The sequence below is a fragment of the Erwinia sp. S43 genome, assembly GCF_016624745.1.
In the GTDB taxonomy this organism is placed as follows: domain Bacteria; phylum Pseudomonadota; class Gammaproteobacteria; order Enterobacterales; family Enterobacteriaceae; genus Erwinia; species Erwinia coffeiphila.
In genome coordinates this window covers 1-53445 of record NZ_JACVTX010000010.1, presented here as the reverse complement: position 1 = coordinate 53445, position 53445 = coordinate 1, and the positions used below count along the sequence as shown (strand labels likewise).

The 53445-nt window shown below is 52.7% G+C and carries 73 protein-coding genes (1 of these 73 only partly in view); 59 read left to right on the top strand and 14 right to left on the bottom strand.

Annotated elements, in window-relative coordinates; translation table 11 throughout:
• Positions 1-1084: the 5' portion of an MFS transporter TsgA gene (tsgA, locus tag IBT47_RS14005; RefSeq protein ID WP_200560885.1), read on the bottom strand. The gene continues 101 nt to the left of window position 1, outside the view; only the first 1084 of its 1185 coding nucleotides appear in the window; the start codon lies at positions 1082-1084; its stop codon lies beyond the left edge, outside the window.
• A gap of 275 nt (positions 1085-1359) precedes the next feature.
• Between tsgA and ppiA the strand changes: the two genes are divergently transcribed.
• From ppiA to IBT47_RS13990, 3 genes are all read left to right on the top strand, one after another.
• Positions 1360-1932 carry a peptidylprolyl isomerase A gene (ppiA, locus tag IBT47_RS14000; RefSeq protein ID WP_105594028.1) on the top strand — a complete coding sequence of 191 codons (573 nt, stop codon included), beginning with the start codon at positions 1360-1362 and terminating at the stop codon, positions 1930-1932.
• Positions 1933-2065: 133 nt separating this feature from the next.
• Entirely contained in the window at positions 2066-2641 is a 576-nt protein-coding gene (locus tag IBT47_RS13995; protein WP_200560884.1) for an aminodeoxychorismate synthase component II, read from the top strand.
• An 87-nt stretch (positions 2642-2728) separates the two neighbouring features.
• Positions 2729-3946, top strand: a complete 1218-nt coding sequence (locus IBT47_RS13990; protein WP_200560883.1) for an aspartate aminotransferase family protein — start codon at positions 2729-2731, stop codon at positions 3944-3946.
• On the opposite strand, the gene IBT47_RS13985 is transcribed toward IBT47_RS13990, so the two are convergent.
• Positions 3943-6021, bottom strand: a complete 2079-nt coding sequence (locus IBT47_RS13985; RefSeq protein ID WP_200560882.1) for a YccS/YhfK family putative transporter — start codon at positions 6019-6021, stop codon at positions 3943-3945. The genes IBT47_RS13990 and IBT47_RS13985 overlap by 4 nt on opposite strands.
• 59 nt (positions 6022-6080) lie before the next feature.
• Positions 6081-6713 (bottom strand): cAMP-activated global transcriptional regulator CRP, encoded by a 633-nt coding sequence (crp, locus tag IBT47_RS13980; RefSeq protein ID WP_048917664.1) that lies wholly within the window; start codon positions 6711-6713, stop codon positions 6081-6083.
• A gap of 546 nt (positions 6714-7259) precedes the next feature.
• Here crp and IBT47_RS13975 point away from each other — a divergent pair.
• Positions 7260-8447: an amidohydrolase gene (locus IBT47_RS13975; protein ID WP_200560881.1), complete on the top strand. Its 1188-nt coding sequence runs from the start codon at positions 7260-7262 to the stop codon at positions 8445-8447.
• Between the two features lie 8 nt (positions 8448-8455).
• Here the strand turns inward: IBT47_RS13975 and IBT47_RS13970 are convergent, their stop codons facing one another.
• The 3 genes from IBT47_RS13970 to IBT47_RS13960 form a co-directional block, all read right to left on the bottom strand.
• The gene (locus IBT47_RS13970) at positions 8456-9325 is read right to left on the bottom strand and encodes a phosphoribulokinase (protein ID WP_105594024.1); all 870 of its coding nucleotides are present in this window, start codon (positions 9323-9325) and stop codon (positions 8456-8458) included.
• 97 nt (positions 9326-9422) lie between these two features.
• Positions 9423-9641 carry a YheU family protein gene (locus tag IBT47_RS13965; RefSeq protein WP_105594023.1) on the bottom strand — a complete coding sequence of 73 codons (219 nt, stop codon included), beginning with the start codon at positions 9639-9641 and terminating at the stop codon, positions 9423-9425.
• Positions 9641-10657 carry a hydrolase gene (locus IBT47_RS13960; protein WP_200560880.1) on the bottom strand — a complete coding sequence of 339 codons (1017 nt, stop codon included), beginning with the start codon at positions 10655-10657 and terminating at the stop codon, positions 9641-9643. The genes IBT47_RS13965 and IBT47_RS13960 overlap by 1 nt, the downstream gene beginning before the upstream one ends.
• Before the next feature lie 59 nt (positions 10658-10716).
• Between IBT47_RS13960 and IBT47_RS13955 the strand changes: the two genes are divergently transcribed.
• The 5 genes from IBT47_RS13955 to tauD all read left to right on the top strand — a co-directional run bounded on the left by IBT47_RS13955 (position 10717) and on the right by tauD (position 15088).
• Entirely contained in the window at positions 10717-11319 is a 603-nt protein-coding gene (locus tag IBT47_RS13955; protein WP_200546721.1) for a LysE family translocator, read from the top strand.
• Positions 11320-11656: 337 nt separating this feature from the next.
• Positions 11657-12634 carry a taurine ABC transporter substrate-binding protein gene (tauA, locus tag IBT47_RS13950; protein WP_105594020.1) on the top strand — a complete coding sequence of 326 codons (978 nt, stop codon included), beginning with the start codon at positions 11657-11659 and terminating at the stop codon, positions 12632-12634.
• A 14-nt stretch (positions 12635-12648) separates the two neighbouring features.
• Complete coding sequence (tauB, locus tag IBT47_RS13945) at positions 12649-13416, top strand: taurine ABC transporter ATP-binding subunit (RefSeq protein WP_200560879.1); 768 nt, start codon at positions 12649-12651, stop codon at positions 13414-13416.
• Positions 13413-14240, top strand: a complete 828-nt coding sequence (tauC, locus tag IBT47_RS13940; RefSeq protein ID WP_200546719.1) for a taurine ABC transporter permease TauC — start codon at positions 13413-13415, stop codon at positions 14238-14240. The genes tauB and tauC overlap by 4 nt, the downstream gene beginning before the upstream one ends.
• Complete coding sequence (tauD, locus tag IBT47_RS13935; protein WP_105594017.1) at positions 14237-15088, top strand: taurine dioxygenase; 852 nt, start codon at positions 14237-14239, stop codon at positions 15086-15088. The genes tauC and tauD overlap by 4 nt, the downstream gene beginning before the upstream one ends.
• Positions 15089-15203: 115 nt before the next feature.
• On the opposite strand, the gene IBT47_RS13930 is transcribed toward tauD, so the two are convergent.
• Complete coding sequence (locus IBT47_RS13930; RefSeq protein WP_200560878.1) at positions 15204-17108, bottom strand: ABC transporter ATP-binding protein; 1905 nt, start codon at positions 17106-17108, stop codon at positions 15204-15206.
• A gap of 125 nt (positions 17109-17233) precedes the next feature.
• Here IBT47_RS13930 and kefG point away from each other — a divergent pair, with 125 nt between their 5' ends.
• The 4 genes from kefG (at position 17234) to slyD (ending at position 20531) form a co-directional block, all read left to right on the top strand.
• The gene (gene kefG / locus IBT47_RS13925) at positions 17234-17785 is read left to right on the top strand and encodes a glutathione-regulated potassium-efflux system ancillary protein KefG (protein ID WP_105594015.1); all 552 of its coding nucleotides are present in this window, start codon (positions 17234-17236) and stop codon (positions 17783-17785) included.
• Positions 17785-19590: a glutathione-regulated potassium-efflux system protein KefB gene (gene kefB, locus IBT47_RS13920; RefSeq protein ID WP_105594014.1), complete on the top strand. Its 1806-nt coding sequence runs from the start codon at positions 17785-17787 to the stop codon at positions 19588-19590. Before kefG ends, kefB begins: the two co-directional genes overlap by 1 nt.
• A gap of 56 nt (positions 19591-19646) precedes the next feature.
• Entirely contained in the window at positions 19647-19847 is a 201-nt protein-coding gene (locus IBT47_RS13915; protein WP_105594013.1) for a YheV family putative zinc ribbon protein, read from the top strand.
• A gap of 141 nt (positions 19848-19988) precedes the next feature.
• The gene (gene slyD / locus IBT47_RS13910; protein ID WP_105594012.1) at positions 19989-20531 is read left to right on the top strand and encodes a peptidylprolyl isomerase; all 543 of its coding nucleotides are present in this window, start codon (positions 19989-19991) and stop codon (positions 20529-20531) included.
• A gap of 108 nt (positions 20532-20639) precedes the next feature.
• Here slyD and IBT47_RS13905 read toward each other — a convergent pair whose 3' ends face one another.
• On the bottom strand, positions 20640-20858 hold the full coding sequence (locus tag IBT47_RS13905; protein ID WP_105594011.1) for a protein SlyX: 219 nt from the start codon (positions 20856-20858) through the stop codon (positions 20640-20642).
• 290 nt (positions 20859-21148) lie between these two features.
• Here IBT47_RS13905 and fkpA point away from each other — a divergent pair, with 290 nt between their 5' ends.
• The 40 genes from fkpA (at position 21149) to IBT47_RS13705 (ending at position 43827) form a co-directional block, all read left to right on the top strand.
• Positions 21149-21967 carry an FKBP-type peptidyl-prolyl cis-trans isomerase gene (fkpA, locus tag IBT47_RS13900; RefSeq protein ID WP_200560877.1) on the top strand — a complete coding sequence of 273 codons (819 nt, stop codon included), beginning with the start codon at positions 21149-21151 and terminating at the stop codon, positions 21965-21967.
• Between the two features lie 206 nt (positions 21968-22173).
• Positions 22174-22896, top strand: coding sequence for a transcriptional regulator (locus IBT47_RS13895; RefSeq protein WP_105594009.1), 723 nt, complete (start codon positions 22174-22176; stop codon positions 22894-22896).
• Positions 22896-23282 (top strand): sulfurtransferase complex subunit TusD, encoded by a 387-nt coding sequence (tusD, locus tag IBT47_RS13890; protein ID WP_105594008.1) that lies wholly within the window; start codon positions 22896-22898, stop codon positions 23280-23282. Before IBT47_RS13895 ends, tusD begins: the two co-directional genes overlap by 1 nt.
• The gene (tusC, locus tag IBT47_RS13885) at positions 23282-23641 is read left to right on the top strand and encodes a sulfurtransferase complex subunit TusC (protein WP_200560876.1); all 360 of its coding nucleotides are present in this window, start codon (positions 23282-23284) and stop codon (positions 23639-23641) included. The genes tusD and tusC overlap by 1 nt, the downstream gene beginning before the upstream one ends.
• A gap of 7 nt (positions 23642-23648) precedes the next feature.
• Positions 23649-23936, top strand: coding sequence for a sulfurtransferase complex subunit TusB (gene tusB, locus IBT47_RS13880; RefSeq protein WP_200560875.1), 288 nt, complete (start codon positions 23649-23651; stop codon positions 23934-23936).
• A 125-nt stretch (positions 23937-24061) separates the two neighbouring features.
• The gene (gene rpsL, locus IBT47_RS13875; protein WP_075182598.1) at positions 24062-24436 is read left to right on the top strand and encodes a 30S ribosomal protein S12; all 375 of its coding nucleotides are present in this window, start codon (positions 24062-24064) and stop codon (positions 24434-24436) included.
• Positions 24437-24532: 96 nt separating this feature from the next.
• Positions 24533-25003, top strand: coding sequence for a 30S ribosomal protein S7 (gene rpsG / locus IBT47_RS13870; protein ID WP_105594005.1), 471 nt, complete (start codon positions 24533-24535; stop codon positions 25001-25003).
• A 90-nt stretch (positions 25004-25093) separates the two neighbouring features.
• Positions 25094-27208 carry an elongation factor G gene (fusA, locus tag IBT47_RS13865; RefSeq protein ID WP_105594004.1) on the top strand — a complete coding sequence of 705 codons (2115 nt, stop codon included), beginning with the start codon at positions 25094-25096 and terminating at the stop codon, positions 27206-27208.
• A 70-nt stretch (positions 27209-27278) separates the two neighbouring features.
• The gene (tuf, locus tag IBT47_RS13860) at positions 27279-28463 is read left to right on the top strand and encodes an elongation factor Tu (RefSeq protein ID WP_200546711.1); all 1185 of its coding nucleotides are present in this window, start codon (positions 27279-27281) and stop codon (positions 28461-28463) included.
• Positions 28464-28783: 320 nt separating this feature from the next.
• Positions 28784-29095, top strand: a complete 312-nt coding sequence (gene rpsJ, locus IBT47_RS13855; protein WP_001181005.1) for a 30S ribosomal protein S10 — start codon at positions 28784-28786, stop codon at positions 29093-29095.
• A 32-nt stretch (positions 29096-29127) separates the two neighbouring features.
• Positions 29128-29757 (top strand): 50S ribosomal protein L3, encoded by a 630-nt coding sequence (gene rplC, locus IBT47_RS13850; protein WP_105595772.1) that lies wholly within the window; start codon positions 29128-29130, stop codon positions 29755-29757.
• Between the two features lie 10 nt (positions 29758-29767).
• Positions 29768-30373: a 50S ribosomal protein L4 gene (gene rplD / locus IBT47_RS13845; protein ID WP_105595771.1), complete on the top strand. Its 606-nt coding sequence runs from the start codon at positions 29768-29770 to the stop codon at positions 30371-30373.
• Positions 30370-30672 (top strand): 50S ribosomal protein L23, encoded by a 303-nt coding sequence (rplW, locus tag IBT47_RS13840; protein WP_105595770.1) that lies wholly within the window; start codon positions 30370-30372, stop codon positions 30670-30672. The genes rplD and rplW overlap by 4 nt, the downstream gene beginning before the upstream one ends.
• Positions 30673-30689: 17 nt before the next feature.
• Positions 30690-31511, top strand: a complete 822-nt coding sequence (gene rplB / locus IBT47_RS13835; protein ID WP_105595769.1) for a 50S ribosomal protein L2 — start codon at positions 30690-30692, stop codon at positions 31509-31511.
• A 16-nt stretch (positions 31512-31527) separates the two neighbouring features.
• Positions 31528-31806: a 30S ribosomal protein S19 gene (gene rpsS, locus IBT47_RS13830; RefSeq protein WP_004160590.1), complete on the top strand. Its 279-nt coding sequence runs from the start codon at positions 31528-31530 to the stop codon at positions 31804-31806.
• A 12-nt stretch (positions 31807-31818) separates the two neighbouring features.
• Positions 31819-32151: a 50S ribosomal protein L22 gene (gene rplV, locus IBT47_RS13825; protein ID WP_000447532.1), complete on the top strand. Its 333-nt coding sequence runs from the start codon at positions 31819-31821 to the stop codon at positions 32149-32151.
• A gap of 17 nt (positions 32152-32168) precedes the next feature.
• Entirely contained in the window at positions 32169-32867 is a 699-nt protein-coding gene (gene rpsC / locus IBT47_RS13820) for a 30S ribosomal protein S3 (RefSeq protein WP_045854067.1), read from the top strand.
• 12 nt (positions 32868-32879) lie between these two features.
• On the top strand, positions 32880-33290 hold the full coding sequence (gene rplP, locus IBT47_RS13815; protein ID WP_002438716.1) for a 50S ribosomal protein L16: 411 nt from the start codon (positions 32880-32882) through the stop codon (positions 33288-33290).
• Positions 33290-33481, top strand: coding sequence for a 50S ribosomal protein L29 (gene rpmC, locus IBT47_RS13810; RefSeq protein WP_025902044.1), 192 nt, complete (start codon positions 33290-33292; stop codon positions 33479-33481). The genes rplP and rpmC overlap by 1 nt, the downstream gene beginning before the upstream one ends.
• Positions 33481-33735, top strand: coding sequence for a 30S ribosomal protein S17 (gene rpsQ, locus IBT47_RS13805; protein ID WP_105595768.1), 255 nt, complete (start codon positions 33481-33483; stop codon positions 33733-33735). Before rpmC ends, rpsQ begins: the two co-directional genes overlap by 1 nt.
• Positions 33736-34062: 327 nt before the next feature.
• Positions 34063-34434, top strand: coding sequence for a 50S ribosomal protein L14 (rplN, locus tag IBT47_RS13800; protein ID WP_048917633.1), 372 nt, complete (start codon positions 34063-34065; stop codon positions 34432-34434).
• A gap of 10 nt (positions 34435-34444) precedes the next feature.
• Positions 34445-34759 (top strand): 50S ribosomal protein L24, encoded by a 315-nt coding sequence (gene rplX, locus IBT47_RS13795; RefSeq protein WP_105595767.1) that lies wholly within the window; start codon positions 34445-34447, stop codon positions 34757-34759.
• 14 nt (positions 34760-34773) lie between these two features.
• On the top strand, positions 34774-35313 hold the full coding sequence (gene rplE, locus IBT47_RS13790) for a 50S ribosomal protein L5 (RefSeq protein ID WP_105595766.1): 540 nt from the start codon (positions 34774-34776) through the stop codon (positions 35311-35313).
• A gap of 13 nt (positions 35314-35326) precedes the next feature.
• Positions 35327-35632 (top strand): 30S ribosomal protein S14, encoded by a 306-nt coding sequence (gene rpsN / locus IBT47_RS13785; RefSeq protein WP_004160578.1) that lies wholly within the window; start codon positions 35327-35329, stop codon positions 35630-35632.
• A gap of 30 nt (positions 35633-35662) precedes the next feature.
• On the top strand, positions 35663-36055 hold the full coding sequence (gene rpsH, locus IBT47_RS13780) for a 30S ribosomal protein S8 (RefSeq protein WP_105595765.1): 393 nt from the start codon (positions 35663-35665) through the stop codon (positions 36053-36055).
• 12 nt (positions 36056-36067) lie between these two features.
• Positions 36068-36601, top strand: a complete 534-nt coding sequence (gene rplF / locus IBT47_RS13775) for a 50S ribosomal protein L6 (protein WP_105595764.1) — start codon at positions 36068-36070, stop codon at positions 36599-36601.
• Positions 36602-36610: 9 nt separating this feature from the next.
• Positions 36611-36964, top strand: coding sequence for a 50S ribosomal protein L18 (gene rplR / locus IBT47_RS13770; protein WP_004160572.1), 354 nt, complete (start codon positions 36611-36613; stop codon positions 36962-36964).
• Between the two features lie 14 nt (positions 36965-36978).
• Positions 36979-37479, top strand: a complete 501-nt coding sequence (gene rpsE / locus IBT47_RS13765) for a 30S ribosomal protein S5 (protein WP_004160571.1) — start codon at positions 36979-36981, stop codon at positions 37477-37479.
• Between the two features lie 5 nt (positions 37480-37484).
• Positions 37485-37664 (top strand): 50S ribosomal protein L30, encoded by a 180-nt coding sequence (gene rpmD, locus IBT47_RS13760; protein WP_004160569.1) that lies wholly within the window; start codon positions 37485-37487, stop codon positions 37662-37664.
• A gap of 3 nt (positions 37665-37667) precedes the next feature.
• Complete coding sequence (gene rplO, locus IBT47_RS13755; protein ID WP_105595763.1) at positions 37668-38102, top strand: 50S ribosomal protein L15; 435 nt, start codon at positions 37668-37670, stop codon at positions 38100-38102.
• A gap of 7 nt (positions 38103-38109) precedes the next feature.
• Complete coding sequence (gene secY, locus IBT47_RS13750; protein WP_105595762.1) at positions 38110-39441, top strand: preprotein translocase subunit SecY; 1332 nt, start codon at positions 38110-38112, stop codon at positions 39439-39441.
• 32 nt (positions 39442-39473) lie between these two features.
• Positions 39474-39590, top strand: coding sequence for a 50S ribosomal protein L36 (rpmJ, locus tag IBT47_RS13745; protein ID WP_004160566.1), 117 nt, complete (start codon positions 39474-39476; stop codon positions 39588-39590).
• Positions 39591-39736: 146 nt separating this feature from the next.
• The gene (gene rpsM / locus IBT47_RS13740) at positions 39737-40093 is read left to right on the top strand and encodes a 30S ribosomal protein S13 (protein ID WP_105595761.1); all 357 of its coding nucleotides are present in this window, start codon (positions 39737-39739) and stop codon (positions 40091-40093) included.
• A gap of 16 nt (positions 40094-40109) precedes the next feature.
• Positions 40110-40499 (top strand): 30S ribosomal protein S11, encoded by a 390-nt coding sequence (gene rpsK / locus IBT47_RS13735; protein WP_034899652.1) that lies wholly within the window; start codon positions 40110-40112, stop codon positions 40497-40499.
• A 33-nt stretch (positions 40500-40532) separates the two neighbouring features.
• A complete protein-coding gene (gene rpsD, locus IBT47_RS13730; RefSeq protein ID WP_105595760.1) occupies positions 40533-41153 on the top strand; it encodes a 30S ribosomal protein S4 in 621 nt (206 codons plus the stop codon).
• 25 nt (positions 41154-41178) lie between these two features.
• The gene (gene rpoA, locus IBT47_RS13725) at positions 41179-42168 is read left to right on the top strand and encodes a DNA-directed RNA polymerase subunit alpha (RefSeq protein ID WP_200560874.1); all 990 of its coding nucleotides are present in this window, start codon (positions 41179-41181) and stop codon (positions 42166-42168) included.
• Between the two features lie 40 nt (positions 42169-42208).
• Positions 42209-42595 carry a 50S ribosomal protein L17 gene (gene rplQ, locus IBT47_RS13720; protein ID WP_003850180.1) on the top strand — a complete coding sequence of 129 codons (387 nt, stop codon included), beginning with the start codon at positions 42209-42211 and terminating at the stop codon, positions 42593-42595.
• A 124-nt stretch (positions 42596-42719) separates the two neighbouring features.
• Entirely contained in the window at positions 42720-43091 is a 372-nt protein-coding gene (locus IBT47_RS13715; protein WP_200560873.1) for a DnaJ family domain-containing protein, read from the top strand.
• Positions 43091-43522 (top strand): Zn(2+)-responsive transcriptional regulator, encoded by a 432-nt coding sequence (gene zntR / locus IBT47_RS13710; RefSeq protein WP_200560872.1) that lies wholly within the window; start codon positions 43091-43093, stop codon positions 43520-43522. The genes IBT47_RS13715 and zntR overlap by 1 nt, the downstream gene beginning before the upstream one ends.
• Positions 43523-43578: 56 nt before the next feature.
• Positions 43579-43827, top strand: coding sequence for an alternative ribosome-rescue factor A (locus IBT47_RS13705; RefSeq protein ID WP_200560871.1), 249 nt, complete (start codon positions 43579-43581; stop codon positions 43825-43827).
• Between the two features lie 6 nt (positions 43828-43833).
• On the opposite strand, the gene mscL is transcribed toward IBT47_RS13705, so the two are convergent.
• From mscL to def, 5 genes are all read right to left on the bottom strand, one after another.
• Complete coding sequence (gene mscL, locus IBT47_RS13700) at positions 43834-44247, bottom strand: large-conductance mechanosensitive channel protein MscL (protein WP_200560870.1); 414 nt, start codon at positions 44245-44247, stop codon at positions 43834-43836.
• A gap of 130 nt (positions 44248-44377) precedes the next feature.
• On the bottom strand, positions 44378-45754 hold the full coding sequence (trkA, locus tag IBT47_RS13695; RefSeq protein WP_105595755.1) for a Trk system potassium transporter TrkA: 1377 nt from the start codon (positions 45752-45754) through the stop codon (positions 44378-44380).
• A 62-nt stretch (positions 45755-45816) separates the two neighbouring features.
• Entirely contained in the window at positions 45817-47106 is a 1290-nt protein-coding gene (gene rsmB / locus IBT47_RS13690; RefSeq protein WP_200560869.1) for a 16S rRNA (cytosine(967)-C(5))-methyltransferase RsmB, read from the bottom strand.
• 50 nt (positions 47107-47156) lie between these two features.
• Positions 47157-48104, bottom strand: a complete 948-nt coding sequence (gene fmt / locus IBT47_RS13685) for a methionyl-tRNA formyltransferase (RefSeq protein WP_200560868.1) — start codon at positions 48102-48104, stop codon at positions 47157-47159.
• 27 nt (positions 48105-48131) lie between these two features.
• A complete protein-coding gene (gene def / locus IBT47_RS13680) occupies positions 48132-48641 on the bottom strand; it encodes a peptide deformylase (RefSeq protein WP_105595752.1) in 510 nt (169 codons plus the stop codon).
• A gap of 126 nt (positions 48642-48767) precedes the next feature.
• On the opposite strand from def, the gene dprA reads away from it, so the two are divergent.
• The 6 genes from dprA to IBT47_RS13650 are packed head-to-tail and all read left to right on the top strand — an operon-like array spanning position 48768 to position 52565.
• Entirely contained in the window at positions 48768-49892 is a 1125-nt protein-coding gene (gene dprA, locus IBT47_RS13675; protein WP_200560867.1) for a DNA-protecting protein DprA, read from the top strand.
• Entirely contained in the window at positions 49864-50337 is a 474-nt protein-coding gene (gene smg / locus IBT47_RS13670; RefSeq protein ID WP_105595750.1) for a DUF494 family protein Smg, read from the top strand. The genes dprA and smg overlap by 29 nt, the downstream gene beginning before the upstream one ends.
• A 25-nt stretch (positions 50338-50362) precedes the next feature.
• Positions 50363-50932, top strand: a complete 570-nt coding sequence (locus tag IBT47_RS13665) for a type I DNA topoisomerase (RefSeq protein WP_200546775.1) — start codon at positions 50363-50365, stop codon at positions 50930-50932.
• Positions 50916-51482, top strand: a complete 567-nt coding sequence (gene tsaC, locus IBT47_RS13660) for an L-threonylcarbamoyladenylate synthase type 1 TsaC (RefSeq protein ID WP_200560982.1) — start codon at positions 50916-50918, stop codon at positions 51480-51482. Before IBT47_RS13665 ends, tsaC begins: the two co-directional genes overlap by 17 nt.
• Positions 51483-51489: 7 nt before the next feature.
• The gene (gene aroE / locus IBT47_RS13655; RefSeq protein ID WP_200560866.1) at positions 51490-52308 is read left to right on the top strand and encodes a shikimate dehydrogenase; all 819 of its coding nucleotides are present in this window, start codon (positions 51490-51492) and stop codon (positions 52306-52308) included.
• Positions 52305-52565 (top strand): DUF1488 domain-containing protein, encoded by a 261-nt coding sequence (locus tag IBT47_RS13650; protein WP_200560865.1) that lies wholly within the window; start codon positions 52305-52307, stop codon positions 52563-52565. Before aroE ends, IBT47_RS13650 begins: the two co-directional genes overlap by 4 nt.
• Here the strand turns inward: IBT47_RS13650 and IBT47_RS13645 are convergent.
• Positions 52532-53086 (bottom strand): gamma carbonic anhydrase family protein, encoded by a 555-nt coding sequence (locus IBT47_RS13645; RefSeq protein ID WP_200560864.1) that lies wholly within the window; start codon positions 53084-53086, stop codon positions 52532-52534. The two genes, IBT47_RS13650 and IBT47_RS13645, sit on opposite strands and share 34 nt — an antisense overlap.
• Positions 53087-53445: the final 359 nt, after the last annotated feature.

The window sequence follows — 53445 nt, the reverse complement described above, 5'->3', positions numbered from 1 at the left end:
GCGCTGCGTGAGCGCCGCCTTTTTCCACGATAGGGCCGGTGACCACGAAGGTCAGCATGGTTCCTACGGTGCCGCAGGTCAGAATAAAGTTCACCAGTTTTGGTGAGGAGACTTTGGTCTGCAGGGAACCCAGCGTGATGATGGTGGTGTAGATCGCGCTGGAGAAGAAGCCCAGGCTCAGCATGATCCATTTCAGCATTGAGGCGTCGGTGGTGGTGATGAACCAGTACATCAGCGCGGTAGCCAGCAGGGCAAGCAGGGTGACGATACGCTGTGGATCGAAGAAGCGCAGGATGGCGCTGAACGCCCACATGCCAATCATATAGGCGGTCCAGAAGTTGCCCACCAGACTACCGGCCTGGCCGATATCCATGCCCATGCTTTTGGTTGCATACTGAGGCACCCAGCCGATAAAGCCCAGCTGGCCGAGGATATAGCACAGAGCGGCCACCGCGAGGAAGCCAACGCCCACGCCCCATTTTTCTTTTTTGACCGGCTCGCCGCTGGCGGTTTTTTTGCCCAGTACCGGGAATTCAAAGCACAGCGCCAGAACAAAGATCGCCACGTAGATCACGCCGATGCACACGTAAACCCAGTACCACGGCAGCGCACGCGCCAGCAGAGCGGCAGCGATAATCGGGAAGATAGTACCGGCCATGCTGAAGAAGGAGTCGGTAAACAGCAGGCGTGAACCGCGCTGGCGTCCTTCATAAAGATGGGTGATCAGGAAGGTACCGATCGACATGGTAATACCGCTCACCACGCCCAGCACGAACATGCAGAGCGAGAACACGCTCAGGCTGTGGCTGGTCATCAGCCCCAGTATCGCCAGAACCATCAGCACGAAGCCAAACATCAGCTGACGCTTCAGCGGCACGATTTCCATCAGCCAGGCGTTAAGGAATACCGCCAGCAGGATCCCGGCGTTGAGGAATGTAAAGGTGTTGCTCATCTGAGCCACGGGAAGCTGGAAGTACTCTGCTATATTCTCCAGTACCATACCGGTAACGATAACCACTGCACCGGTCAACGCATAAGAGAAGAAGCTGATCCAGGTAAGTCCGATTCGATCGCGATTTGTCATTGTGGAAACCTGTCTGGAAGGAAGTTCCTCAGGCGAGGTACCTGAGATATGCCGTAGGAGTTTAACCATATTCGTGATCTGCATGAATATTTAATGAAATAATAATTTTCGAATTTCATTGTTAGTGTGATTTTTGTCACATTTATTCATCAGGCAGCCCGTTCTACCGTGATTTCTTCCTGAGTAAATAAAGGTAAAACGCTGGCGCGTTGGTAAGTGCCTATTTACAATCAGCGTTGCATTTATGGCTTATTGCCCTCAGTAAGGAATATTTCATGTTGAAACGTACTTTGACCGCGGTGGCGGCAGTTCTCGCACTGTCATCGATCTCTGCTTCTGCATTCGCCGCGAAAGGGGATACACATGTACTGCTGACCACTTCAGCAGGTAGCATTGAGCTGGAATTGAATAATCAGAAAGCCCCTGTTTCGGTAAAAAACTTTGTTGATTACGTCAACAGCGGCTTTTACAACAACACCACATTCCATCGTGTGATCCCGGGCTTTATGCTACAGGGCGGTGGCTTCACCACTGACATGCAGCAGAAGCAGCCTAACGCTCCGATCAAAAATGAAGCGGATAACGGCCTGCTGAACAAACGCGGTACCATTTCTATGGCGCGTACAGCAGAAAAAGACAGCGCAACCAGCCAGTTCTTTATTAACGTGGCGGATAACGCCTTCCTTGATCACGGCCAGCGGGACTTTGGTTACGCGGTGTTCGGTAAAGTGGTTAAAGGTATGGATGTGGCTGATAAGATTGCCCAGGTGCCAACCCAGAATGTCGGTCCTTACCAGAATGTGCCGGTGACTCCGGTGGTGATCCTCTCCGCCAAAGTTCTGCCGTAAGCTCATGCACTGCACCTGAATCGGTCTGCGGGGCTGATTCAGGTTTTTGCCTCATCTTCTCTACCGTAAAGAGATAAGCGAAACGGTGTAAAATCCGTAAAATAGCGGCGTAAATCGTTTACCGGAATTCGCCATGCTGCTGCTTATCGACAATTACGACTCCTTCACCTGGAACCTCTACCAGTATTTTTCTGAACTGGGCACCGAGGTCATCGTTCGCCGTAACGACGATATTACGCTGGCTGAAATTGCCGCTCTCGCCCCTCAACATCTGGTTATCTCCCCCGGTCCGTGTACGCCCAACGAAGCGGGTATCTCACTGGCGGCGATCCGCCATTTCGCCGGTCAGGTGCCCGTGCTTGGCGTTTGCCTTGGACATCAGGCAATCGCCCAGGCGTTCGGTGCCAAAGTGGTTCGTGCTCGCCAGGTCATGCACGGTAAAACGTCGGCCATTGAGCATAACGACGGCGGCGTTTTTGCCGGGCTGAATCATCCGCTGACCGTCACCCGCTATCATTCGCTGATTGTAGAGACCGGGACGCTGCCGGATGAATTTGAGCTGACGGCCTGGACGCTGCGCGACGGCCAGCCGGATGAAATTATGGGATTTCGCCACCGTACGCTGCCGCTGGAAGGCGTGCAGTTCCACCCGGAAAGTATCCTGAGCGAGCAGGGGCATCAGCTGCTGGAAAATTTCCTGCGCTACTGAGTTAGTGTTTGCCTTTTTTTGATTTTTTATGCATATTTCATGACTATATTTTCACATTAATGCAAAGATTAAACGGCGAGGTGGTTGATGGCAGCGGAAAAATTAGCGGTAACGCGGGCAACATTCGATGAAGTGATTTTGCCTGTTTATGCACCAGCGCAGTTCGTTCCGGTAAAAGGAAAAGGGAGCCGCATCTGGGATCAGGAAGGGAAAGAGTACGTCGATTTCTCCGGCGGTATTGCGGTAACCGCGCTCGGTCACTGCCATCCGGCACTGGTTGAAGCGCTGAAAACCCAGGGTGAAACCCTGTGGCATACCAGCAATGTCTTCACCAACGAACCTGCCCTGCGCCTGGCCAGCAAGCTGATTGCTGCAACCTTCGCCGAGCGCGTGTTCTTTGCTAACTCCGGTGCAGAAGCCAACGAAGCGGCATTCAAGCTGGCGCGCTATTACGCTACCCAGCGCCACAGCCCGTTTAAAAGCAAGATCATCGCTTTCCATAACGCCTTCCATGGCCGTACGTTGTTTACCGTTTCCGTCGGTGGGCAACCGAAGTACTCCGACGGCTTTGGGCCGAAGCCTGCCGACATCGTCCATGTGCCGTTTAACGACCTGGCGGCGGTCAAAGCGGTTATCGACGATCACACCTGCGCCATCGTGGTGGAGCCGATCCAAGGCGAAGGCGGCGTAACGCCTGCGACTCAGGAATTTATGCTGGGGCTGCGTCAGCTGTGTGATGAGCATAATGCGCTGCTGGTACTGGATGAAGTACAGAGTGGAATGGGCCGCAGCGGCAAGCTGTTTGCCTATGAACATTACGGCGTGAAGCCGGATATCGTCACCACGGCGAAAGCGCTGGGCGGCGGCTTCCCGGTGAGTGCGATGCTGACCACCAACGAGATCGCATCGGTGATGGCCCCTGGCGTGCACGGCACCACCTACGGCGGTAACCCGCTGGCCTGTGCGGTAGCGGAAGCGGCGCTGGATATTATCAATACTCCAGAGGTGCTGGACGGCGTGGCGCAGCGCCGTCAGCTGTTTGTTGATGCCCTGCAGGCGCTGGATGCCAAACTGGATCTGTTCAGCGAAATCCGTGGAATGGGGTTGCTGATCGGTGCCGCGCTGAAGCCGCAGCATGCCGGTAAAGCGCGCGACATCCTGAATGCCGCAGCGGCTGAAGGGGTGATGGTACTGGTGGCCGGTACGGACGTGATGCGCTTTGCGCCATCGCTGGTTATCGATCCGGCGGATATTACCGAAGGGATGAAGCGCTTTGCGGCAGCGGTAGAAAAAGTTTTAGGCTAGGGCGACTTACGTAAACGCCGGGACAGCCAGCGCCCCTGATGCGGGCGCTGGCTCCAGGTCAGCGACGAGATAGTGTGCATGGTGCTGAGGTGGCCGAGAATACGCTTCACGTGCCGTTCCAGGATGGTCACCGGACCCTGATGAAAATCTTCCGGCGCTTCCAGTACGTTGCTGTCTGAGCTGGGGCCGTCATATTCCAGGCGCTGCTGGCAGCGCTGCAGTGCGATTTCGCACGACTGCAAATAGCGCTGTGCCAGTGATTCCGTGAGCATGGTGTGCTCGCGAGCCAGAATAGTCATGGCATTAATGTGTTCGACAATAAACTGGCTGTGGGTCACCCACAGCTGCATATCCTTCAGATAGCTGGCATTAAAATTTGGTTCCTGCATCGCCTGATGCAGCGAGTTAAACAGCGCGTTGTGGGCCTGATTGACCCGCATCCTCTGCCAGGCCAGTTTTGCCGGTTCCTGTTCCTGCCCCAGCAAAAGCTGCAGCGCTTCCTGATAGGCTTCCAGCGCATCGTGGGCATTCTGCCTTAACAGCCCGCTCTGCCACTGCGGCCACAGCCAGATCATGCCACCGAAGGCAATCAGACAGCCAATTAGCGTATCCATCAGGCGCGGTATCAGCAGCTGTACACCGTTGAGCGACAGCAGTTGCAGCGTGAATACCGTGGTAATGGTAAAGCCGATCGTGGCCCAGCCGTAGAATTTACGGATAAACAGATTACCGATTAGCGTCAGGGCCAGCATAACCAGCAGCATTACCGATTCCGGTGCGTGCAGGCGCAGCATAACGGCGGCAATGATCAGTCCGGCCAGGGTTCCCATTGCCCGGTGCTGAATGCGAACCCGAGTGGCACCGTAGCCATTGAGGCTGACGAACATGACCGTCATCAGTATCCAGTAGGGCTTGGGCAGATTAAAAAACAGCGCCAGCGAGCTGGCAAAGGCAAGCATCACGCCATAGCGTGCGGCGCTGCGCAGGCCCGGAGATTTCAACGACAGGTAGCTCTTCAGCGCCGGGATCAGCGGTAGCCGGCGCTGACGATCCGCCATCAGATCGCGTCGATACAGCGGCCGCTGGGTGCGGAGCACACGGGCGATGCGGCTGAAATGGTAATAGCAGAAATTACCCACCGGATTGTCTTTATTCTGCCGGGAGATTTTCTCCAGCGCCTGCAATGGTTTATCCATGGTGAAACGTTCAGGATAGCGATGATAGAGAATGTCATCGGCCAGCACTCGCAGCCGGGCAGCAATGGTTTGTGCATTCCAGCGGATCACCGCTTCGGCGTGGCTCTGTTCCACCAGCTTTTGCACTTCTTCCGGCTGATGCAGGCTGACGGAAATGTGTTCCTGTAGATCCAGTGCCACCTGAAAGGCCCGCGTTAGCCGCTGATAGTGGTTATCCTGGCTGGCGGCCAGCATATACATCTGCTGATAGCAGGTATTAATTAAATCCACCGCTTTCTGCTGGCGTGCCAGCAGCGGCGGGAGGGCCGTCTGCGGGTCGGTCAGCCGGGTCAGCAGCGTATATTTCGCCTCGCAGTAGTCGGCCAGCTCGCGATACAGCAGGCTAAGCGTTTCACGCATCGGCTGCTCTTTCCACAGGCGGAACCACAGCCAGTTAAACAGCCCGTACCAGATGGTACCGAGAATATAGAGCAGCGGCGGTTGCCAGAGGGGAACTCTTCCGGCAAGGCTGAGGGTAAAAATGGCGGCAATGAGCGAGGCGGGCAGCAGACGGCCATGCAGTGGACTGATTTCCGCAGTGACGCCCAGCATCAGTGCCATCACCAGCATGATGATCGGCAGCGGTACGCCCTGTTCCCCGGCATACAGGATCATAAAGCTACAGAAGGCAAACAGGCTGCCGCCGATAATCAGGCGCTTGAAAAAACGTTTATGGGGAGTATCAAGACCGGCGTTGTTACAGCAGGCGGGAACCAATGAGAAGAGTAAACCCTGTCGAAGATCGCCTAACAGCCAGCCAACGGCTATCGGCAGGCACAGCACCAGCGTTTGCCGCAGTGCATAGTTCACTTCAGGGTGATAGATGATTCTCCGCCACATGCCCAATACCACAGAAAAAAAGGCGCGACCAGAGTGTCGCGCCACAGATCCACAACCGCTTAGCGCGTACCGTAAACCACGATAGTTTTACCGTGCGCGGAAATCAGGTTTTGATCTTCCAGCATTTTCAAAATACGCCCCACGGTTTCACGAGAACAGCCAACGATCTGGCCGATCTCCTGGCGGGTGATCTTGATCTGCATGCCATCCGGGTGGGTCATGGCATCCGGCTGTTTGGCCAGATTAAGCAGGGTTTGTGCAATACGACCGGTTACGTCAAGGAAGGCGAGGTTACCCACCTTCTCAGAAGTGACCTGCAGACGGCGTGCCATCTGCGAAGAAAGACGCATCAGAATGTCAGGGTTAACCTGAATCAACTGGCGGAATTTTTTATAGGAGATTTCAGCTACTTCACAGGCACTTTTAGCGCGCACCCACGCGCTTCGCTCCTGGCCCTCTTCGAAAAGGCCCAGTTCGCCAATAAAGTCGCCCTGATTGAGGTAGGAAAGAATCATTTCTTTGCCTTCTTCATCCTTGATCAGCACCGCTACTGCGCCTTTGACGATGTAGTAGAGGGTTTCTGCCTTTTCACCCTGATGGATCAAGGTGCTTTTGGATGGATATTTGTGAATATGGCAATGTGACAGGAACCATTCGAGGGTTGGGTCTGTTTGCGGTTTGCCGAGAACCATTCGCTGTTATCCTCTTATTGTAATCGTGCCTAAATATACCCTTTTATCACTCAGGTTGCAGAAATGTTAACTGCTTTTTGAAATATTTCGGGTACACAGGGAAGGAGTTCCCTGTCAGGCGCTTCCCATAGGAAAATCAAACGGGCCATACCGTTAAGAGTCTGGCTCATCCTGTTGTCCCGTTTTCACCATGCATTGCAATGCCAGAATAATAATACAGCACCGTTTGTAGCACAGCTTGACCTGGCTGTCTTGTGTTGTGTCATGTTGTCTCGCTTCAGCATAGTGAGAAAAGGAGCGGCTGTCGTTTTTATTGTCTGGAGAGGGATCTGTAAGCCTGCTGTACGAGGGCCGTTTTGGCACGGTTCGCCACAGATCTTGCACTGATTTGTGTTTTTATCACCCTATTCACCCTACCCATGAAATGCGTTTTCTGCGGCTGTTGGCCCGGTCATTGACCGGGTGAACACGAGTGACGGATGGGGTGACTGGCTTCACTGCCCGGTAGTCGGCTCTGGCTGCTTTTTCACCGTTACAGGAGTAACTATGAAATCTCAAACCGCGTCACTGATTAAAGATATCACCCCACGAGTACTGCAATGGCGTCGACATATTCATGAGCATGCCGAGCTCTCTTTTCATGAGCAAAAAACTGCGGATTACGTCGCCAGCGAGCTTCAGCAATGGGGTGCATTAACCCTTAGCCGTCCCTCACCTAACAGCGTGCTGGCGGAGCTAAAAGGGGCGCGCCCCGGCCCATGCATAGCGCTACGTGCTGATATGGATGCGCTGCCGATCCATGAGCTGAACCAGGAGCCTTTTACCTCGCGTAATGCGGGCGTCATGCATGCCTGTGGTCACGATGCGCATACGGCCATGCTGATGGGAGCGGCCTGGGTACTGTGCCAGCTGCAACAACAGATTGCCGGAACCGTGAGATTTATTTTTCAGCATGCGGAAGAGGTGCCGCCGGGTGGGGCACAGGAACTGGTTTCTCTGGGTGTGCTTAATGGGGTTTCGATGATTTTTGGTCTGCACGTGATGCCGGCTTTTCCTACCGGTACCGTCAGTTTCACCGAAGGTGTTTTTAGCGCGGCCAGTGATAATTTCGATCTGATTCTGCAGGGGAAAGGCTCGCATGCTGCTCTGCCGCATACGGCGTGCGATCCCGTGGTGTTAGGTGCCGGGGTTGTTCAGGAGCTGCAGCAAATCATTTCACGCAGGCTTGACCCTAACGAGGGTGCCGTGCTCAGTATTGCCAGTTTTCTGGCCGACGGGGGCTACAACGTTATTCCGGATGTGGCACATCTCAGAGGCACCCTGCGCACGCTGAGTGAAAATACGCGCACTGAAATCCCAAAAATGATGGAACAGATGCTCGGCGGCATGACGGCGGCGGTTGGGGCCAGCTACAAGCTGGAATGGACAAAGGGTTACACGCTGGGCTTCAACCACCCGGATGCCTGTCGTTTCGCCGCAAAAAATGTGGTGGATACGCTGGGAGCCGACGCGTTGAAAATAATGCCGCATCCCATGTTTGGCTGTGAAGATTTTTCAGCCTACCAGCAGGTTATCCCCGGATGCTTCTTGTTTATCGGTTCGGGCAACGAGGAAAAAGGCACCTGCTGGAGCTTGCATAATCCGCACTTCCGCCTTGATGAAGATGTTCTGCCAATTGGCGTGCAGCTGCACATTGGTTTTATCCATCAGCAGCTTATGTCATTGTCGCGATGACCATCCGATTAGCTGATTTTTTTCCCTTCGATCAGTCGCTTAACCAGTGGGCCCATAATCAGTTCCATCGCCAGGCCCATTTTTCCGCCCGGCACCACCAGGGTTTTAATATGGGAGATAAATGAGCCCTGAATCATGGTAAGCAGATAGGGAAAATCGATATCTTCCAGCCCCTGGAAGTGAATAACCACAAAACTCTCGTCCAGTGACGGGATGCCACGGGCGGCGAAGGGGTTGGAGGTATCTACGGTCGGAACGCGCTGGAAGTTCAGGTGGGTGCGGGAAAACTGTGGCGTGATGTAGTTGATGTAATCTTCCATTGAACGCACCACCGAATCCATCACCGCTTCGCGCGAATGGCCGCGCTCGCTGGTATCGCGCACCAGTTTCTGTATCCACTCAAGGTTGACGATAGGCACTACGCCAACCAGCAGATCGACGTTTTCCGCCACGTTATTCTGCGGGGTGAGTACGCCGCCGTGCAGACCCTCATAGAACAGCACGTCGGTGGGTTCAGGCAGCGGCTGCCATGGGGTAAAGGTCCCGGGCACCTGATTCCAGGGCACCGCCTCATCGTAGGTATGCAGGTATTTGCGTGATTTGCCTTTACCCGTGCGCCCATACTCAATAAAGGTTTGCTCCAGCAGTCCGAAGTCGTTGGCTTCCGGGCCAAAGTAGCTGATGTGTTTACCCAGATCGCGCGCTTTACGGATGGCCATATCCATCTCCGGGCGGGTGAAGCGATGGAAGCTGTCTCCCTCGACCTCCGCTGCCCTCAGGTTAAGCTGCTGGAATATTTTCCGGAAGGCAACGCTGGTGGTGGTCGTTCCTGCACCGCTGGAGCCGGTGACGGCGATAACCGGGTGTTTGGCTGACATGGTAAACAACTCCCTGAGAGATAGGCGGACGGATCATTCCTAACATGTTTATCGGTGCAAAGTCATCCTCGCCGCGTGGCGGCCGGGAAAATTATCCTCAACCGTTAAATTGCCCGCGAGGCATGATGTTGACGGTTTCATGCAGCTCTGACCACACCAGCACCGCGTCTCCGCTGGCCAGCTGGCGGCGAACGTCTTTCACTTTTTGTTCCAGCGAACGTTCCTGTTCACCGTAGTCGGTTCCCTCGCGCAGAACAAAGGATTCAATCAGGTTATCAAGCGTTTCAGAGTCGAGATCTTTCCAGGGAATAATCATCAGGGTTCCAGCCAGGTTGAAAGCCATTGCGGTATACGCTGTTCCAGCCACATTTGCGGCTGGCGTAGCGTTCCGCCTACAAAACCAACGTGTCCACCGTAGCGGGTCAGCTGATACTCAATATTGTGCGGCAGCAGGGCCGGATCGGGGATCACCTCAGCGGTCATAAAGGGATCGTCCAGTGCATGAATGATCAACAGCGGTTTGCTGATGCCGGGCAGCAGCGGTAGTCCGCTACAGCGGCGATAGTAGTCGGTCGCGTCGGCAAAGCCGTGGGCTCTGGCGGTAATCGCATCATCAAAGGCGCGAAGCTTTTTCAGTGCTCGCAGCTGTGGCAGCTCTATGGGCAGCGTGCCGGGCCAGGCCATCAGCTTGCGCGTGGCGTTCTGCTTGAGCAGATTGAGCAGATAGCGCTGGTAGATACGGGAAAACCCCTGCTCCAGCCGCTGGCTACAGGGTTCCAGCATCAGCGGAGCGGAAACGACTACGCCTGCATCCAGCAGGCAGTTATCGCCCTGTTGCCCCATCAGGCAGGCCAGCATATTACCGCCGAGGGAGACGCCGACAGCGGCGGTCGGCACCTGGCCCCACTCATCGCGCAGCCACTGCAGGAAGTAGCTGGCATCACTGGTCTCTCCGGAGTGATAGATGCGGTTCAGGCGATTCGGCTCACCGCTACAGCCGCGAAAATGCATCACTACGCCCAGCCAGCCGCGATCTTTCCACGCCTGCAGCAGACCGTGCGCATAGGGGCTGTTAAAGCTGCCTTCCAGACCGTGGAACAGGACCACGCGAGGTTTATGCCGCGCCTGTGCCGGGTCTTCACTCCAGGCAAGATCGACGAAATCGCTGTCCGGCAGGGTTAAGCGCTGCCAGTGCGGTTGCAGGGTAATGCGACGTCGCACCAGCCTGGGTAGCAGGGTTTGCAGATGAGGGTTACGGCCTCCGCGCAGAGGCCTGAAAGATTTGTCATCTAGGTGACTGAAAATCCGTGGTTCAGAGCTTGTAGTATCCATAACTCGCTGTTAGCTTCTTCGGGTTGTTTATTTCTTCAGGGGTGGGGAGCACCCGTTCTATGGAACTGAGTCTGTTTCTGTCTATGTTAGGTTTTCTCTGGGTCGCCGCCATCACACCTGGCCCTAATAATATGTTACTCACCGCCTCCGGTGCCAACTTTGGTTTCTGGCGATCGCTGGCCCTGCTGGTTGGCATTATGCTCGGTATGCAGATCATGCTGCTGATGGTGGCGTTTGGTATCGGCGGGTTAATTTTGCTCTATCCCTCCCTGCATCTGTTTATGAAGATTGCCGGTAGCCTTTATCTGCTGTGGCTGGCATGGAAAATCGGCACGGCGAAATATGAGAAGCTGGAGACCGGTGACGGCCCGGCGTCCCCGATGCCGTTCTGGCAGGGTGGTCTGCTGCAACTGATTAACCCCAAAGCCTGGCTGATGGTGCTGGGTGCGGTGGCCAGCTTCAGTCTGGCCGGAAAGGGTTACCTCGGCTCCGTCGTCGCCATCAGTATTGCGCTGGCAATCGTGAACTTCGCGTCGGCGGTGATCTGGCTGGGATTCGGTACGCTGATTGGCCGCATTCTACGCAGCCGCCGGGCATGGACGATTTTCAACGTGTTCATGGGCCTGCTGACCGCCGCCTGCGTGTTGCTCATCTGGCACTGATTATTCCTGGGCGTGTGCAGCACGCCCAGGGCGTTAACTTCTCAAGCCTTGCACTCCACCGCGTCAGTCAGAATCATGGCTGCCACTGGCAGACCCTCAGCCAGCCTTCCAGCAAAGCCAGTACGAAAGAAAATGTCTCATCTGCCATGACATATGCCGCCTCCTGCGTAATCAGTAATGGGTCAAGGCGGCGCTATGTGCACTTTCCGGCAGACTTTTGCGTAAAAATTACTAAGTACACTTAGATATAAAAAAGAATTTTTAATTACTTTATTGCGATAGTCGCGCCCGGTTACAAAGGAGGTGTTCACCGATAACAACAATACTGGAGCGGGCTATGGCGGGTAAATTTACAGTTTCAATTCTGGCAGCGGCACTGGGGCTGGCAGCACTTAACGCACAGGCGGTGGACGTGACCGTCGCCTATCAGACATCAGCAGAACCGGCGAAAGTCGCGCAGGCCGACGACACCTTTGCTAAAGAGAGCGGGGCAAAAGTTGACTGGCGCAAATTCGACAGCGGTGCCAGCGTGGTCAGGGCACTGGCTTCTGGTGATGTGCAGATTGGTAACCTCGGTTCCAGCCCGCTCGCCGTTGCGGCCAGCCAGGGCGTGCCGATTGAAGTCTTCCTGCTGGCATCACAGCTCGGTAACTCCGAAGCGCTGGTGGTGAAAAAGAACATTAAAGATCCTAAGGACCTGATTGGTAAACGTATCGCCGTGCCGTTTATCTCCACCACGCACTACAGCCTGCTGGCCTCGCTAAAGCACTGGGGTATTAAGCCGGGCCAGGTACAGATTATTAACCTGCAACCACCGGCGATTATTGCCGCCTGGCAGCGCGGAGATATCGACGGTGCCTACGTCTGGTCACCGGCGGTTAACCAGCTGGAAAAAGACGGCACCGTGCTGACCGATTCCTCGCAGGTGGGGAAATGGGGTTCTCCGACCCTCGACGTTTGGGTAGTGCGTAAAGACTTCGCCGAGAAGCATCCTGAGGTGGTGACCGCCTTTGCCCGCAGCGCGCTAGCCCCGCAAAAAGCCTATATCGATAACCCGGAAGCCTGGCTGAAGCAGGATGACAACCTGAGCAAGCTGTCGCGCCTGAGCGGCGTACCGACCGAAGATGTGCCGGTGCTGGTCAAAGGGAATACCTATCTTACCGCTCAGCAGCAGGTGCAGGAGCTGAACGGCCCGGTGAATAAGGCGATTGTTGATACCGCTAACTTCCTGAAAGAGCAGGGCAAGGTGCCGCAGGTGGCCAGCGACTACAGCAGTTTCGTCACCGATCGTTTTGTTAAACCGCTGACGCAATAAGCGAGGTAAAGCCGATGCTGTCCGTCTCTCATCTCAGCGCTCGCTATCAAAACCAGCTGGCGCTCCAGGATATTAATCTGTCGATTGACAGCGGTGAACTGCTGGTGGTGCTGGGGCCATCCGGCTGCGGCAAAACGACGCTGCTGAACCTGATTGCCGGCTTTATCCCGGCGGAGAGCGGCAGCATTACGCTGGACGGCAAGCCGGTCAACGGGCCGGGTGCCGATCGCGGTGTGGTCTTTCAAAACGAAGGGCTGCTGCCCTGGCGTAACGTGCTGGATAACGTTGCCTTCGGCCTGCAGCTGGCCGGGGTCGAAAAAAATGAACGGCGGGAAATTGCCCGCCAAATGCTGAAAAAAGTGGGCCTGGCGGGCGCGGAGCGACGCTTTATCTGGCAGCTTTCCGGCGGGATGCATCAGCGGGTCGGCATTGCCCGCGCACTGGCGGCCGATCCGCGGCTGCTGCTGCTGGATGAGCCTTTCGGCGCGCTGGATGCTTTCACCCGCGAACAGATGCAGGAGCTGCTGCTGACGCTCTGGCGGGACAGCGGCAAGCAAATCCTGTTGATTACCCACGATATTGAAGAGGCGGTATTCCTCGCCAGCGAGCTGGTGCTGTTATCGCCTGGCCCTGGCCGCATTGTTGAACGCCTTGCGCTGGATTTCGGCCGCCGCTACGCCAACGGCGAACCGTGCCGGTCAATTAAATCCGACCCGGCGTTTATTGAACGCCGCGAGTATGTTCTTAGCCGGGTATTCCATCAGCGCGAGGTGTTGGTATGAGCTCACTGATTAATGAAAAAAGCACGCCGCGCCGCTGGCGTTTTCGCTGGCCGCTGTCGCGCCAGCTGACGTTGAGTAGCGCCACGCTGGTAGTGTTAATCGCTATCTGGTGGCTGGTAACCGCGCTACAGCTGGTAACGCCGTTGTTCCTGCCGCCGCCGCAGCAGGTACTGCAAAAGCTGCTGACCATCGCCGGTCCGACCGGATTTATGGATGCCACTCTGTGGCAGCACCTGGGAGCCAGCCTGACGCGTATCCTGATTGCGCTGCTGGCGGCGGTGGTGATTGGCGTGCCGGTGGGCATCTTTATGGGGCTGAATGAGACGGTGCGCGGCATTCTCGACCCGCTGATTGAGCTTTATCGCCCGGTGCCGCCGCTGGCCTATCTGCCGCTGATGGTGATCTGGTTTGGCATTGGCGAAACCTCGAAAATTTTACTGATTTATCTGGCGATTTTCGCCCCGGTGGCGATGTCTGCGCTGGCCGGTGTGAAGAGCGCTCAGCAGGTGCGGCTGCGCGCCGCACGTTCGCTGGGGGCCAGCCGTTGGCAGGTGCTGTGGTATGTCGTCCTGCCCGGTGCGCTACCGGAAATTCTCACCGGTTTACGCATTGGCCTGGGCGTGGGCTGGTCCACCCTGGTGGCAGCGGAGCTGATTGCGGCCACGCGCGGCCTTGGTTTTATGGTGCAATCCGCGGGGGAGTTCCTCGCCACCGACGTCGTGCTGGCAGGCATTGCGGTGATTGCCCTGATTGCATTTGCACTTGAGCTGGGGCTGCGTGCCTTACAGCGTCGTTTAACCCCGTGGCACGGAGCACAGTCATGAACGAACGAATTACTATTCAACCGCTTGGGCCCTACATTGGTGCGCAGGTTAGCAATCTGGATTTACGCCTGCCGCTCAGCGACGGTCAGTTTGAACAGCTTTACCATGCGCTGATCCGCCATCAGGTGCTGTTCCTGCGCGATCAGCCGATCACGCCGCAGCAGCAGCGTGCGCTGGCGGCTCGTTTCGGCGACCTGCATATTCACCCGGTCTATCCTCATGCCCCCGGCGTGGAGGAAATTATCGTACTGGATACCCATGACGATAATCCGCCGGATAACGATAACTGGCATACCGACGTCACCTTTATTGAGACGCCGCCCGCCGGGGCCATTCTTGCCGCGAAGCACCTGCCGGAAACCGGCGGAGATACGCTGTGGGCCAGCGGGATCGCTGCCTGGGATGCGCTATCCGAGCCGCTACAGCAGTTGCTGAGCGGGCTGCTGGCGGAACATGACTTTAAGAAATCGTTCCAGGAGTACAAATATCGCGGTAGCGAAGAGGAACATCAGCGCTGGCAGCAGGCGGTCGCGAAGAATCCACCGCTGCTGCATCCGGTAGTGCGGACTCATCCGGTCAGCGGTAAGCAGGCGCTATTTGTTAATGAAGGCTTCACCACGCGTATTGTCGGCATCAAGGAGAAAGAGAGCGACGCGCTGCTGCGTTTCCTGTTTGCTCATATCACCAAGCCGGAGTTTCAGGTGCGCTGGCGCTGGCAGGTCGGGGATGTGGCCATCTGGGATAACCGGGTGACTCAGCACTACGCGAATGCGGATTATCTTCCACAGCGGCGCATTATGCACCGCGCGACGATCCTCGGGGATAAGCCGTTTTATCGCGCTGAATAATGTCGCCGTAGAAAGAACGTCTAAACGAAGTTGGAAGGGCAATACGGGCTGAATCCGAGGTGTCAGTTCAGCCTGAGCAGGGGACGGCTGAAACCGTCCTCTGCCTGATGGAGTATTATTCCGCGTTTAGCATCGCTTCAAGCTGTTCCTGTGCGTCCAGCCATTCCATTTCACTCTCTTCCAGCGCGGATTTTGCCGTTGCCTGCTGTTGCAGTGCGGCGGTGAGATCGGCCTTGCGGTTTTGCTCGTAGATCGCCGTGTCTGACAGCTTCGCTTCGGCATCCGCCAGCTGAAGGTTGTGCTTCTCCATCAGCTTTTCCAGCTTTTCAATCTGCTTGCGCAGAGGCTGGGTCTGCGTGCGCAGTTCGGCCTCGCGGCGCTTTTGATCTTTACGCGACTGTGCGCTGTTGGCGCTTTCTACTTTCGGGGCGGATTCTGCCGCTACCTGTTTTTGCAGGTCGCTGAGCCACTGCTGATAATCTTCCAGGTCGCCATCAAAGGCTTCGACTTTACCGTCATGCACCAGGTAGAGATCGTCGGTCGTGGATCGCAGCAGGTGGCGATCGTGCGAAACCACCACCAGCGCGCCCTCAAAGTCGATCAACGCTTCGGTTAAGGCCTGGCGCATATCCAGATCGAGGTGGTTAGTGGGTTCATCAAGCAGCAGCAGGTTCGGGCGCTGCCAGACGATCAGCGCCAGCACCAGACGGGCTTTCTCGCCGCCGGAGAAGCGTTTCGTCTCCTCGGTGACTTTATCCCCCTGAAAGCCGAAGCCGCCCAGATAATCGCGCAGCTGCTGTTCCAGCACCTTTGGTGCCAGCCGTGCCAGATGCTGTAGCGGGGATTCATCCGCGCGTAAGAATTCAAGCTGATGCTGGGCGAAATAGCCGAGCTTGATGCCTTTCGCCAGACCGATATCACCCTGTAGCGGGGCCAGTTCACCCGCCAGCAGCTTGATCAGCGTGGATTTACCGGCACCGTTACGGCCCAGCAGGCCGATACGCGATCCGGGTACCAGGTTCAGCTTGATGGAGTTGAGGATTTTTCTGTCGCCGTAGCCCGCGCTGACTTTTTCCATTTTCAACAGCGGGTTAGGCAGGCTTTCCGGCTCGCGGAAGCTGAAGGTAAACGGGTTGTCGACGTGCGCCGGGGCGATCAGCTCCATGCGTTCCAGCATTTTGATACGGCTTTGCGCCTGCTTGGCCTTGGTCGCTTTCGCTTTGAAGCGGTCAATAAAGCTTTGCAGATGGGCCACTTTTTGCTGCTGGTGCTCAAACATCGACTGCTGCTGCGCCAGCTTGGTGGCGCGCTGAATTTCGAACGAGCTGTAGTTACCGGTGTATTCGAAGATTGTTTGCTGTTCGATATGCAGGATCTTATCCACCACCGGATCAAGGAAGTCACGATCGTGGGAGATCAGGATCAGCGTGCCGCTGTAGCTTTTCAGCCAGCGTTCCAGCCAGATCACTGCATCAAGATCGAGGTGGTTAGTCGGTTCATCGAGCAGCAGCAGATCGGAACGGCAGAGCAGGGCCTGCGCGAGGTTTAAACGCATACGCCAGCCGCCGGAAAAATCACTGACCGGCCGCTGTAGCTGTTCCTGGCTAAAGCCCAAACCGCTAAGAAGGCTTGCCGCGCGGGATTGTATTGTCCATGCCTGAATCGCATCCAGCTTGCCGTGCAGCGTGGCGATGGCATGGCCGTCGTTAATGTCGTTGGCGTGCGCTAATTCAGACTCAAGCTGACGAAATTCACGGTCGCCGTCGATAACATACTCAATAGCGGCAACGTCCAGCGCGGGCGTTTCCTGGTTGACCCACGCCAGTGACCAGCTACCGGGGTAGCTAAAGCTGCCGGCATCGGCGCTTATCTCGTTTTTAAGCAGAGCCAGCAGCGTGGATTTACCGCAGCCGTTTTTACCGACCAGGCCCACTTTCTGACCGGGATTGATAGTCGCCGTAGCGTTATCCAGCAGTACGCGGACACCGCGACGAATTTGTAACGAGGAGAATACAATCATAAGCGCCGTAAGTTCAGAGTATGTTAAATTAAGTCATCATAATCAGTTTGTCGGAATCACGTATTCCGTTGCGTCGTGCATGGTAGCGGAAATCCCCGGCCGTGACGACGATTTGGAGGGGAATGATGTCGCAGCCGCCTAAAGTTCTGCTGTTGTATGCCCATCCGGAGTCTCAAGATTCGATCGCTAATCGTGTTTTGCTGCAACCGGCTCGTAATCTGGAACACGTGACGGTCCATGACTTATACGCGCACTATCCCGATTTCTTTATTGATATTCACCATGAGCAGCAGCTGCTGCGCGACCATCAAATCATTGTTTTTCAGCATCCTCTCTATACCTACAGCTGCCCGGCGCTGCTGAAGGAGTGGATGGATCGCGTGTTGTCCCGTGGCTTTGCCAGCGGACCGGGCGGTAACGTGCTGGAAGGTAAATACTGGCGCAGTGTGATCACCACCGGCGAGCCGGAGGCGGCCTATCATCAGGAAGGGCTGAATCGCTACCCGATGTCTGAGATTATGCGCCCGTTTGAGCTGACGGCGCAGATGTGCCGGATGCACTGGCTGACGCCGATGATTGTCTACTGGGCGCGCCGCCAGTCTGCTGAAACCATGAAAAACTATGCCAACGCCTACGATGACTGGCTGGAAAATCCACTGCCCTATGGAGGTGTTTAATGGAAGGTGAAACTCTCCTGACCGCAGGCGTGGTGTACCTGTTTGCCGCGGTGATTGCGGTGCCGATTGCGGCGCGTCTGGGTATTGGCGCTGTGCTGGGGTATTTACTGGCGGGTATCGCCATTGGCCCGTGGGGCTTAGGCTTTATCAGCGACGTGGAGGAGATCCTGCACTTCTCTGAGCTGGGCGTGGTATTCCTGATGTTTATCATCGGCCTGGAACTGAACCCCTCGAAACTGTGGCAGCTGCGCCGTTCGATTTTTGGCGTCGGTGCGGCGCAGGTGATCCTCAGTGCTGCAGTGCTGGGTGGCCTGCTGTATCTGACCGATTTCTCCTGGCAGGCGGCCACTATCGGCGGGATCGGGCTGGCGATGTCGTCTACGGCGATGGCATTACAGTTGATGCGCGATAAGGGCATGAATCGCAATGAATCCGGGCAGCTCGGCTTCTCGGTTCTGCTGTTTCAGGACCTGGCGGTGATCCCGGCGCTGGCGCTGGTCCCTCTGTTGGCCGGTAACGATAGCGGCCATACCGACTGGATGAAAGTGGGCATCAAGGTGCTGGCGTTTGCCGGTATGCTGATTGGCGGGCGCTATTTGCTCCGCCCGATCCTGCGTTTTATTGCCGCCTCCGGCGTGCGCGAGGTATTTACCGCCGCGTCGCTGCTGCTGGTGCTGGGCTCTGCACTGTTTATGGATGCGCTTGGGCTGTCGATGGCGCTGGGCACCTTTATCGCCGGTATTCTGCTGGCAGAAAGCGAATATCGCCACGAGCTGGAAGTGTCGATCGATCCGTTTAAGGGGCTGCTGCTGGGGCTGTTCTTTATTTCGGTGGGCATGGCGCTCAACCTCGGCGTGCTCTATACCCATATTGTTGAGATCCTCGTTGGCGTCGTCGCCCTGGTGGCGGTGAAGACGCTGGTTCTCTATCTGCTGGCCCGCGTTTATGGTCTGCGCAGCTCCGAGCGGTTGCAGTTTGCCGGCGTGCTGAGCCAGGGGGGAGAGTTTGCCTTCGTACTGTTCTCCGCTGCGGCTTCGGCAAAGTTGTTCAGTGGCGATCAGATGCCGCTGTTGTTGGTGACTGTAACGCTGTCGATGATGACCACGCCGCTGCTGATGCAGGGAGTGGATCGTATTCTCGCCCGGCGCTTTAACGAAGCGGACGACACGCAGGAAAAACCGTTCGTTGAAGATGATAAGCCGCAGGTTATCGTGGTGGGCTTCGGACGTTTTGGCCAGGTCATTGGCCGCCTGCTGATGGCGAACGAAAAGCGCATTACCGTGCTGGAGCGTGATATCAGTGCCGTTAGCCTGATGCGCAAATACGGCTACAAAGTTTATTACGGCGATGCTACTGAACTTGAATTATTGCGGGCGGCGGGCGCAGAAACGGCGCAGTCGATCGTGATAACCTGCAACAGTCCGGAAGACTCGATGGAGATTGTTCATCTGTGCCAGCAGCATTTCCCGCATCTGCAAATTCTTGCCCGCGCCCGTGGCCGTGTAGAGGCCCACGAGCTGCTGCAGGCCGGTGTGATGCAGTTCTCGCGTGAAACCTTCAGCAGTGCGCTGGAGCTGGGCCGCAAGACGCTGATGACGCTGGGCATGCATCCGCACCAGGCGTTTCGCGCTCAGCAGCACTTCCGTCGTCTGGATATGCGCATGCTGCGTGAGCTGATGCCGAATCATACCGACAGTCAGCATATCTCCAGGGTGAAAGAGGCACGGCGCGAGCTGGAAGATATCTTCCAGACCGAGATGCGCCAGGAAAAACGGCAGCTCGATGGCTGGGACGGCAACGAGTAGCGGGCGATTTCTCGGCGAGCGTCCGTACGACAGAACTAAATCATCATTTTTCTGGGATCATTATGCGTAAACGTTTTATCGCTGGTGCAACCTGCCCCAGCTGTCAGGCTAAAGACACTCTTGCTCTGTGGCGGGAGAATAATGTTGATGTGGTTGAGTGCGTTAAGTGTGGTCATCAGATGCGCGAAGCCGATAAACAGGCCCGCGAACAGGTACGCGAGAAGGAACAGGTGATCGGTATTTTTCATCCCGACTAGCGCTACCGCCCAGCTTTTTTTAAGCTGTAGCGTACAGCCGCATTGAAATTCGATACAATTGGCGCCACTTAGAGTCCATAACGTTGGTAATGATAGCCAGCGAAGCTAAGGGCTCAACGCTCTCAACGGTTAGGAGAAATCATGAAAGTAGCAAAAGACCTTGTGGTCAGCCTGGCATACCAGGTACGTACAGAAGATGGTGTGTTGGTTGATGAGTCACCGGTGAGTGCACCGCTGGACTACCTGCACGGTCATGGCTCCCTGATTTCCGGCCTGGAGAAGGCGCTGGAAAATCGTGAAGTAGGCGATAAGTTTGATGTGAAAATCGCTTCTAACGATGCCTACGGCGAGTATGACGATAATCTGGTTCAGCGCGTTCCTAAAGACGTCTTTATGGGCGTGGACGAACTGCAGGTTGGTATGCGCTTTATGGCCGAAACTGACCAGGGTCCGGTTCCGGTTGAAATCACCGAAGTGGAAGACGAGCACGTTGTGGTTGACGGTAACCACATGTTGGCCGGTCAGAACCTGAGCTTCAACGTTGAAGTGATCGCCATCCGTGCTGCAACCGAAGAAGAGCTGGCTCACGGCCACGTTCACGGTGAGCACGACCATCACCACGATCACGACCATGACCACGGTCACGGTGGTTGTGGCAACGGTGGCTGTGGCTGCAGCCACTAATCGCCGATCGTTAAAAAGCGAGCAGCCGCTATCTTTCTCAGGTAGCGGCTTTTTTTTGCGTTTCTTTCGGTGTTTCAGTGTAACGGGGAAGCGGGTACTGCGTGACACTCAGTAGTGTGGCGGAGGTGTTTCTTCCGACTGTGATGCGATCTGCGAAGGGGCGGCGGCCTTGAGTTTATCGGTCAGCAAGCGCATCTGTTCACGCAGCCGCGCCATATCCAGCTCGTGCTGTACCACGGTCTGGTTCAGCTCCTCAATAGTGTGTTCCTGAAACGCCAGTTTACTCTCCAGCACTTCAATTCGCTGTTCCAGCAATGTTTGTTGCATTTTATTCCCTCTTGTTACTACTTACCGTTCGTTCGAGCGGGTGAATTGTCCGATTCTAACGGCAAAAGAGAGGCTAACACAGGTAAAATGGCGTAAATTGGCGATTGAGGGTTGAAAAGTCAGGCGGCTGTTGCCATCACAGGCAGTGAAACTTTTCGGCAGCCGGATTGTCGGAAGTTAACTTCTATATTTCAGGCGGGAGTATTTTGTTTTCCCGCGCCCGGTTATAGTACGGACCGAAGGTCTGCAAACGATTCCCGAGGTGAGACGCTTCGGTTTTGGAGAAATGGATGAAATCATTATTTAAAGTCACATTGTTAGCTACCACTATGGCCCTCGCGCTGAATGCTCCGCTGACAATGGCTGCTGATGCGGCCCCGGCTCAGAAAGCGGCAGAGCAGGCACCTAAGAATGCTGCGTTCAAAAACGACGATCAGCAGTCTGCTTACGCACTGGGTGCTTCACTGGGTCGCTACATGGAAAACTCCCTGAAGGAACAGGAAAAACTGGGCATCGCTCTGGACAAAACCCAGCTGATTGCGGGCGTTCAGGATGCGTTTGCCGGTAAGAGCAAACTCTCCGACCAGGAAATCGAACAAACGCTGCAGTCCTTCGAAGGCCGTGTGAAAGGCGCAGCTCAGGCGAAGATGGAAAAAGACGCGAAAGAGAATGCCACCAAGGGTGAAGCTTTCGCTGCTAAATTCGCTAAAGAGAAAGGCGTGAAGAAAACTGAAACCGGTCTGCTGTATAAAGTTGAGAAAGCCGGTACAGGTGATGCGCCGAAAGACAGCGATACCGTTGTTGTGAACTACAAAGGAACCCTGATTGATGGTTCCGAGTTTGATAACTCTTACACCCGCGGCGAGCCGCTGTCATTCCGTCTGGACGGCGTGATCCCTGGCTGGACCGAAGGTCTGAAGCAGGTTAAGAAAGGCGGTAAAATCAAACTGGTTATCCCACCGAACCTGGCCTACGGTAAAAACGGCGTTCCGGGTATCCCGGCTAACTCCACGCTGGTGTTTGACGTTGAACTGCTGGATATCAAACCAGCGGCTAAAGCTGAAGCCCCGGCAGCCGCGCCTGCTGAAGGCGCCGCTAAACAGCAGTAATTCCTGCCTGCCGCCACCTTCGGGTGGCGGTTTTATTTCCCGCTCTTACCTCGCTGTTTCTTCTGGTTTTTTGCTTAGATCATCATTTCACGACAAAGTCGGGACACACCTTTCTGATATTTGCTAGACTAGCCAACGCGCATTTAATAAGAATGAGTCTGCCCTTGCGCTGTGTGACAGGCTCTTGTCAAAGGGTGGTGTCGTCTATGTCTGGTTCATTTTTTCCCGCCGATATTACGGATGCGGATCTGCTTGAGCAGCATCCCTTCGTGCCTGCGGATTTTGATATTTTAAGGTCTTACGAAGCCGTGGTGGATGGCCTGGCCATGCTGATCGGCTCGCACTGTGAGATCGTGCTGCATTCACTGGAAGATTTAAAATGCTCGGCGGTGAGAATCGCTAATGGTGAACATACCGGGCGTAAAATCGGGTCGCCGATTACCGATCTCGCGCTGCGTATGCTGCATGATATGACCGATGCAGACAGCAATGTTTCTAAAGCCTATTTCACCCGCGCTAAAAGCGGTGTGCTGATGAAATCCGTCACCATCGCGATTCGCAACGGCAATCAGCGTGTTATCGGTCTGCTGTGCATCAACATGAACCTGGATGTCCCGTTCTCGCAAATTATGGCGACCTTTATGCCGCCGGAAACGCCTGATGTCGCCTCGTCGGTGAACTTTGCGTCTTCGGTGGAAGATCTGGTGATGCAAACGCTGGAGTTCACCATTGAAGAGGTGAGCGCCGACCGTAACGTATCAAACAATGCCAAAAATCGTCAGATTGTCCTGAATCTCTATGAGAAGGGGATTTTTGATATCAAAGATGCGATTAATCAGGTGGCTGACCGCTTAAACATCTCCAAGCACACCGTTTATCTCTACATCCGCCAGTTTAAAAACGGTGACTTCCACGGGCAGGATAAGTAATGCGTTTCGCGCTGATGGTCACCGGCCCGGCCTACGGCACACAGCAGGCCAGCAGCGCCTGGCTGTTCGCTAACGCGCTGCTGGAACAGGGGCATCAGCTTGAGAGCGTGTTCTTCTATCGTGAAGGTGTGCTGAATGCCAGCCAGCTTAATGCCCCCGCCAGCGATGAGTTTGATTTAACTCGCAGCTGGCAGCAGCTACAGCAGAAATACGGTTTTGCTTTAAACATCTGCGTGGCTGCAGCGCTGCGGCGGGGGATTACCGATCGGCAGGAAGCAGAAAATCTGGGGCTGCCGGCGGCAAACCTGGCAGACGGATTTCAGCTTTCGGGCCTTGGGGCGCTGGCGGAAGCGGCACTGAGCTGCGACAGAATGGTGCAGTTTTAATGAATCGCATTGCGTTTGTTTTCAGCCAGGCTCCGCATGGCACGAGTGCAGGCCGTGAAGGATTAGATGCCGTACTGGCCACTTCTGCCTTGAGTGATGAGATTGCGCTGTTCTTTATCAGCGACGGCGTGTTACAGCTCACCGCGGAGCAGCAGCCACAGCAAATACTGGCGCGTAACTACATTGCGACCTTCGGCGTTCTACCGCTATACGATGTAGAGCATTGCTATATTTGCGCAGCGGCGCTGGCGGAACGTGGGCTGGCCGTTGACGCGGTTCGTGTGCTGCCCGCTGAAGTGCTGGCTCCGGAAGCGCTGCGTGCCAGACTGGCGGAATACGACCGGGTGCTCACTTTCTGAGGACGCTATGCTGCATACTTTGATGACTTCACCGTTTCGCTGTGACCTGAATGCCGTGGTGCGGCTGTTAGCGGAAGGTGATGATGTTCTGCTGATGCAGGACGGCGTTATTGCCGCACTGGCCGGTAGCCCGGCACTTGAAGTACTGCTTCAAGCCCCCATATCTCTATTCGCTTTGAAAGACGATCTTGACGCTCGCGGGCTTTTTGGTCAAATTTCAACCAGTGTGACGGCGATAAGCTATACTGAGTTCGTTGCGCTGGCGGTTAAAAACCCTCAGCAAATAACCTGGTAATGACAGTACCCCTGGTTATTTCTTGACTCTTTTTAAGCTCAGCCCTAAAATTCCGCGGCCTCGTGATTCCGCGAGGTGATTTATTACGTGTTTACGAAGCAAAAGCTAAATCCAGGAGCTATTTAATGGCAACAGTTAACCAGCTGGTTCGCAAACCACGCGCACGTAAAGTTGCAAAGAGCAACGTACCTGCGCTGGAAGCCTGCCCGCAGAAACGTGGTGTATGTACTCGTGTATACACTACTACCCCTAAAAAACCGAACTCCGCACTGCGTAAAGTTTGCCGTGTTCGTTTAACCAACGGTTTTGAAGTTACCTCCTACATCGGTGGTGAAGGTCATAACCTGCAGGAACACTCAGTGATCCTGATCCGTGGCGGTCGTGTAAAAGACCTGCCAGGTGTGCGTTACCACACCGTTCGTGGCGCGCTGGACTGCTCAGGTGTTAAAGACCGTAAGCAGGCTCGCTCCAAGTACGGCGTGAAGAAGCCAAAGGCTTAATGGTTCTCCGTTAAGTAAGGCCAAACGTTTTAACCTTAATGTCAAAATAAACTCGTAGAGTTTTGGACAATCCTGAATTAACAACGGAGTATTTCCATGCCACGTCGTCGCGTCATTGGTCAGCGTAAAATTCTGCCAGATCCTAAGTTCGGATCAGAGCTGCTGGCCAAATTTGTAAATATCCTGATGGTAGATGGTAAAAAATCTACTGCTGAAGCTATCGTTTATAACGCGCTGGAGACCCTGGCTCAGCGTTCTGGTAAAAACGAGCTGGAAGCTTTCGAAGTAGCTCTGGACAACGTCCGCCCAACCGTGGAAGTTAAATCTCGCCGCGTTGGTGGTTCTACTTATCAGGTACCAGTTGAAGTCCGTCCGGTTCGTCGTAATGCCCTGGCAATGCGTTGGATCGTAGAAGCTGCTCGTAAACGCGGTGATAAATCTATGGCTCTGCGCCTGGCGAACGAACTTTCTGATGCTGCAGAAAACAAAGGTACTGCAGTTAAGAAACGTGAAGACGTTCACCGTATGGCCGAAGCCAACAAGGCGTTCGCTCACTACCGCTGGTAACAGCCCTGTAGTTGTTATTCACCCAGTGGGCGTTCAAGTGACCAACCCGCTGGGATTTAACTTAGAACGTCCGAGAATCAGAGGAATCAAATGGCTCGTAAAACACCCATTGAGCGCTACCGTAATATCGGTATCAGTGCGCACATCGACGCCGGTAAAACGACGACGACCGAACGTGTTCTGTTCTACACCGGTGTAAACCACAAAATCGGTGAAGTACATGACGGCGCAGCAACCATGGACTGGATGGAGCAGGAACAGGAACGTGGTATTACTATCACCTCCGCTGCGACCACCTGTTACTGGTCTGGTATGGCTAAGCAGTTTGAGCCACACCACGTAAACATCATCGACACCCCGGGACACGTTGACTTCACCATCGAAGTAGAACGTTCCATGCGTGTTCTTGACGGTGCAGTAATGGTTTACTGTGCGGTTGGTGGTGTTCAGCCACAGTCTGAAACCGTATGGCGCCAGGCTAACAAATATAAAGTTCCACGCATCGCGTTCGTTAACAAAATGGACCGCATGGGTGCTAACTTCCTGAAAGTTGTTGGTCAGATGGAATCGCGTCTGGGTGCAAACCCAGTGCCATTGCAGCTGGCTATCGGCGCAGAAGAGAAATTCACCGGTGTTGTTGACCTGGTGAAGATGAAAGCAATCAACTGGAACGACGCCGATCAGGGCGTTACCTTCGTTTACGAAGATATCCCAGCTGATATGCAGGATCTGGCCGACGAATGGCGTGCGAAGCTGGTTGAAGCGGCTGCGGAAGGTTCTGACGAGCTGATGGAGAAATTCTTCAGCGGTGAAGAGCTGACCGAAGAAGAGATCAAAACTTCTCTGCGTAAGCGCGTGCTGAAAAACGAAATCATTCTGGTTACCTGTGGTTCTGCATTTAAGAACAAAGGTGTTCAGGCGATGCTGGATGCGGTTGTTGAATACCTGCCGGCACCAAATGACGTTGAAGCAATCAACGGTATGCTGGACGACGGTAAAGACACGCCGGCGGTTCGTCACTCTGATGACGCAGAACCGTTTGCTGCTCTGGCGTTCAAAATCGCTACCGACCCGTTTGTAGGTAACCTGACCTTCTTCCGCGTTTATTCTGGCGTTGTGAATTCTGGCGACACCGTATTCAACCCGGTTAAGTCAGCTCGTGAGCGTCTGGGCCGTATCGTACAGATGCACGCCAACAAACGTGAAGAGATCAAAGAAGTTCGCGCGGGCGATATCGCTGCAGCTATCGGTCTGAAAGACGTGACTACCGGTGACACCCTGTGTGACCCGGAAAGCGTGATCATTCTGGAGCGCATGGAATTCCCTGAGCCGGTAATCTCGATCGCCGTTGAGCCAAAAACCAAAGCTGACCAGGAAAAAATGGGTCTGGCTCTGGGCCGTCTGGCGAAAGAAGACCCATCATTCCGCGTATGGACTGATGAAGAGTCTAACCAGACCATCATCGCTGGTATGGGTGAGCTGCACCTCGACATCATCGTTGACCGCATGAAGCGTGAATTCAACGTTGAAGCGAACGTCGGTAAACCTCAGGTTGCTTATCGCGAAGCAATTCGCTCTAAAGTTACCGATATCGAAGGTAAACACGCCAAGCAGTCTGGTGGTCGTGGTCAGTACGGTCATGTTGTTATCGACATGTACCCACTGGAGCCGGGCTCTAACCCTAAAGGTTACGAGTTCGTCAACGACATCAAAGGCGGCGTGATTCCTGGCGAATACATTCCTGCGGTTGATAAAGGTATCCAGGAGCAGCTGAAATCAGGTCCTCTGGCTGGTTATCCAGTAGTAGATCTGGGCGTTCGTCTGCACTTCGGTTCATACCATGACGTTGACTCCTCTGAGCTGGCGTTTAAACTGGCGGCTTCTATCGCGTTTAAAGACGGCTTTAAGAAAGCAACTCCAGTTCTGCTTGAACCAATCATGAAGGTTGAAGTAGAGACTCCGGAAGAGAACACCGGTGACGTTATCGGTGACCTTAGCCGTCGTCGTGGTATGCTCAAAGGACAGGAATCTAACGCTACTGGCGTTCAGATCCACGCTGAAGTTCCGCTGTCTGAAATGTTCGGATATGCTACTCAGCTGCGTTCTCTGACTAAAGGCCGTGCTTCTTACTCCATGGAGTTCCTGAAGTACGATGATGCGCCGAACAACGTCGCTCAGGCCGTTATCGAAGCTCGTAGCAAATAAGCTACAGTTTTAAAATATTGATCCTATGCTCTCACCAAAGGGTGAGAGCATTAAAGTAAGGAATATCGTCGTGGCTAAAGAGAAATTTGAACGTTCCAAACCGCACGTCAACGTAGGTACTATCGGCCACGTTGACCACGGTAAAACTACCCTGACTGCTGCTATCACCACCGTTCTGGCTAAAACCTACGGCGGTTCTGCTCGTGCATTCGACCAGATCGATAACGCACCAGAAGAAAAAGCACGTGGTATCACCATCAACACTTCTCACGTTGAATATGACACCCCGACTCGCCACTACGCGCACGTTGACTGCCCGGGCCACGCCGACTATGTGAAAAACATGATCACCGGTGCTGCTCAGATGGACGGCGCAATCCTGGTTGTTGCTGCGACTGATGGCCCAATGCCACAGACTCGTGAGCACATCCTGCTGGGTCGTCAGGTTGGCGTTCCATTCATCATCGTGTTCATGAACAAATGTGACATGGTTGATGATGAAGAGCTGCTGGAGCTGGTTGAGATGGAAGTACGTGACCTGCTGTCACAGTACGACTTCCCAGGCGACGACACCCCAATCGTTCACGGTTCTGCACTGAAAGCACTGCAGGGCGAAGCTGAGTGGGAAGCTAAGATCATCGAACTGGCTGGTTACCTGGATTCTTACATCCCAGAGCCAGAGCGTGCTATTGACAAGCCGTTCCTGCTGCCTATCGAAGACGTATTCTCCATCTCCGGCCGTGGTACTGTTGTTACCGGTCGTGTAGAGCGCGGTATCATTAAAGTGGGTGAAGAAGTTGAGATCGTGGGTCTGAAAGACACCGTGAAATCAACCTGTACCGGCGTTGAAATGTTCCGTAAGCTGCTGGACGAAGGCCGTGCGGGTGAGAACTGTGGTATCCTGCTGCGTGGTATTAAGCGTGAAGACGTTGAGCGCGGCCAGGTTCTGGCTAAGCCGGGCTCAATCAAGCCACACACCAAGTTCGAGTCAGAAGTTTATATTCTGTCTAAAGAAGAAGGCGGCCGTCACAGCCCATTCTTCAAAGGCTACCGTCCACAGTTCTACTTCCGTACAACTGACGTGACCGGTACCATCGAACTGCCAGAAGGCGTTGAGATGGTAATGCCAGGCGACAACATCAAACTGGTTGTTGAACTGATCAAGCCAATCGCAATGGACGACGGTCTGCGTTTCGCAATCCGCGAAGGCGGCCGTACCGTTGGTGCTGGTGTTGTTGCTAAAGTTATCGCTTAATTGTGATACTTGTCTGGCAGAGTTCGCTCTGCCAGAGCAGAAAAGAGAGCGCTTCGGCGCTCTTTTTTTTGGCCAAAATTCAGTATTCCTGATAATCGCGTTCGTATAATGGTTGCTTTGCCTCCAGATGTACGTATAATACGCGGGCCTGCCAATATGGTCAGGCGCGATTCAATATGAGTCGCCAGCCGGTGTGAAAATGCCAGCTAACAATACTCGCGATATGCGGGTTATGTGCTCAACGATTACACTCCTCCATCAATCGTAATGGATGCGAGTAGTAATTCTTTTCGTTTATAAATAATTGGAGCTCTGGTCTCATGCAGAACCAAAGAATCCGTATCCGTCTTAAAGCGTTTGATCATCGTCTGATCGATCAATCAACTGCGGAAATCGTAGAGACTGCCAAGCGCACTGGTGCGCAGGTTCGTGGTCCTATCCCGCTGCCGACCCGCAAAGAGCGCTTTACCGTTCTGATCTCTCCGCACGTCAACAAAGATGCGCGCGATCAGTACGAGATTCGCACTCACAAGCGTCTGGTTGACATCGTTGAGCCAACCGAAAAAACGGTTGATGCTCTGATGCGTCTGGATCTGGCTGCAGGTGTTGACGTGCAGATCAGCCTGGGTTAATCAGGTCATTGAGCGATTGAGAGGTTGAAACAATGATTGGTTTAGTCGGTAAAAAAGTGGGTATGACCCGTATCTTCACAGAAGATGGCGTTTCTATCCCTGTAACCGTGATCGAAATTGAAGCAAACCGCGTTACTCAGGTCAAAGGCCTGGAAAACGACGGTTACACTGCTATCCAGGTAACTACCGGTGCTAAAAAAGCTAACCGTGTAACTAAGCCGGAAGCAGGTCACTTTGCTAAAGCTGGCGTTGAAGCTGGCCGTGGTCTGTGGGAATTCCGCACTGAAGAAGGCGCAGAGTTCACCGTAGGTCAGAGCATTAATGTTGACATTTTCGCTGACGTGAAAAAAGTTGACGTGACTGGAACATCTAAAGGTAAAGGTTTTGCCGGTACTGTTAAGCGCTGGAACTTCCGTACTCAGGATGCTACTCACGGTAACTCCTTGTCTCACCGCGTACCGGGTTCTATCGGTCAGAACCAGACTCCGGGCAAAGTGTTCAAAGGCAAGAAAATGGCAGGCCAGCTGGGTAACGAACGTGTAACCGTTCAGAGCCTGGACGTAGTGCGTGTTGACGCTGAGCGCAACCTGCTGCTGGTTAAAGGTGCAGTTCCCGGTGCTACCGGTAGCGACCTGATCGTTAAACCAGCTGTGAAGGCGTAAGGGGATAGCAATGGAATTAGTACTGAAAGACGCGCAAAGCGCGCTGACTGTTTCCGAAACTACCTTCGGTCGTGATTTCAACGAAGCGCTGGTACATCAGGTTGTTGTTGCTTATGCAGCAGGTGCCCGTCAAGGTACTCGTGCTCAGAAGACTCGTGCTGAAGTAACTGGTTCCGGCAAAAAGCCGTGGCGCCAGAAAGGTACCGGCCGTGCGCGTTCAGGTTCTGTAAAGAGCCCGATCTGGCGTTCAGGTGGTGTGACCTTCGCTGCGAAGCCTCAGGACCACAGTCAAAAAGTTAACAAAAAGATGTACCGCGGCGCGCTGAAAAGCATTCTGTCCGAGCTGGTACGTCAGGAACGTCTGATCGTTGTCGAGCAGTTCTCTCTGGAAGCGCCTAAAACTAAGCTGCTGGTAGAGAAACTGAAAGACATGGCTCTGGAAGATGTGCTGATCATCACTGGCGAACTGGAAGAGAACCTGTTCCTGGCCGCACGTAACCTGTACAAGGTTGACGTACGTGATGCAGCGGGTATCGACCCAGTTAGCCTGATCGCCTTCGACAAAGTCGTTATGACTGCTGATGCAGTTAAGCAAGTTGAGGAGATGCTGGCATGATCCGTGAAGAACGTCTGCTGAAAGTACTGCGCGCGCCGCACGTATCTGAAAAAGCATCTGCTGCGATGGAAAAAACAAACACCATCGTTCTCAAAGTTGCTAAAGACGCGACCAAAGCAGAAATCAAAGCCGCTGTGCAGAAACTTTTCGAAGTTGAAGTCGAAGTCGTTAACACCCTGGTAGTTAAAGGGAAAGTTAAACGTTCTGGACAGCGTATTGGTCGTCGTAACGACTGGAAAAAAGCTTACGTCACCCTGAAAGAAGGCCAGAATCTGGACTTCGTCGGCGGCGCTGAGTAAGTCGGAGGAGAAGAACAATGGCAGTTGTTAAATGTAAACCGACATCTCCGGGTCGTCGCCATGTAGTTAAAGTGGTGAACGCGGAGCTGCACAAGGGCAAACCATTTGCCCCGCTGGTAGAAAAAAACAGCAAATCCGGTGGCCGTAACAACAATGGTCGCATCACTACCCGTCATATCGGTGGTGGTCACAAGCAGGCTTACCGTATTGTTGACTTCAAACGCAACAAAGATGGTATCCCAGCGACCGTTGAACGTCTTGAGTACGATCCGAACCGCTCCGCGAACATCGCGCTGGTTCTGTACAAAGACGGCGAGCGCCGTTACATCCTGGCCCCTAAAGGCCTGAAAGCTGGCGACCAGATTCAGTCTGGCGTTGATGCTGCGATCAAAGCAGGTAACACACTGCCGATGCGTAACATCCCAGTTGGTTCTACCGTGCATAACGTAGAAATGAAACCAGGCAAAGGCGGTCAGATTGCTCGCTCTGCTGGTACTTACGTGCAGATCGTTGCGCGTGATGGTTCCTACGTTACCCTGCGTCTGCGTTCTGGTGAAATGCGTAAAGTCGAAGCTGACTGCCGCGCGACCCTGGGCGAAGTCGGTAACTCGGAGCACATGCTTCGCGTTCTGGGTAAAGCCGGTGCAACCCGTTGGCGTGGTGTTCGTCCGACCGTTCGTGGTACCGCGATGAACCCAGTTGATCACCCGCACGGTGGTGGTGAAGGTCGTAACTTTGGTAAGCACCCGGTAACTCCGTGGGGCGTTCAGACCAAAGGTAAGAAGACCCGTAGCAACAAGCGTACTGATAAATTTATCGTACGTCGCCGTAGCAAATAATTTTAGAGGATAAGCCATGCCACGTTCTCTCAAGAAAGGTCCTTTTATTGACCTGCACTTGCTGAAGAAGGTAGAGAAAGCTTTGGAAAGCGGAGACAAGAAGCCACTGCGCACCTGGTCCCGTCGTTCAACGATCTTCCCTAACATGATCGGTTTGACCATCGCTGTCCATAATGGTCGTCAGCACGTTCCTGTCTTTGTTTCCGACGAAATGGTCGGTCACAAACTGGGTGAATTTGCACCGACTCGTACTTATCGCGGTCACGCAGCTGATAAGAAAGCTAAGAAACGCTAACAGGAGGAAGAGATGGAAACTATCGCTAAACATCGCCACGCTCGTTCTTCTGCTCAGAAGGTTCGCCTGGTAGCAGATCTTGTACGCGGTAAGAAAGTGTCGCAGGCTCTGGACATTTTGACCTACACCAATAAGAAAGCGGCTGTACTGGTCAAGAAAGTTCTGGAATCTGCCATTGCTAACGCCGAACACAACGATGGCGCTGACATTGATGATCTGAAAGTCACGAAAATCTTCGTAGACGAAGGCCCAAGCATGAAGCGCATTATGCCGCGTGCGAAAGGTCGTGCAGATCGCATCCTGAAGCGCACCAGCCACATTACTGTGGTTGTGTCCGATCGCTGAGACTCTGGAGACTAGCAATGGGTCAGAAAGTACATCCTAATGGTATTCGCCTGGGTATTGTTAAACCCTGGAACTCTACCTGGTTCGCAAATACCAAAGAATTCGCTGACAACCTGGACAGCGACTTTAAAGTTCGTCAGTTCCTGACCAAGGAACTGTCAAAAGCATCCGTCTCTCGTATCGTTATCGAGCGTCCAGCTAAGAGCATCCGTGTGACCATTCACACCGCTCGTCCTGGCATCGTCATCGGTAAGAAAGGTGAAGATGTAGAAAAACTGCGCAAGGTCGTAGCGGATATCGCTGGCGTTCCTGCACAGATCAATATCGCCGAAGTCCGTAAACCGGAACTGGACGCTAAATTGGTTGCTGACAGCATCACTTCACAGCTGGAGCGTCGTGTGATGTTCCGTCGTGCTATGAAGCGTGCTGTACAGAACGCAATGCGTCTGGGCGCTAAAGGGATTAAAGTTGAAGTTAGTGGCCGTCTTGGCGGTGCAGAAATCGCGCGTACCGAATGGTACCGTGAAGGCCGCGTGCCACTGCACACTCTGCGTGCAGACATTGACTACAACACCTCTGAAGCCCACACCACTTATGGTGTAATCGGCGTTAAGGTATGGATCTTCAAAGGTGAGATCCTGGGTGGTATGGCTGCTGTTGAACAACCGGAACCGGCTGCTCAACCTAAAAAGCAGCAGCGTAAAGGCCGTAAGTAAGGAGAGTCGCTGATGTTACAACCAAAGCGTACGAAATTCCGTAAAGTGCACAAAGGCCGCAACCGTGGTCTGGCGCAGGGTACGGATGTTAGCTTCGGTACTTTCGGTCTGAAAGCTGTTGGCCGTGGTCGTCTGACTGCCCGTCAGATCGAAGCAGCACGTCGTGCTATGACCCGTGCAGTTAAGCGTCAAGGTAAAATTTGGATCCGTGTATTCCCGGACAAACCAATTACTGAGAAGCCGCTGGAAGTGCGTATGGGTAAAGGTAAAGGTAACGTGGAGTATTGGGTTGCCTTGATCCAGCCAGGTAAAGTCCTGTATGAAATGGACGGTGTTCCGGAAGAGCTGGCCCGTGAAGCATTCAAGCTGGCAGCAGCAAAACTGCCTATCAAAACCACCTTTGTAACTAAGACGGTGATGTAATGAAAGCAACAGAGCTGCGTGAAAAAAGCGTTGAAGAGCTGAACACTGAGCTACTTAACCTGCTGCGTGAGCAGTTCAACCTGCGCATGCAGGCGGCATCCGGCCAGCTGCAACAGACTCATCTGTTGAAGCAAGTGCGTCGTGATGTTGCACGCGTTAAGACTTTACTGACTGAGAAGGCGGGTGCGTAATGACCGATAAAATCCGTACTCTGCAAGGTCGTGTGACTAGTGACAAAATGGAGAAATCCATCGTTGTTGCTATCGAACGTGTTGTGAAGCACCCAATCTACGGGAAATTCATCAAGCGTACGACTAAACTGCACGTACATGACGAGAACAATGAATGTGGTATCGGCGACAAGGTTGAAATCCGTGAATGCCGTCCACTGTCCAAGACTAAGTCATGGACTCTGGTTCGCGTTGTAGAGAAAGCTGTTCTGTAATAAGAACGTCTATCTCTGTAAAAACCCCCGCTTGTCGGGGGTTTTTTCTTATATCTACCCTCAAAACTTTTCTTTCTTTCTCCAAATCACCGTTCTGAGCGAAATAAGCTGACGTAATGTACAGATTGCGATTGCTACCGGATGAACAATTCCTTAGAATGTCGCGTTCCTCTTTCCAGAGGTCCAAATAACGACTCGATACGAGTCGCTTATTTTTTCTACCCATATGCGAAATGCGGTGTTATAATGCTGCGCCCTCAATTATGGGGCTTTTAAACGACCTGAATCAGGTCCCGAAGTAGTAGTTGACATTAGCGGAGCACTAAAATGATCCAAGAACAGACTATGCTGACCGTCGCCGACAACTCCGGTGCACGTCGCGTAATGTGTATCAAGGTTCTGGGTGGCTCGCACCGTCGCTACGCAGGCGTTGGCGACATCATCAAAATTACCATCAAGGAAGCAATTCCTCGCGGTAAGGTTAAGAAGGGTGATGTGCTGAAGGCGGTAGTGGTGCGCACCAGGAAGGGTGTTCGTCGCCCGGACGGTTCTGTCATTCGCTTCGATGGTAATGCATGCGTTATTTTAAACAATAACACTGAGCAGCCAATCGGAACGCGTATTTTTGGGCCGGTAACTCGTGAACTTCGTACTGAAAAGTTCATGAAAATTATCTCTCTGGCACCAGAAGTACTCTAAGGAGCGAAAAATGGCAGCTAAAATCCGTCGCGATGACGAAGTTATCGTGCTGACCGGCAAAGATAAAGGTAAGCGCGGTAAAGTTAAAAATGTTCTGTCTTCTGGCAAGCTCATTGTTGAAGGTATCAACCTGGTTAAAAAACATCAGAAGCCTGTACCGGCTCTGAATCAGCCAGGTGGCATCGTTGAAAAAGAAGCCGCTATTCAGGTTTCCAACGTTGCACTGTTCAACTCGGCAACCGGCAAGGCTGACCGTGTAGGCTTTAGATTCGAAGACGGCAAAAAAGTCCGTTTCTTCAAGTCTAACAGCGAAACTATCAAGTAATTTGGAGTAGTACGATGGCGAAACTGCATGATTACTACAAAGACGAAGTAGTTAATAAACTCATGACTGAGTTCAACTACAATTCTGTCATGCAAGTCCCTCGGGTCGAGAAGATCACCCTGAACATGGGTGTTGGTGAAGCGATCGCTGACAAGAAACTGCTGGATAACGCAGCAGCCGATCTGGCAGCAATCTCCGGTCAAAAGCCGTTTATCACCAAAGCACGCAAATCAGTTGCAGGCTTCAAAATCCGTCAGGGCTATCCGATCGGCTGTAAAGTGACTCTGCGTGGTGAACGCATGTGGGAGTTCTTTGAGCGCCTGATTTCTATTGCTGTACCACGTATCCGTGACTTCCGTGGCTTGTCCGCTAAGTCATTCGATGGCCGCGGTAACTACAGCATGGGTGTTCGCGAGCAGATCATCTTCCCAGAGATCGACTATGACAAAGTCGACCGCGTTCGTGGTTTGGATATTACCATTACCACTACTGCGAAATCTGATGATGAAGGCCGCGCACTGTTGGCTGCTTTTAACTTCCCGTTCCGCAAGTAAGGCAGGGTTACTGATGGCTAAGCAATCAATGAAAGCACGCGAAGTCGTTCGCGTGAAACTGGCTGACAAGTACCGCGCCAAGCGCGAGGAACTGAAAGCTATCATTTCAAGTGTGAACTCATCCGACGAAGATCGTTGGAATGCTGTTCTCAAGCTGCAAACTCTGCCGCGTGATTCCAGCCCGTCTCGTCAGCGTAAGCGCTGCCGTCAAACTGGCCGTCCACATGGTTATGTGGGCAAGTTCGGGTTGAGCCGTATCAAGTTGCGTGAAGCCGCCATGCGCGGTGAAGTACCTGGCTTGAAAAAGGCTAGCTGGTAATTACCAATAGAATCACGGGAGTAAAGACAGATGAGCATGCAAGATCCGATCGCGGATATGCTGACCCGTATCCGTAACGGTCAAGCCGCGAACAAAGTTGCGGTCACCATGCCTTCCTCCAAGCTGAAAGTGGCAATTGCCAACGTGCTGAAGGAAGAAGGTTATATTGAAGAATTTAAAATCGAAGGCGACATCAAGCCAGAACTGGAACTGACTCTTAAGTACTTCCAGGGCAAGGCTGTTGTAGAAAGCATTCAGCGTGTTTCACGCCCAGGTCTGCGCATTTATAAGCGCAAAGACGAGCTGCCAAAAGTTATGGCAGGACTGGGTATCGCTGTTGTTTCTACCTCTAAAGGTGTTATGACCGATCGTGCCGCACGCCAGGCTGGTCTTGGTGGCGAAATTATCTGCTACGTAGCTTAATCGGAGGAATAAATGTCTCGTGTTGCTAAAGCACCAGTCGCGATTCCTGCCGGCGTAGAGGTAAAACTCAACGGTCAGGTAATTTCGATCAAAGGTAAAAACGGCGAGCTGACTCGTACGCTCAACGACGCTGTAGAAGTTAAGCATGCTGACAATGCACTGACTTTCGCTCCACGCGAAGGTTTTGTGGATGGTTGGGCACAGGCTGGTACTTCTCGTGCGCTGCTGAACGGTATGGTTATCGGTGTTACCGAAGGCTTCACTAAGAAGCTGCAGCTGGTTGGTGTAGGTTATCGTGCAGCCGTTAAAGGCAACTCTGTGAGCTTAGCCCTGGGCTTCTCTCACCCTGTTGACCATGAGCTGCCAGCGGGAATCACTGCTGAATGTCCAACTCAGACTGAAATCGTGCTGAAAGGCGCTGATAAGCAGCTGATTGGTCAGGTTGCAGCGGATCTGCGCGCCTACCGTCGTCCTGAGCCTTACAAAGGCAAGGGTGTTCGTTACGCCGACGAAGTCGTGCGTACCAAAGAGGCTAAGAAGAAGTAAGGTAACACTATGGATAAGAAATCTGCTCGTATCCGTCGTGCGACCCGCGCACGTCGCAAGCTCAAAGAGCTGGGTGCTACTCGCCTGGTGGTACATCGTACCCCGCGTCATATTTACGCACAGGTAATCGCACCTAACGGTTCTGAAGTCCTGGTTGCTGCTTCTACAGTAGAAAAAGCTATCAGTGAGCAACTGAAGTACACTGGAAACAAAGACGCTGCTGCTGCTGTAGGTAAAGCAGTTGCGGAACGCGCAATCGAAAAAGGCATCACTGGTGTTTCTTTCGACCGTTCTGGTTTCCAATATCATGGTCGTGTCCAGGCACTGGCAGATGCTGCCCGTGAAGCTGGCCTACAGTTCTAAGGTAGAGGTGTAAGATGGCACACATCGAAAAACAAGCTGGCGAACTGCAGGAAAAGCTGATCGCGGTAAATCGCGTATCTAAAACCGTTAAAGGTGGTCGTATTTTCTCCTTCACAGCTCTGACTGTTGTTGGTGATGGTAACGGACGCATTGGTTTTGGTTACGGTAAGGCGCGTGAAGTTCCAGCAGCGATCCAGAAAGCGATGGAAAAAGCTCGTCGCAATATGATTAACGTTGCGCTGAACAACGGCACCCTGCAGCACCCTGTTAAAGGCGTGCACACAGGTTCTCGCGTGTTCATGCAGCCGGCTTCTGAAGGTACCGGTATCATCGCCGGTGGTGCAATGCGCGCCGTCCTGGAAGTCGCTGGGGTTCATAACGTACTGGCTAAAGCCTACGGTTCCACCAACCCGATTAACGTGGTTCGTGCAACTCTGGATGGCCTGGCCAATATGAATTCTCCAGAAATGGTTGCTGCGAAACGTGGCAAATCCGTTGAAGACATTCTGGGGTAATGACCATGGCTAAGACTATTAAAATTACTCAAACCCGCAGTTCGATCGGTCGTTTGCCAAAACACAAGGCAACGCTGCTTGGCCTGGGTCTGCGTCGTATTAACCACACCGTAGAGCGTGAAGACACGCCAGCTGTACGCGGTATGGTTAACGCGATTTCCTACATGGTTAAAGTGGAGGAGTAACAGATGCGTTTAAATACTCTGTCTCCGGCCGAAGGGTCTAAGCACGCTCCTAAACGTTTAGGTCGTGGTATTGGTTCCGGTCTCGGAAAAACCGGTGGTCGTGGTCACAAAGGTCAGAACTCACGTTCTGGTGGTGGCGTACGTCGTGGTTTTGAAGGCGGCCAGATGCCTCTGTACCGTCGTCTGCCGAAATTCGGTTTCACCTCTCGCAAAGCAATGGTCACTGCAGAAGTTCGTCTGTCTGACCTGGCGAAAGTTGAAGGCGGTATCGTCGACCTGAACACGCTGAAAGCGGCTAACATTATCGGTATTCAGATTGAGTTCGCGAAAGTGATCCTGTCTGGCGAAGTTTCTGCACCGGTAACGATTCGCGGCCTGCGTGTCACTAAAGGCGCTCGTGCTGCAATCGAAGCTGCTGGCGGTAAAATTGAGGAATAAGTAGCAGATGGCTAAGCAACCGGGATTAGATTTTCAAAGTGCCAAGGGTGGTTTTGGCGAACTAAAACGCAGACTTCTGTTTGTAATTGGTGCGCTGATTGTCTTCCGAATTGGCTCTTTTATTCCAATCCCTGGTATCGATGCCACTGTACTTGCCAAACTGCTTGAGCAACAGCGTGGCACCATCATTGAAATGTTCAACATGTTCTCTGGTGGTGCTCTGAGCCGTGCTTCTATCTTTGCCCTGGGTATTATGCCGTATATTTCGGCCTCTATTATTATCCAGCTGCTGACGGTGGTTCATCCAGCGTTAGCAGAAATCAAGAAAGAAGGGGAGGCTGGCCGTCGTAAGATTAGTCAGTACACCCGTTACGGCACACTGGTATTAGGTATTTTCCAGTCTATCGGTATTGCTACCGGTTTACCGAACATGCCTGGAATGCAGGGCCTGGTATTAAATCCAGGTTTTGCTTTCTACTTTACCGCTGTTGTCAGTCTGGTCACCGGGACAATGTTCCTGATGTGGTTAGGCGAGCAAATTACTGAACGAGGTATCGGTAACGGTATCTCGATCATTATCTTTGCTGGTATTGTTGCGGGTCTTCCGCCGGCCATTGGCCATACCATCGAGCAAGCGCGGCAAGGCGACCTGCACTTCCTCCTGTTGCTGTTGGTTGCAGTTCTCGTATTTGCAGTGACCTTCTTCGTTGTTTTCGTTGAGCGTGGTCAACGCCGCATTGTGGTGAACTATGCGAAACGTCAGCAAGGCCGTCGTGTCTATGCTGCGCAGAGCACGCATTTACCGTTGAAAGTGAATATGGCCGGTGTAATCCCTGCTATATTTGCATCCAGTATCATTCTGTTCCCGGCGACCATCGCGTCATGGTTCGGGGGCGGCACGGGCTGGAACTGGCTGACTACTATTTCGATGTATTTACAGCCAGGTCAACCGCTTTATGTGTTACTCTATGCGACTGCAATCATCTTCTTCTGTTTCTTCTACACGGCGTTGGTTTTCAACCCGCGTGAAACAGCAGATAACCTGAAGAAGTCTGGTGCATTTGTACCAGGTATTCGTCCGGGAGAACAGACGGCGAAGTATATCGATAAAGTGATGACACGCCTTACCTTAATCGGTGCGTTGTATATTACCTTTATCTGCCTGATCCCGGAGTTCATGCGTGATGCGATGAAAGTTCCATTCTACTTCGGCGGTACATCACTGCTGATCGTAGTCGTTGTCATCATGGACTTTATGGCTCAAGTGCAAACTTTGATGATGTCAAGTCAGTATGAGTCTGCATTGAAGAAAGCAAACCTGAAAGGCTATGGCCGTTAATTCAGGCGCTTGAGAAGTTACGGAGAGTAAAAATGAAAGTTCGTGCTTCCGTCAAGAAATTATGTCGTAACTGCAAAATCATCCGTCGCGACGGTGTTGTACGTGTGATTTGCAGTGCCGAGCCAAAGCATAAACAGCGCCAAGGCTGATTTAATCGCATATTTTTCTTGCAAAGTTGGGTTGAGCTGGCTAGATTAGCCAGCCAATCTTTTGTATGTCTGTGCGTTTCCATTTGAGTATCCTGAAAACGGGCTTTTCGGCATGGGACGCATAAGTTAATTAATAGGAGTGCATAGTGGCCCGTATAGCAGGCATTAACATTCCTGATCATAAACATACCGTTATCGCATTAACTGCTATCTTCGGTATCGGTAAGACCCGCTCACAGAAAATCTGTGCAGACACGGGTATTGCTGAAAATGTTAAGATCAGTGAACTGTCTGAAGAACAAATCGACATTCTGCGTGATGCAGTTGCTAAATTTGTTGTTGAAGGCGATCTGCGTCGTGAAGTCACCCTGAGCATCAAGCGTCTGATGGACCTTGGTTGCTATCGTGGTTTGCGTCATCGTCGTGGTCTCCCAGTGCGCGGTCAGCGTACTAAGACCAACGCACGTACCCGTAAGGGTCCGCGTAAACCGATCAAGAAATAATCGGGGTGATTGAATAATGGCAAAGGCACCAGTTCGTGCACGTAAGCGTGTAAGAAAGCAAGTCTCTGACGGCGTGGCTCATGTCCATGCGTCTTTTAACAACACCATCGTAACTATTACCGATCGTCAGGGTAATGCGCTGGGTTGGGCAACAGCCGGTGGTTCCGGTTTCCGTGGTTCTCGTAAATCTACGCCGTTCGCTGCTCAGGTAGCTGCAGAACGTTGCGCAGACGCCGTGAAAGAGTACGGTATTAAGAACCTGGAAGTTATGGTTAAGGGTCCTGGTCCAGGCCGCGAATCAACTATTCGTGCCCTGAACGCTGCTGGTTTCCGCATCACTAATATTACTGATGTGACTCCGATCCCTCACAACGGTTGTCGTCCGCCGAAAAAACGTCGCGTATAACGCCCCGTTTTTTAGGAATGTTGGAGAAAGAAAATGGCAAGATATTTGGGTCCTAAGCTCAAGCTGAGCCGTCGTGAAGGCACAGACCTGTTCCTCAAGTCTGGCGTTCGCGCGATTGATACCAAGTGTAAGATTGAACAAGCTCCTGGTCAGCACGGTGCGCGTAAGCCACGTCTGTCTGACTATGGTGTACAGTTACGTGAAAAGCAGAAAGTTCGTCGTATCTACGGCGTGCTGGAGCGTCAGTTCCGTAACTATTATAAAGAAGCAGCACGTCTGAAAGGCAACACCGGTGAAAACCTGTTAGCTCTGCTGGAAGGTCGTCTGGATAACGTAGTTTATCGTATGGGCTTTGGTGCCACTCGTGCAGAAGCACGTCAGCTGGTTAGCCACAAATCTATCATGGTAAACGGCCGCGTTGTTAGCATCGCTTCTTATCAGGTATCTCCGAATGACGTTGTTAGCATCCGTGAGAAAGCCAAAAAGCAGTCTCGCGTGAAAGCCGCTCTGGAGCTGGCTGAACAGCGTGAAAAGCCAACCTGGCTGGAAGTTGATGCGACTAAGATGGAAGGTGTGTTCAAGCGTACTCCTGAACGTACCGATCTGTCTGCGGACATTAACGAACACCTGATCGTCGAGCTTTACTCCAAGTAAGGCTTAGTACCAAAGAGAGGACACAATGCAGGGTTCTGTGACAGAGTTTCTAAAACCGCGCCTGGTAGATATCGAGCAAGTGAGTTCGACGCACGCCAAGGTGACCCTTGAGCCTTTAGAGCGTGGCTTTGGCCATACTCTTGGTAACGCACTGCGCCGTATTCTGCTTTCATCAATGCCGGGTTGCGCGGTGACCGAGGTTGAAATTGATGGTGTACTGCACGAGTACAGCACCAAAGAGGGCGTACAGGAAGATATCCTGGAAATCCTGCTCAACCTGAAAGGTTTGGCGGTAAGAGTTCAGGGCAAAGATGAAGTTATTCTTACTCTGAATAAATCTGGCATTGGCCCTGTGACTGCAGCCGATATCACCCATGATGGTGATGTCGAAATCGTCAAGCCGCAGCACGTGATCTGTCACCTGACCGATGAAAACGCAACTATCAGCATGCGTATCAAAGTTCAGCGTGGTCGTGGTTATGTGCCGGCTTCTGCCCGAATTCATTCGGAAGAAGATGAGCGCCCGATCGGTCGTCTGTTAGTCGACGCCTGCTACAGCCCTGTAGACCGTATTGCCTACAATGTTGAAGCTGCGCGTGTAGAACAGCGTACCGACCTGGACAAGCTGGTCATCGAAATGGAAACCAACGGCACTATCGATCCTGAAGAAGCGATCCGCCGTGCGGCTACCATCCTGGCAGAACAACTTGAAGCTTTCGTTGACTTACGTGATGTTCGTCAGCCAGAAGTTAAAGAAGAGAAACCAGAATTCGATCCGATCCTGCTGCGCCCTGTTGACGATCTGGAATTGACTGTCCGCTCTGCTAACTGCCTTAAGGCAGAAGCTATCCACTACATCGGTGATCTGGTACAGCGTACCGAGGTTGAGCTTCTTAAGACGCCTAACCTTGGTAAAAAATCTCTTACTGAGATTAAAGACGTGCTGGCTTCTCGTGGTCTGTCACTGGGCATGCGCCTGGAAAACTGGCCGCCAGCTAGCATCGCTGATGAATAACCCGATCACAGGTTAAGGTTTCACTGAGAAGGATAAGGTCATGCGCCATCGTAAGAGTGGTCGTCAACTGAACCGCAACAGCAGCCATCGTCAGGCTATGTTCCGCAATATGGCTGGCTCTTTGGTTCGTCATGAGATCATCAAGACGACCCTGCCAAAAGCGAAAGAGCTGCGTCGCGTAGTTGAGCCGCTGATTACTCTTGCCAAGACCGACAGCGTAGCTAATCGTCGTCTGGCATTCGCCCGTACTCGTGATAACGAGATCGTGGCAAAACTGTTTAACGAGCTGGGCCCGCGTTTCGCGAGCCGTGCCGGTGGTTACACTCGCATTCTGAAGTGTGGCTTCCGCGCTGGTGACAACGCTCCGATGGCTTACATCGAGCTGGTTGATCGTCCAGAAGCTCAAGCAGAAGCTGCTGCAGAGTAATCTGTAGTTGCAACGTGAAAAAACCCGCTTCGGCGGGTTTTTTTATATCTGAAATTCCCTTCGTTCATCATTTCCCTGCCAGTTGCGCTATGCTGTAGGCCTTCCTGCCAATGGAGGTGAATCAGTGTCATTACTCGATCAACTTGCTGAACAGCATATTCTCGCCGCCCTGCGAGAGGGCGAACTTGATAATCTGCCCGGAGCTGGTCAACCATTACTGCTGGATGACGATAGTCATGTCCCTAAAGAGTTACGCGCAGGATATCGACTGCTAAAAAACTCTGGCTACCTGCCACCCGAGCTGGAGATGCGTCGAGAGGCTATCGAACTTGAGCAATTGCTGCACGGTATCGATCCACAGGATGAGTGTTATGAACTTCATGCGAATCGATTACATCTACTCGAGTTACGGCTGAGGCAGGCCGGGATGAGTACGGATTTTCTACACAGTGGGTATAGCTTAAAGATTAAACAGCATTTCAGCGGGGATAAGTAATGTATCGTATCGGACAGCTGGCCAAACTTGCAGATGTAACACCGGATACCATTCGTTTTTATGAAAAGCAGCAGATGATGGAGCATGAGATCCGGACGGAAGGTGGATTTCGGCTGTACAGTGATAACGATCTGCAGCGGCTTAGATTTATTCGCTACGGGCGGCAGCTGGGTTTCACGCTTGAAGCAATCCGTGAATTACTTTCGATACGCGTCGATCCAGAGCACCACACCTGCCAGGAATCGAAGACCATTGTTCAGAAACGGCTGACGGAGGTTGAAGCGATGATCGCTGAATTGCAGCACATGCAGCGCTCACTAAAGCGTTTGAACGATGCCTGCTGCGGCACTGCTCACAGCAGCGTGTACTGTTCGATCCTGGAAGCGCTTGAAAAGGGGGCAATGACACCTTTAGCTAAAACGGGTGATTGAATTCTACTTCGGAGAGGCCTATATTCATCACCGAAATCTATCAACAGGAGTTTATCATGGCAAATTATCAGCACAGGAAAGGCGTTATTCGTGATAACGCACTCGAAGCTTTACTCAGCGACCCGTTATTTAAACCGCGAATTGAAGTCAACGTTAAAGGTAAAGGAAGTTATCGCCGTAAAGGAAAACACGGCAAAAAAGGTAACTGGGAGGCCAGTGGTAAATGCGATATCAAACATTTACCACTGGCCTTCCGCTTTACAGGCATAAAAAAACCGTCGAATCCGACGGTTTTTTCTATCTGATTACGCTTACAGCGTTTTATTGTTCTGCGCTTTCAGCAGATCGCGGATCTCGGTCAGCAGCGTCTCTTCTGCGGAAGGCTTAGGCGCCGGTTTTTCCACTTCTTTCTTCTGATACATTTTGTTCATAATCTTAATTGCCATAAAGATAGCAAAGGCAACGATGACAAAATCAAAAATGGTTTGAAGAAATACACCGTATTCCATCACAACGGCTGGTGCAGTACCATCGGCCGCTTTCAGTACCCAGCTAAACTGCTTGAAATCAACGCCGCCAATCAGCAGGCCCAAAGGTGGCATGATGATGTTCGCGACGAGAGAGGACACAATCTTACCAAACGCGGCACCGATGATAACACCGACGGCGAGGTCAACGACATTGCCACGCATCGCGAAATCGCGAAACTCTTTGAATAAACTCATTGTTATCTCCTTTCCTGTGCCAGGTTGTAAAGTCTAACAAACCATCGCCGTTTTTCCACGATGAGATCGAATAAAGATCATTGATTAGTGTAGTAAAAAGACCGGCAATGCACATGCATTGCCGGATGAGTTACAGGAAGAAAGGACTCGGCTGGAACAGACGCTCAACGTCCGGAACAAATTTCTTATCGGTCAGGAACATAATCACATGATCGCCCTGTTCAATACGCAAATTATCATTGGCAATCATCACGTCGTTACCACGTACAACAGCACCGATAATTGTACCCGGTGGCAGTTTGATATCATCAATCAGGCGACCAACTACTTTGGATGTAGTCTCCTCGCCGTGGGCGATGGCTTCAATTGCTTCCGCTACGCCCCGACGTAACGACGAAACGCCAACGATGTCTGCTTTACGTACGTGGCCCAATAGTGCCGAAATGGTTGCCTGTTGAGGCGAAATGGCGATATCAATTACGCTTCCCTGGACCAGATCGACGTAGGCGCGCCGCTGGATCAGCACCATGGCTTTTTTAGCCCCCATGCGTTTAGCCAGCATGGCCGACATGATGTTGGCTTCGTCATCATTGGTGATGGCAATAAACAGATCGATTTGATCAACATGTTCTTCAGCGAGCAGTTCCTGATCCGAAGCATCACCGTAAAATACGATGGTATTTTGCAGATGCTCAGCCAGCTCCGCTGCGCGCTGCTGATCGCGTTCGATCAGTTTTACGCTGTAGTTCTTCTCAAGCCGCTGAGCAAGACCAAAACCAATATTGCCGCCGCCGACGATCATAATGCGTTTATAGGGCTTTTCCAGACGCTGGTACTCGCTCATTACTGCACGAATATGCTGGCTCGCTGCAATAAAGAAGACCTCATCGCCGGCTTCAATAATCGTTGATCCCTGTGGGCGTATAGGACGATCCTGGCGAAAAATCGCGGCAACCCGGGTGTCGATGTGCGGCATATGCTCCCGCATTACGGAAAGCGCATTACCGACCAGCGGTCCACCGTAATAGGCTTTGACTACTGCCAGACTGACTTTTCCCTCGGCAAAATTCACCACCTGCAGGGCTCCGGGATATTCGATCAGTCGATAAATATTATCGATGACCAGCTGTTCCGGTGAGATCAAATGATCGATCGGTACGGCTTCAGGGATGAACAGCTTATCGGCATCGCGAATATAGTCCGGAGCACGGATACGCGCGATGCGATTGGGCGTGTTAAACAGGGAATAAGCGACCTGGCAGGCAACCATATTGGTTTCATCAGAGTTGGTCACGGCAACCAGCATATCTGCATCTTCAGCCCCGGCCTCCCTTAATACGCGAGGATGAGAGCCGTGGCCCTGCACAACGCGCAGGTCAAACTTATCCTGGAGCTGACGCAGACGGAGAGGATCGGTATCGACCACGGTAATATCGTTGTTTTCACCGACCAGGTTTTCTGCGAGCGTGCCGCCAACCTGTCCAGCGCCAAGAATGATGATTTTCATATTGCTTCAGTCTTTCTTATTGTTGTTCGGTTAGTGGCGCCACCGGTGCAGCGCCATGGGGGTTATGCTTTAATTAACTTCGCGTAGTAGAACCCATCACCGCCGTCTGCCTGAGGAAAGACCTGAATTCCCGGCTGGGCCATATTACCTGTATCAACCAGTCGGGCATCAGCATGGCTCTTCAGGAACTGGCTTACTTGCAGATGGTTTTCTTCCGGAAGCACCGAACAGGTCGCATATAGCAGCGTACCGCCTGATTTCAGATGGGGCCAGATCGCTTCAAGGATTTGCTGTTGCAGAGCCGCAAGTTCGGCAATGTCGCGATCGCGGCGCAGCCACTTGATATCCGGATGACGACGAATGACACCGGTAGCAGAGCAGGGAGCATCAAGCAGAATACGATCAAACTGCGTCTGGCCACACCATTCTGCCGGGGTACGACCATCGCCGAGTTTAACCTCTGCTTTCATTTCCAGGCGTTGCAAATTCTCGCTAATTCTAGCCAGACGCTGGGCATCAACGTCAACAGCCATCACGTCAGCCTGCGGAGCGGCTTCCAGAATATGAGTGGTTTTACCGCCGGGTGCTGCGCAAAGATCGAGGATCTTCTCGCCGTTTTGTGGATCGAGTAGAGCAACGCAGCCTTGAGCTGACGCATCCTGGACGGTTACCCAACCCTGGTCAAAACCAGGTAATTGGCCTACCGCGCAGGGTGTTTCCAGGCGCAGCGCATCGATGTGTTGTGGATGCGGAAATGCTGTTTTCCCGCTTTCTGTCAGTAGATTAAGCCAGGCATCGCGGCTGTGATGCTGGCGGTTAACGCGCAGCCACATCGGTGGGCGTTGATTATTAGCATCAACAATCTGTTGCCACTGCGTTGGCCAGGCCTGCTTGAGGCGAGTCAGCAGCCATTTAGGGTGAAGATATTGCTGGTCACCCTGGTTCATTTGCTGCATCAGCTCTTCCTGCTGACGCTGGAATGTACGAAGCACGCCGTTAATCAGCCCTTTCAGCTGTGGACGTTTTAAGGCGATAGCGCCATCTACCGTTTCCGCCAGAGCTGCATGAGCAGGAATACGGGTGAACATCAGCTGGTACAGACCAACCATGATCAGAAAATGGATCGCGCGCTGTTTTCCCGTCATAGGTCGGGACATTAACTTGCTGACAATCCACTCCAGCTGCGGCAGCGTGCGAAGAACGCCATAGCACAATTCCTGCAGTAGGGCTGCGTCCTTCTCTCCGACCGATTTCTGTGCGGCAGGTAGCACATTACTGAGCGACTGCCCCTGTTCGACAACCTTTTCGATAGTCTGCGCGGCAACGCAACGTAAGTTTGTATTTTTTTTCATAGTGGGTTCGCAATTGAAACGACTGCCCGGGTTGAGTTCCGGGCAGATTATCAGGCAATAATGTTGCCCGGAATGAACCATTCACGGCGGGAGTTGAGCAGATCCTGTACTTTCATCGCTTTCTTGCCCGCTGGCTGTAGCTCTTCGATATTGAGCACGCCGTCTGCAGTGACAACCTGAATACCCAGTTTATCAGCCTGCAGGATTTCACCCGGCTGGCGGTTATTCACCGCAGGGAGTACGGATGCTTTCCATACCTTTACCGGCTGCTCATCAATGATGAAGTAACTTACGGGCCAGGGATTGAAAGCGCGAATGCAGCGTTCCAGCTGTGCGGCGGAAAGCGACCAGTCGAGGCGGGCCTCTTCTTTACTCAACTTTTCTGCATAGCTGACCAGTTCTTCATTCTGCACTTCCGGTGTGGTGCTACCTTCGGCAAGCTGCGTCAATGTCGTCAGCATACCGGCAGGGCCAAGGTCTGCAAGCTTGTCGTAAAGTGTGGCGCTGGTGTCGCTGGCTTCAATAGGGCAGGACAGCTTATAAAGCATATCTCCGGTATCCAGTCCGACATCCATTTGCATAATTGTCACGCCGGTATCTGCATCGCCCGCCCAGAGTGAACGTTGGATCGGTGCAGCACCACGCCAGCGTGGCAGCAGCGAACCGTGAACGTTGATGCAGCCCAGGCGAGGCATTCCCAGCACCGCCTCAGGCAGGATCAGTCCGTAGGCAACAACGACCATCACATCGGCTTCCAGCTGAGCGACCAACTGCTGATTTTCTAGCGGACGTAAGGATTTTGGCTGAAATACCGGAATGTTGTGCTGCTCAGCCAGCTGTTTAACCGGGCTGGCGGTCAGTTTATTGCCGCGTCCGGCCGGGCGGTCGGGCTGGGTAAACACGCCAACAATCTGGTGCCCTGATGACAGCAGCGCGTCAAGATGACGCGCTGCAAAGTCAGGGGTGCCGGCAAAAATGATCTTTAATGATTCGGACACGTTATTCCCTTCAGTCAATCAAGACGCTCAGTCACGGGCATTCTGGCGATAAAGCTTTTCCAGTTTCTGGCGAATACGCTGACGTTTCATTGGCGACAGGTAATCAATAAACAGTTTTCCAACCAGATGATCCATTTCATGTTGGATACAGATCGCCAGCAGATCGTCAGCTTCAAGTTCAAAACTTTTGCCATCACGGTCGAGCGCTCGAATTTTTACTTTTTCCGAACGAGGGACCAAAGCGCGTTGTTCCGGAATCGATAGGCAACCCTCTTCAATACCGGTTTCGCCGCTTTCTTCCAGCAGTTCAGGGTTAATCAGCACCAGGCGCTCATCGCGGTTTTCTGACACATCAATCACGATGATGCGCTGATGAATATTTACCTGAGTGGCGGCCAGGCCGATGCCTTCTTCGGCATACATGGTTTCAAACATATCATCAACGATACGTTGAATATCGGCATTTACTTCTTTCACGGGTTTCGCAACGATGCGCAGGCGCTCGTCAGGAAAATGTAATACCTGCAAGACTGACATAACTTTCCAGATTCGTGTTCAAGGGATTAAATATTTATTCCTCTTATTGTAGACATTTCACGCTGTGATTGACAGCATTCCTGGCAGGTAACCTTCAGGGGGAAGGGGCGGTATCAGGGATGAATTATGTCACCATTGGAAAGTGCATTAAGGCTGTCAGGTGTTTCCGGGTTATCCAGTTTGCAGCGGGAATCTCTGCTCGGCGCTTTAGTACAACTTAACAGTCCGACGTCTGCCGATCTGGCTGGTCTTGGTTTGCGCAGCGAGCAACGGCTGGCATTTGAACAGTATGACGAGAAAATCCTGGTTCAAAGTGAAATCTGGCTGAATGAGCCAGAGCATCACTTTATTACGCCATCAAGTCCTTATTATCCCGAGCGATTAAAAACTATCGATAACTTTCCTCTGATGCTCTTTATTGCGGGCGATCCGGGACTGTTATCTTCACCGCAGCTGGCGGTTGTGGGGAGTCGGTACTGTTCTCATTACGGTCGTGACTGGGGAACCTGGTTTAGTCAGGCGCTGGCACTTAGCGGTTTAACGATTACCAGCGGCCTCGCGCTGGGAATCGATGGAATTGCCCATCGTGCAGCGTTAGCAGTGCAGGGTAAAACGCTGGCAGTGTTGGGAGGGGGGCTGGAGGCTATTTATCCCCGGCGGCATAAGGGCCTGGCACAGGATATTATCGCCAGTGGCGGTGCTTTGGTCTCTGAATTTCCGCTGCATGTTGCTCCCCTGGCCCACCATTTTCCACGGCGTAATCGAATAATCAGCGGGTTAAGTCACGGCGTATTGGTGGTTGAAGCGACGCTAAAGAGCGGCTCGCTGGTAACGGCACGGCTGGCTCTGGAACAGAACAGAGAGGTGTACGCGCTGCCCGGCGCATTGGGGAATCCCGGGAGTGAGGGAACCCACTGGTTGATACAGCAGGGGGCGATGCTGGTTGCACATCCCAATAATATAGTTGAGCAAATGCAAAGTGGCTTGTCGTGGATACCCGATTTGCCAGCAGCTGCAAACAATTCGGCAGAGAGCAGCAATCCTCCATTGCCATTTCCCGATGTGTTGGCTAACGTAGGAGATGAGGTTACACCTGTTGACGTCGTCGCTGAACGTGCCGGCCAACCTGTGCCAGCCATCGTAGCTAAGCTGCTTGAGTTGGAGTTAGCAGGGTGGATCGCAGCTGTACCCGGCGGCTATGTCCGATTGAGGAGGGCAAGCCATGTTCGACGTACTAATGTACTTATTTGAAACGTATATCCACAACGAAGCAGAAATGCGCGTTGATCAGGATAAATTGACTGATGATTTAACCGATGCCGGTTTTCATCGTGAAGATATCTATAATGCGTTGAACTGGTTGGAAAAGTTAGCTGATTATCAGGACGGCCTTGTCGCTCCGATTCTGCTGACTACCGATCCGCTGTCTATGCGTATCTACACCGAGGAAGAGAGTCAGCGTTTAGATGCTAACTGTCGTGGTTTTATTCTGTTCCTGGAACAGATTCAGGTACTGAATCTGGAAACCCGAGAAATGGTTATCGAACGTATTATGGCTCTGGATACCCTCGAGTTTGATCTGGACGATCTCAAATGGGTGGTGCTGATGGTGCTGTTTAACATCCCCGGATGTGAAAATGCCTACCAGCAAATGGAAGAGCTACTTTTCGACGTCAATGAAGGAATGCTGCACTGAAGATTGCCTTCGTGTACAAAAAGTTATGAATAAAACAGCGCTTTTCGCTGTGCGAAAAAATGAACCCTGCCCCGAGTGTGGGGCAGAACTGGTCATCCGCTCCGGGAAGCATGGCGCTTTTCTTGGCTGCTCACATTATCCCGAATGCGATTATATTCGTCCGCTGAAAAGTCAGACTGACGGGCACATAGTAAAAGTGCTCGACGGGCAACTTTGCCCGCTATGTGGTGCCAGCCTTGCACTGCGGCAGGGGCGCTATGGTATGTTTATCGCCTGCAGCGACTACCCTGAATGCGCACACACCGAAATTATCGATAAGCCTGATGAAACCACGATCGCCTGTCCGCAGTGCGCCAACGGTAAGCTGGTGCAACGTCGATCGCGGTATGGCAAAACATTCCATGCCTGCGATCGTTATCCTGACTGCCAGTTTGCTGTGAATTTCACACCTGTAGAAGGTATCTGCGAGTTCTGTGCGTTCCCATTGCTTATTGAAAAGAAAACCGCCAGAGGCGCTAAGCGTTTTTGCGCCAGCAAAGCCTGTGGCAAACCCGTAACAGCAGGAAATGGTTGTGAAGATGAATCAAAAGCATGACTCACTTGAGCTATGTATCAGACAGTTACAGCTGTCAGCGGTCATTGCTTATCCCACCGAAGCAGTATTTGGCCTTGGCTGCGATCCCGACAGTGAATCGGCCGTTACGGCATTGCTGGCGTTAAAACATCGGCCTGTGGAAAAAGGGCTGATTTTAATCGCTGCCGATTATGAACAACTCGTTCCTTATATTGCTGACGAACAGCTTAGCGCAGAGCAGAAAGAGCGCATGTTTTCCCGTTGGCCAGGGCCGGTAACATGGGTATTGCCTGCCCGGGCTGAGACGCCGCGTTGGTTAACCGGTCGCTTTAATTCGCTGGCTGTTCGCGTTAGTGACCATCCGGACGTTGTGCAGCTGTGCAGCCAGTTTGGTAAGCCACTGGTTTCCACCAGTGCAAACCTGAGTGGATTACCTCCTTGTCGCGATGCAGATGAAGTCCTGGCACAGTTCGGTGCTGATTTCCCGGTATTGCGGGGGGAAACGGGGGGGCGCCTCAATCCCTCAGAGATTCGCGATGTATTGACCGGTGAATTAATTCGCCAGGGATAAGAATGCTATGCCGTCCTTTGTTGTTTTCGGTAATCCAATTAAGCACAGTAAATCACCCCGTATTCATCAGCTCTTTGCCCAGCAAACGGCAATTCCTCATCCTTACGATCGCTTTTGTGCTCCGTTGGAAGGGTTTAAGCAGACGGTGGATGAATTTTTTGCACAGGGTGGTGGTGGTGCAAATGTCACATTGCCTTTTAAACAGCAGGCTTACGAGCTTTGCGCTGAGCTGACGGAACGCGCGGCGCTGGCCGGGGCGGTGAACACTCTCAAAAAATTGGATGACGGTCGCATTCTGGGAGATAACACTGACGGTATTGGTTTGCTAAGCGATCTGCAACGGCTCAATTTGATCAAAGAGAACGACAGGATCCTGTTGATCGGTGCGGGTGGTGCTGCACGTGGGGCGATTCTGCCGCTGCTGAATTTCAACTGCAGTATCACGATCGTTAACCGTACCCATGCTAAAGCAGAGGAGCTGGTCCAGGTCTTCCAGCATCATGGTTCTGTTCGAGCGCTGGCGGCAGATGAGCTTCATGATGCGCAATTTGATTTAATTATCAATGCAACCTCCAGCGGAGTGGCCGGCAGTATACCGGACCTGCCTGCGGTACTGGTAAATAGCCAGGTTCGCTGCTACGACATGTTTTATCAGATCGGGGATACGCCGTTTCTTTTATGGTGTCGGCAGCAGGGAGCAACCGATCTTGCTGATGGGTTAGGCATGCTGGTGGGCCAGGCCGCTCATGCATTTATGCTTTGGCACGGCGTTATGCCGGAGATCGCCCCTGTTATCGCTAAGCTAAAACATGAGATGCAGGCGTGAATCAGGCGATTCAGTTTCCTGAACGTGAGTGGTGGGATGAGGACATCCAGGCCGTTTGCTTCACCGCGCTGGTTAACGGCTTTCAGCTAGTCTGTGCAATTCACGGCGAAGAACTGCTTCGCCGTTATCATGATGAATTCATCGCGCTGGATGCTTTTTGCAAAAATCGCTGGGATATAGAAGAAGAAGCAACCCACGCGATAGAACAGCAGCAGGAAAACGATCAGGGCTGGCTTTGGCTCTCTTCTGCGAGATAGTCGTTTTTCCATGTGACATAGTTATTTGCTGAATAGAGCAGTCCGGCAATTTCAGCTTCCGTTAGCGGTCGAGCTTTCTTTGTCGGGCTGCCTAAATAGAGATAACCGCTTTCAAGGCGCTTGCCGGGTGAAACCAGGCTGCCGGCACCAATCATTACATCATGCTCTACGACTACACCATCCAGTAGTATTGCCCCCATACCGACCAGAACCCGATCGCCAATGGTACAGCCGTGAAGCATAGCCTTATGCCCCACGGTAACGTCTTCACCTATTACGAGGGGATATCCATCTGGATTAGCTGCTGACTTATGTGTCAGATGCAGAACGCTACCATCCTGAATATTTGTACGTTTACCGATGGTGACCTGATTAACGTCGCCGCGAATCACCACCAAAGGCCAGATCCCCACATCGTCATCGATCACCACATTACCAATGATCACACTGCTAGGATCGATCATTACCCGCTTGCCCAACTGCGGACTCACTCCTTTATATGCACGTACATTGTGACTCATAGCTGCCTCACTGTTGATATGATCCTGTTAGCCTAGTGTTTGAAAGGATCCTCAAGCAAGAATTCCTGGTAAAAACAGGCTTAAAAACGTGCGATGCGCCTGTTATCTCATCGATAAGAGTGAAAATTCGGCGGTCGGAAAAAAAGATCGCAAAAAGGCTTGTGCATTAAAACGAGATCCCTATAATGCGCCTCCACTGACACGGAGCAACGGCTTACAGGCCAGCGTGTTAGAGGTTCAGAAAGTTGTCTGAATCGCCGGAAAAAACTTCTCAAAAAGAAGTTGACTCCGAAGGAGGAAAGCGTAACATACGCCACCTCGCAGCAGGAAGCCTCGGCACTGACTGCACTGCTCTTTAA

Coding starts and splice junctions, on each gene's coding strand:
- rplW (WP_105595770.1), top strand. CDS start 30,370: ATGATCCGTGAAGAACGTCTGCTGAAAGTACTGCGCGCGCCGCACGTA.
- IBT47_RS13645 (WP_200560864.1), bottom strand. CDS start 53,086: ATGAGTCACAATGTACGTGCATATAAAGGAGTGAGTCCGCAGTTGGGC.
- rplE (WP_105595766.1), top strand. CDS start 34,774: ATGGCGAAACTGCATGATTACTACAAAGACGAAGTAGTTAATAAACTC.
- rplO (WP_105595763.1), top strand. CDS start 37,668: ATGCGTTTAAATACTCTGTCTCCGGCCGAAGGGTCTAAGCACGCTCCT.
- tauB (WP_200560879.1), top strand. CDS start 12,649: ATGCTGTCCGTCTCTCATCTCAGCGCTCGCTATCAAAACCAGCTGGCG.
- zntR (WP_200560872.1), top strand. CDS start 43,091: ATGTATCGTATCGGACAGCTGGCCAAACTTGCAGATGTAACACCGGAT.
- rplR (WP_004160572.1), top strand. CDS start 36,611: ATGGATAAGAAATCTGCTCGTATCCGTCGTGCGACCCGCGCACGTCGC.
- IBT47_RS13960 (WP_200560880.1), bottom strand. CDS start 10,657: ATGGATACTACAAGCTCTGAACCACGGATTTTCAGTCACCTAGATGAC.
- IBT47_RS13665 (WP_200546775.1), top strand. CDS start 50,363: ATGAATAAAACAGCGCTTTTCGCTGTGCGAAAAAATGAACCCTGCCCC.
- rsmB (WP_200560869.1), bottom strand. CDS start 47,106: ATGAAAAAAAATACAAACTTACGTTGCGTTGCCGCGCAGACTATCGAA.
- rpsN (WP_004160578.1), top strand. CDS start 35,327: ATGGCTAAGCAATCAATGAAAGCACGCGAAGTCGTTCGCGTGAAACTG.
- tauD (WP_105594017.1), top strand. CDS start 14,237: ATGAACGAACGAATTACTATTCAACCGCTTGGGCCCTACATTGGTGCG.
- IBT47_RS13970 (WP_105594024.1), bottom strand. CDS start 9,325: ATGTCAGCCAAACACCCGGTTATCGCCGTCACCGGCTCCAGCGGTGCA.
- dprA (WP_200560867.1), top strand. CDS start 48,768: ATGTCACCATTGGAAAGTGCATTAAGGCTGTCAGGTGTTTCCGGGTTA.
- rpsH (WP_105595765.1), top strand. CDS start 35,663: ATGAGCATGCAAGATCCGATCGCGGATATGCTGACCCGTATCCGTAAC.
- rpsL (WP_075182598.1), top strand. CDS start 24,062: ATGGCAACAGTTAACCAGCTGGTTCGCAAACCACGCGCACGTAAAGTT.
- crp (WP_048917664.1), bottom strand. CDS start 6,713: ATGGTTCTCGGCAAACCGCAAACAGACCCAACCCTCGAATGGTTCCTG.
- rpsQ (WP_105595768.1), top strand. CDS start 33,481: ATGACCGATAAAATCCGTACTCTGCAAGGTCGTGTGACTAGTGACAAA.
- tusD (WP_105594008.1), top strand. CDS start 22,896: ATGCGTTTCGCGCTGATGGTCACCGGCCCGGCCTACGGCACACAGCAG.
- fusA (WP_105594004.1), top strand. CDS start 25,094: ATGGCTCGTAAAACACCCATTGAGCGCTACCGTAATATCGGTATCAGT.
- tsaC (WP_200560982.1), top strand. CDS start 50,916: ATGAATCAAAAGCATGACTCACTTGAGCTATGTATCAGACAGTTACAG.
- rpsG (WP_105594005.1), top strand. CDS start 24,533: ATGCCACGTCGTCGCGTCATTGGTCAGCGTAAAATTCTGCCAGATCCT.
- kefG (WP_105594015.1), top strand. CDS start 17,234: ATGTCGCAGCCGCCTAAAGTTCTGCTGTTGTATGCCCATCCGGAGTCT.
- IBT47_RS13705 (WP_200560871.1), top strand. CDS start 43,579: ATGGCAAATTATCAGCACAGGAAAGGCGTTATTCGTGATAACGCACTC.
- rpsJ (WP_001181005.1), top strand. CDS start 28,784: ATGCAGAACCAAAGAATCCGTATCCGTCTTAAAGCGTTTGATCATCGT.
- fkpA (WP_200560877.1), top strand. CDS start 21,149: ATGAAATCATTATTTAAAGTCACATTGTTAGCTACCACTATGGCCCTC.
- rpmD (WP_004160569.1), top strand. CDS start 37,485: ATGGCTAAGACTATTAAAATTACTCAAACCCGCAGTTCGATCGGTCGT.
- rplN (WP_048917633.1), top strand. CDS start 34,063: ATGATCCAAGAACAGACTATGCTGACCGTCGCCGACAACTCCGGTGCA.
- IBT47_RS13905 (WP_105594011.1), bottom strand. CDS start 20,858: ATGCAACAAACATTGCTGGAACAGCGAATTGAAGTGCTGGAGAGTAAA.
- tauC (WP_200546719.1), top strand. CDS start 13,413: ATGAGCTCACTGATTAATGAAAAAAGCACGCCGCGCCGCTGGCGTTTT.
- rplB (WP_105595769.1), top strand. CDS start 30,690: ATGGCAGTTGTTAAATGTAAACCGACATCTCCGGGTCGTCGCCATGTA.
- rpsC (WP_045854067.1), top strand. CDS start 32,169: ATGGGTCAGAAAGTACATCCTAATGGTATTCGCCTGGGTATTGTTAAA.
- rpmJ (WP_004160566.1), top strand. CDS start 39,474: ATGAAAGTTCGTGCTTCCGTCAAGAAATTATGTCGTAACTGCAAAATC.
- def (WP_105595752.1), bottom strand. CDS start 48,641: ATGTCAGTCTTGCAGGTATTACATTTTCCTGACGAGCGCCTGCGCATC.
- IBT47_RS13965 (WP_105594023.1), bottom strand. CDS start 9,641: ATGATTATTCCCTGGAAAGATCTCGACTCTGAAACGCTTGATAACCTG.
- kefB (WP_105594014.1), top strand. CDS start 17,785: ATGGAAGGTGAAACTCTCCTGACCGCAGGCGTGGTGTACCTGTTTGCC.
- rplC (WP_105595772.1), top strand. CDS start 29,128: ATGATTGGTTTAGTCGGTAAAAAAGTGGGTATGACCCGTATCTTCACA.
- slyD (WP_105594012.1), top strand. CDS start 19,989: ATGAAAGTAGCAAAAGACCTTGTGGTCAGCCTGGCATACCAGGTACGT.
- aroE (WP_200560866.1), top strand. CDS start 51,490: ATGCCGTCCTTTGTTGTTTTCGGTAATCCAATTAAGCACAGTAAATCA.
- rplX (WP_105595767.1), top strand. CDS start 34,445: ATGGCAGCTAAAATCCGTCGCGATGACGAAGTTATCGTGCTGACCGGC.
- smg (WP_105595750.1), top strand. CDS start 49,864: ATGTTCGACGTACTAATGTACTTATTTGAAACGTATATCCACAACGAA.
- mscL (WP_200560870.1), bottom strand. CDS start 44,247: ATGAGTTTATTCAAAGAGTTTCGCGATTTCGCGATGCGTGGCAATGTC.
- rpsK (WP_034899652.1), top strand. CDS start 40,110: ATGGCAAAGGCACCAGTTCGTGCACGTAAGCGTGTAAGAAAGCAAGTC.
- tusB (WP_200560875.1), top strand. CDS start 23,649: ATGCTGCATACTTTGATGACTTCACCGTTTCGCTGTGACCTGAATGCC.
- rplD (WP_105595771.1), top strand. CDS start 29,768: ATGGAATTAGTACTGAAAGACGCGCAAAGCGCGCTGACTGTTTCCGAA.
- rplV (WP_000447532.1), top strand. CDS start 31,819: ATGGAAACTATCGCTAAACATCGCCACGCTCGTTCTTCTGCTCAGAAG.
- ppiA (WP_105594028.1), top strand. CDS start 1,360: ATGTTGAAACGTACTTTGACCGCGGTGGCGGCAGTTCTCGCACTGTCA.
- rplQ (WP_003850180.1), top strand. CDS start 42,209: ATGCGCCATCGTAAGAGTGGTCGTCAACTGAACCGCAACAGCAGCCAT.
- IBT47_RS13985 (WP_200560882.1), bottom strand. CDS start 6,021: ATGTGGCGGAGAATCATCTATCACCCTGAAGTGAACTATGCACTGCGG.
- IBT47_RS13930 (WP_200560878.1), bottom strand. CDS start 17,108: ATGATTGTATTCTCCTCGTTACAAATTCGTCGCGGTGTCCGCGTACTG.
- IBT47_RS13895 (WP_105594009.1), top strand. CDS start 22,174: ATGTCTGGTTCATTTTTTCCCGCCGATATTACGGATGCGGATCTGCTT.
- tusC (WP_200560876.1), top strand. CDS start 23,282: ATGAATCGCATTGCGTTTGTTTTCAGCCAGGCTCCGCATGGCACGAGT.
- rpsE (WP_004160571.1), top strand. CDS start 36,979: ATGGCACACATCGAAAAACAAGCTGGCGAACTGCAGGAAAAGCTGATC.
- rplP (WP_002438716.1), top strand. CDS start 32,880: ATGTTACAACCAAAGCGTACGAAATTCCGTAAAGTGCACAAAGGCCGC.
- rpsS (WP_004160590.1), top strand. CDS start 31,528: ATGCCACGTTCTCTCAAGAAAGGTCCTTTTATTGACCTGCACTTGCTG.
- IBT47_RS13990 (WP_200560883.1), top strand. CDS start 2,729: ATGGCAGCGGAAAAATTAGCGGTAACGCGGGCAACATTCGATGAAGTG.
- rpmC (WP_025902044.1), top strand. CDS start 33,290: ATGAAAGCAACAGAGCTGCGTGAAAAAAGCGTTGAAGAGCTGAACACT.
- rpoA (WP_200560874.1), top strand. CDS start 41,179: ATGCAGGGTTCTGTGACAGAGTTTCTAAAACCGCGCCTGGTAGATATC.
- IBT47_RS13955 (WP_200546721.1), top strand. CDS start 10,717: ATGGAACTGAGTCTGTTTCTGTCTATGTTAGGTTTTCTCTGGGTCGCC.
- rpsD (WP_105595760.1), top strand. CDS start 40,533: ATGGCAAGATATTTGGGTCCTAAGCTCAAGCTGAGCCGTCGTGAAGGC.
- rplF (WP_105595764.1), top strand. CDS start 36,068: ATGTCTCGTGTTGCTAAAGCACCAGTCGCGATTCCTGCCGGCGTAGAG.
- secY (WP_105595762.1), top strand. CDS start 38,110: ATGGCTAAGCAACCGGGATTAGATTTTCAAAGTGCCAAGGGTGGTTTT.
- IBT47_RS13975 (WP_200560881.1), top strand. CDS start 7,260: ATGAAATCTCAAACCGCGTCACTGATTAAAGATATCACCCCACGAGTA.
- trkA (WP_105595755.1), bottom strand. CDS start 45,754: ATGAAAATCATCATTCTTGGCGCTGGACAGGTTGGCGGCACGCTCGCA.
- tauA (WP_105594020.1), top strand. CDS start 11,657: ATGGCGGGTAAATTTACAGTTTCAATTCTGGCAGCGGCACTGGGGCTG.
- IBT47_RS13995 (WP_200560884.1), top strand. CDS start 2,066: ATGCTGCTGCTTATCGACAATTACGACTCCTTCACCTGGAACCTCTAC.